Origin of the sequence: Streptomyces sp. NPDC057486, from assembly GCF_042802415.1 — a bacterium.
Classification (GTDB): Bacteria; Actinomycetota; Actinomycetes; order Streptomycetales; family Streptomycetaceae; genus Streptomyces; species Streptomyces yanii.
Map to the genome: position 1 here is coordinate 58,558 of NZ_JBHVEE010000018.1, position 40,449 is coordinate 99,006.

Sequence of the window (40,449 nt, forward strand, 5' to 3'; positions counted from 1 at the left end):
CCGGATCGCCGAGACGAAGCCCGAGACGTACTCGGCGAGCAGCCGGGGCGTCGGGTGCAGCGGGCCTGCCCGACGCGGATCCAGGTTGACGCACCGTGAACGCTTGCTCGGGTTCGCCCGCTCGGCGCGGGTGGGGTGGTCGCGGCGGAAGTACAGCAGCTCCGGCACCTGATGGAAGGGCCCCCGCAGGACGATCTCGGCGACGAACGTGCGGTCCGCGTGGTGGTAGCTGTCGTGCGGCCTCACCCGGCGCAGCATGTCGGCACGCATCACCCCGTAGAAGTCGTCGCCACCGGGCTCGAACAGGAAACTGCGGAAGCGCTCCGGCGCGTGCGGCGAGGCAGTGGCGAGCCCGTACTCGTACGGGACCTTCACCTGTCCTTCGCCGTCGATGACCGCCTGGTCGGAGTGCGCGAGGACCACGTCCGGCCGCTCGTCCAGCGCCTCCACACAGCGGCGCAGCAGGTCCCGGGCGTACAGGTCGTCGTGCGAGGCCCACTTGAACAGCTCGCCGCGGCACTCGGTGAACACGTGGTTGTGGTTCGGCGCGGCGCCGATGTTCCGGGGCAGCCGGAGGTAGCGGATGCGCGAGTCCTGCGCGACGTACTTGCGGCAGATCTCCTCGGTCCCGTCGGTCGAGGCGTTGTCGGAGATGACCAGCTCGAAGTCCTCGTAGGTCTGGCCGAGGAGGGCATCGAGCGACTCGGCGAGGTACTCCTCGCCGTTGTACACGGGCAGGCCGATGCTCAGCCTGGGGCGTGCGGTCATGGCGTCCTCACTTCGGGAATGGAGTCCTGGTGGTGCTCGCGCAGGGCGGAGCGCAGCTGGAGCCACCACACGGCGGAGGCGGCGAGGGTCGCGGTGGCGACGCCCCAGGCCGAGCCGACCGTGCCGGCCAGGGCGGCGCCGCCGAGCCCGCCCGCCACGTAGCAGGCGGAGGCGAACAGCTGGCAGCGCAGGCTGTGCCGGGCCGCGGCGAGCGCGCGCAGCCCGGCCGCGGCGCCGGTGCCGAGGCCGGAGCCTGCGACGCCGAGAGTGACCGGCACGATGAGCTGTGCGGCGGAGTGCCAGACGTCGCCGAGCACGAGCTCGCCGAGCCGGTCCGGCATCAGGAGCAGCGCCCCGCCCCAGAGCAGCGCGGCGACGGCCTGCCCGCCTCCCAGCAGGAGGCAGAACGTGCCCAGGCGGTGCGGGGCGCGCCGCAGCACCCGTGCCGCCTCCGCGACAGTGACCAGCGAGAGACCCATCAGCACGGCGAGGAACGGGCCGAGCAGGAGCTCGGCGCCCCGGACCGCACCCACCGCGCCGACCCCGACGATCGCGCCGAGCCCGTACGCCCGCAGCTGGCTCGCGCCGCTGAGGCTGACGTTCTCGACCAGGTACCGGTAGCCGAGGTCGCGTTGCTCGCGGAGCCACGCGCGTGCCCGCGTCATCCGGGGCCGGATGCCGGACTGGACGTAGCCGTACCCCGCAGCCACCGTGGCGGAGGCACCCCAGGCGAGCACGAAAGCGGCCACGCTGCCCACCTGGGCCGCCACCACCAGGGCCGGGACGAGCGCGACGCCCCATACGACGTCGTTGACGAACGCCTTCTTCCCGGTGCCCGCGGCGAAGAACGAGTACCGCCAGGCGTCCTGGAGGAGCAGTCCCGGCAGCATGACGCCGAGACAGGCGAATGCGGGCCCCACGTGGCCGCCGAGAGCGAGGCCGGCCACCAGACACGCCGCACCGATCGCGACTCCGACGCCGAGCGCGGCACCCGACGACCGGGCCACCGCCCCGCGCCAGGCCGTGTCCGACACGCCGCTGAAGCGCACCACGAGCGGGTCGGTGGCAAGGCCCCGGGAGACGTTGAGCACGACGCCGTAGGTCACCCAGGCGAGGCTGAACACGCCGAACGCGGTCACCCCCAGCGAGCGGGCCACGTAGATCCCCACCGCGAAGTTGCTGATGCTGGAGGCCGCCTGGTCGGCCAGCCCCCAGGACAGCCGGCCGACGAAGGCCCGCCGGCCGACGAAGGCCCGCCGGGTGGATCCCGCCGGAGCCGTCGCCTTCTCCACCTCGGTGGTCATCCGCATCATGCCTTGATCAGTCCGGCGTCGTGCAGGGCATCGGCCGCGGCGGCGACGGTGTCGAACGGCAGCCCGGACCGCTCGGCGACGTCCAGCAGACCGTGCTCGCCGTCGGAGAGGCTGAGCACCCAGAGCATGGCCATCTGAGCCTGCTTCGCGTCGCTGCGGCCGCCGAGCGAGTCGTACAACCCGCGTCGGCCCAGCTGCGGTTCGCCGTAGGGACTGAGGTTGAGGTACCGCCGGTTGCGGTCGAGCACGGCGAACGCCTCGCGGCAGACCGCAAGGGTGTCCGCCATCGCCTCCGGGGAGACGAAGTCCGGGTTGTCAGCCGAGGTGTGGTACTCGGGGTACCCGGCGTACGGGGTCCGGCTGAGCGAGCCGACGCCGAGATCGAACCCGGGCGAACAGTACTGCCGCTCGTCGTACCCGTACGGGGTGAACTCGTCGACGCGGTGCGGGCGTTCGGAGGCGGCCAGCACATGTCGCATCACCCGGTCGATCTCCGCGTCGCCGCGTCTGCTCTGCTTGTACGTCAGCTGCCCCGAGTCGCCGGCGCAGGCCAGTACGAGCCCGTGCTTGACCCTTCCCCCAGCTCTCGGCTCCGCTCGAGCAGGGGATGCCCCATCCACCCGCTCCGCGTTGCGGGCCAGCCAGGTGATCGCCCCGATGGTGCCGGGCGCGTAGATGAACCGATAGGTGTAGTACGGCGTCTCATGCGCCAGCGCGCCGGCCAGGAACGTCGCCACCGCGATGCCGGCCAGGTTGTCGTTGGCCAGCGACGGGTGGCAGACGTGGCAGGAGACGATCACCTCGTCGGGGACCTGCCCGGGGACCACGTGTTCGGCGTAGGTGAGGTGGCCGTCCGCGAGCGTGGAGTCGATGCGCACCTCGTACTCGCCGTCCGGCAGTGCGTCCAAGGTCTCCTGGGCCAGGCAGAACCCCCATTCCGGCTTGTAGTAGCTGGTGCGGTACGGCACCCAGGTCGGGTGCTCCGGGAGGGTGTGCAGGTGCGCGCGGAGCTCGGCCAGCGGCATGGTCGCCGACACCGGCACGCTGTACCCGAGCACGTGCAGGCTGGACGCGGCGAAGTCGACGACCCGCTTGCCGGCGCTGTCGGCGATGTACGCGTCCCGGATGTTCCACTCCTGCGGCACCGTCCAGTCGAGCACCTGCGCCCCGGTCGGCACCTCGTGCACCTGCAGCGGAACGTACTCGCCGATGATGTCCAGGGTGGCGCGCACCCCGTCGCCGGTGATGCTCCGGCACAGCGGGTACAGACGCTCCACCAGCGCGTGCATCTGCTCGCCTACCGCGGTCATCGGCGCCACCGCAGCGTGTCGTCGACGGCGCCGGCGTCGGACGCCGCGCGCAGCACGGCAAGGCGGGTGAAGCGTCGCTCGAAGTCCTCCCGGGTCAGCCCGTATTTCCGGTAGGCGTCGGCGAGTTCGAGCGCGCCCTGCTTCACCGTCCACTCGCAGTCGAAGCCGGGAATCGCGGCGCGGAACCGGGAGAAGTCCACCCGGTACGACCGCGGATCGGCACCGGTCTCCCCGGTGATCACCACCTTCGCGCCGGACACCGCCTCGGTGACCTGCTCGGCGATCTCGGCGACTGTGACGTTGTTGATCTCGCTGCCGATGTTGAACGCGCGGTCGTGCACCGCCTCGCGTGGCGCGCTCAGCGCGGCCGTGAAAGCCCGTGCGATGTCGGCGGCGTGCACCAGCGGGCGCCAGGGGGTGCCGTCGGAGAGCACAAGGACCTCGCCGGACAGGAGCGCGTGGCCCACCAGGTTGTTCAGCACGATGTCGGCGCGCAGCCGGGGCGAGTAGCCGAAGGCGGTGGCGTTGCGCATGAACACCGGGGTGAAGTCGCCGTCGGCCAGCGCGTGCAGGTCGTCCTCCACGCGCACCTTGGACTCCGCGTACGGCGTCACCGGGCGCAGCGGGGCGTCCTCGGCCACCAGGTCGTCGCCGCCGGCGGCGCCGTAGACCGAGCAGGTCGACGCGTACAAGAAGCGCCGCACTCCGGCGTCGCGGGCCAGCCGGGCCAGCCGCACGGACGCGTGGTGGTTGATGTCGTAGGTGAGGTCCGGCGCCAGCGATCCCAGCGGGTCGTTGGACAGTGCGGCCAGGTGGATCACGGCGTCCACCCCGGCCACGTGGTCGGCCGTGACGTCGCGCAGGTCCACCCTTCCCCAAGCTCTCGGCTCCGCTCGAGCAGGGGATACCCCAACCCCCGGCGGGTCCGCGGGTGTCGGGCCGAGGACGCAGTCGGCGAACAGGCCGGCGTCAAGACCGACGACCTCGTGTCCGGCGGCCGCGAGGACCGGGGCCATCACGGTGCCCAGGTAGCCCTGGTGTCCGGTCAGCAGTACGCGCAAGGTTCATTCCCCCAGGTCGAGAGTGAGTTTGGTGACGGCGAACGCCTCGGCGTAGCGCGCGTGGCATTCGATGCCGCGGATCCGGGCCAGCCCGAGGAAGGCTTCCCGGTCGTACCAGGGCCGGTGCCGCTGCGAGGGGTAGTGCTCCTGCAGCAGCCGCACCTTCTGTTCGGCGATCGCCGGCGACAGCGGCTGGTACGCCGCCGGACGGCCGAGGTCGCCGTCCCACTTGACGATCTCGTAGCCGAGCACCAGGTGGTCGCGGAACGCGGTGGGCAGCAACTGCGCCAGGCCGCGGTGATCCTGGTGCGCGTCATCGGTACGCGGCGCGAGGATCAGATCCGGCTCGGTCTGCAGACGCAGCTCCTCGATCGCGGCCTTGGCCTCGTCCCAGCGCGCGGGCAGCCGGCCGTCCGGCAGCTTGAGCACGGTCAGCCGCAGGTCGGCGCCCGGGCAGAAGGCGGCGAGCGCGGCCCGTTCCTCCTGCTCCCGCTCGCTGCCACCGCCGGAGAGCACCAGCGCGTCGACGCGGATACCCGGCCGCGCGAGGCACAGCGTCAGCAGCGTGCCGCCGGCGCCGATGGCGATGTCGTCGCAGTGCGCGCCCGCCGCGACGATCCGGTCCAGGCGCTTGGCGCTGAGCTGGATCATGCGATCCCCACTCCGGCGTTCGCTCCCGCGCCGCCCCGTTCCCACACGGTCCACGGGCGGTCGCCCCGGGCGTACGCGTCGTCGAGCGCGGCCCGCTCCTTCACGGTGTCGGTCGGCTTCCAGAAGCCGCGGTGCTGGTGCGCCACCAACCGGCCGCGCTTGGCCAGTTGGGCGCATCCGTCGGCGACCAGGTCCCCGTTCTCCGGGATGTGGTCGAAGACCTCCTGGCGGAGCACGAAGTAGCCGCCGTTCTCCCACAGCGGTAGTTCGCTCACCGCGGTGATGCCCCCCACCAGGCCGTCCTCGCCCAGGTCCACGCAGTGGAACGAGGACTGCGGCGGCACCACCATCATCGACGCACCGGCGTCGCGCCGGGCGAACCGGTCGATCATCTTCGGCAGCGGGGCATCGGTGAGCACGTCGGCGTAGTTGGCGAGGAACATCTCGTCGCCGTCCAAGTGGTGCCGCACCCGGCGCAGCCGCTCCCCGATCGGTGACTCGATGCCGGTCTGTGCGAATGTGATCGTCCAGTCGGCGATGTCGGTGGACAGCAGCTCGGTCCGCCCGCCCCGCAGCACGAAGTCGTTGGACGTCGTCTCCTCGTAGTTGAGGAAGAAGTTCTTGATGTGGTGCGCCCCGTACCCGAGACACAGGATGAACTCCGTGTGCCCGAAGTACGCGTAGTAGCGCATGACATGCCAGATCAGCGGCCGCGGGCCGACCATCGCCATCGGCTTGGGCATGTCGTCGGAGGCTCCGCTGCGCATACGCAGCCCATAACCGCCGCAGAACAGTACGACCTTCATGACTTGACCTCGACAATGCTCAGTTCCGGGACGGGGAAGACCAGCCGGCCGCCCCAGGCGTGCACGAAGGACAGTTGCTCGACCAGCTCGTCCCGCAGGTTCCACGGGAGGACCAGCACGTAGTCCGGTCTGTCGGCGCTGATCTGCTCGGGCGGCAGGATCGGGATGCGGGTGCCCGGGGTGAACCTGCCGTGTTTGTAGGGGTTGCGGTCGACCGTGTACGGGAGCAGGTCGGGCCGGATGCCGCAGTGGTTGAGCAGGGTGTTGCCCTTGCCCGGGGCGCCGTAGCCGACGACCGTCTCGCCGCGCTCGGCCGCCTCGATGAGGAACCGCAGGAGTTCCCGACGCACCTTGGCCACCCGAGCGGAGAACTCGGTGTACCCGGACAGCTCCTGCAGCCCGGCGGCCTTCTCCCGGTCCAGCACGTCGGCCACCCTTCCCCAAGCTCTCGGCTCCGCTCGAGCAGGGGATACCCCATTGGTCGGCTCGCCGGCCACCTCGGCCGGCCGGGCCCACAGCCGGATGGAGCCGCCGTGCGTGGGCAGCAACTCGACGTCCACGAGCGCGAGTCCGCCGCTCGCCAGCGCCCGGGTCGCGGACGCGACCGTGTAGTACTGGAAGTGCTCGTGGTAGATCGTGTCGTACTGGTTCTCCTCGATCAGGGTCAACAGGTGCTGCACCTCGATGGAGACCCAGCCGTCGTCGGCGACCAGGGCGCGCAGCCCCCGGGTGAACCCGACCACGTCGGGGATGTGCGCGTACACGTTGTTGGCCACCACCAGGTCCGCCGGGCCGTGCTCGGCGCGGACGGCCGAGCCGGTGGCCGGGTCCAGGAACTGCGTGAGCGTGGGCACACCCGCGTCCCGCGCCGCGGCGCCGACGTTCACCGACGGCTCGATGCCGAGGCAGCGGATCCCCCGGTCCACCATGTGCCTCAGCAGGTACCCGTCGTTGCTCGCGACCTCGACCACGAAGGCGTCGGGGCCGAGAGCAAGGCGCTGTACGGCGTCGCCGACGAACGTGCGCGCGTGCTCCACCCAGGAGGTCGAGTAGGAGGAGAAGTACGCGTACTGCGTGAACGTCTCCTCCGGCGTGATCAGCGGAGGGATCTGCGCCAGCCAGCAGTCGGTGCAGACCCGCAGGTGCAGCGGGTACGCCGGCTCCGGTTGATCCAGTTGGTCCGCGGCGAGAAAGCTCTCACATGGTGGCGTCGCCCCGAGATCGACGACGCTCGCCATCGCTTTTGAGCCGCAGAGTCGGCATCGTGTCATCTACTGTCCCCATCCTTGCTCGCGCGGGTGTCCCCGCCGCGAGCCAGTGCTGACCGACCCGCGATCGCGGTGCGGTACTCCTCCACCAGGCGCTCAAGGCCGACGGCCGGGCTGAACCCCTGCTCGTAACGGCGCCGGGCCGCCTGGCCCATCTCCCGGCCCAGGGCCGGCTCGGCCGTGATCCGGCGCATGCAGGACGCGAGCGAGGTGGGCTCGCCCGGCTGGTGCAGCAGCCCGGTCACCCCGTCCTCGACGAGTTCGACGAAGGCGCCGTGACCGGCGGCGACGGTCGGGACCCCCGCCGCCATCGCCTCCACGACCACGAGGCCGAACGCCTCCAGCCATGTCGAGGGAGCCACCACGGCGACCGACCGCGCGACGGCCTCCCGGCACTGGGCCGGGTCGTACAGGCCGACGTACCGCACGTCGTCCCGGCCCGCCGCCCAGGCGGTCACCTCTGGCTCCAGCGGCCCCGCGCCGGCGATCACGAGTGGCACGCCCACACCGCCGTCAGTGGCGATCTCGTCCCACGCGGCCATGAGCAGTCGCACGCCCTTGGCCTCCGCGAGTCGGCCGAGATAGAGCAGATGCTCGCCGGCGCCGGCTCGGCAGGCGCCCGGGTCGGGCACGAAGTTGTGCTTCACCGCCAGCCGCTCGCCCGGCATGCCGGCCCGCACCAGGACGTCGCGCTGTGCCACGGAGATGCAGAAGAACCGCTCCACGCCGGACCACCACCGCCGCCGGTTGACCGACAGGCTGACCGCGAGCGGCACCGTCGCCAGCCGGGAGTTCCGGTAGCAGCCGTGGCGGATGGCGGGCAGTGGTGCAGAGCCGACGCACCTGGTGCACGGTTGGCCGTCCCGCTGCAGCGTGCCGGGCGGGCAGACCTGGGTGTAGTTGTGCAGCGTGGCGACGACGGGTACGCCGGCGTCGGCGCAGGCGGCCAGCACCGCGGGCGACAGGAGGGGGAAGACGTTGTGGACGTGGACCACGTCCGGCCGCTCGGTGCGAAGCCGGGCGGCGAGCTCTGCGCGGACCGCCGGGTTCCACGGCACAAGCAGCGGTAGCGCGGCCTTGGCAAGGAGGGACCGGTCGGCGATGTCGTCGCTGCGCCGCTCGAACACCTCGACCCGGTGGCCGGCCGCACGCAGCAGCGCCACCTCCTGGTCGACGACCTTGTTCTCGCCGCTCGGCTGCGCCGAGGCGTAGCGGTTGTGCACCACGAGGACGTGCATGCTCAGGTCACCTCCGATCTCCGGGCCCCATGCGGGACGCGTCGTCGAGGGACTTTGGGCGTCGAGAGGGGAGCGACCTCGGCAGGCGCCGCAAGGAGCGAGGCGGCCAGGGCCAGATGCAGCAGATACGGCGAGGCGTCGCCAAGGCCGGCCTCGGTGTACGAGGCAAGCGCGCAGTAGCCGATCAGGAAGATCGCGCAGGCCCTCTGCAGCGACGGTGGCCGCAGCAACGCGACGCCCCCCAGCACGATGATGATCGCCGCGACGAGGGTGACACCGATCAGACCCTGCTCGTTGTAAACGGCCAGCCAGCTGTTGTCGATCGGCAGCCCGCCGAACGACTTGTCGCCCAGGCCCACGCCGAACAACTTCTCCGAGGTCGACCGGGGCGCAGCCAGCAGGGCGTCCCAGACCTTGGCCCGGCCGGTGAGGCTGGAGAAGTTCTCCTTGCTCTGTCCGCGCAGGAACCACGCCTGCAGCGCGGAGGCGAACCCCACCGCGGCCACCGCGGCGCACAGCACCGCCCAGCTGAAGAACCGGCGGGCGGCGGCGCTGGTCGGGATGAGCGAGCCGATCGCCAACGCCAGCCCGATGAACAGGCCGAGCGTGGCCGTCCGGGTATGGGTCAACGCGAGCAGGACGAGTGACGGCACGATGACCACCGCCGCGCTGGCCCTGTCGGTCCGGCGGCCCAGGACGAGCAGCACGGTGAGCCCGATGATCACCGCGGCGTACTGTCCGATCTGCGGCGGGGTGAGCGGCCACAACGCGCCGACCAGACGCCCGCCGTAGAGCTCGGGCATGGCCGCGCCCGGTGAGACCACCAAGCCGGCGGCCACCGACCCGAGCACCGCGAAGTACATCCGGATGTGGTGCCGGACGAACGTCAGGCTGCCGTCCCACCAGCGGCTGAGCAGCCACAGCGTGCCGACGAAGAGAGCCAGCCGGGTGCAGCGGAACAGCGCACCGAACCCGGACTCCAGGTACGCGCTGGAGATCACGCTCGGCACGAGCAGCAGGGTGAGCAGGAACACGAAGGCGCTGGCTCGGATGCGCAGCCGGAGATTGAGCGCGAGCGCCAGCGTGAACGCGGCGACCAGCGCGCCCATGGTGACCATCTGGATGAGGGAGCGGGGCAGCGGAATGATGGTCTTCGCCCCGGCGGAGCCGAGCGTGTTGAGGACCAGCAGCCCCCAGACGATCCCGACGATCCTCGGCGTGCCGGCAGGACGCGGTTCGGCGCCGGGCTGCGTTCCCGCCGTGTCCGGTCCGCCCGGCAGCCCACCGCGCGTCGGTTCCCCGCCCATCTCAACCACCGGCCTGTGGGTCGAGGGCGCTGCCCGCATCCTGCTGGTACGGCGTGCTCTGCCACTGCCCGAAGTCGAGTGTCCGGCTCGGGTCGTGGGCGACGAACTTCCATGGTCCGCGGTAGACGTTGTCGTGCCAGCGGTTGTGCTGCTTGTGGGTGATCGCCTCAGCCACCCCCTCACCCTTGTACGGCGACCAGTCCGGATAGGTGCCGTAGTTGGCCAGCACCGCCATGCGGTCGCACTTCTCCGTGCACTTGACGACGGACTTGTCGAGGACGAAGCGGTTGCCGTGGATGTCCACCCGCTGGGTCTTCCACCGGCAGTCGGCGTAGAGCGGTGCCTTGGCGATCGCCGGCTGCTCGCAGCGGTCGGTGTCCCGCACCAGCAGGGTGCAGTCACCGGACGAGGTGTTGGCCGGGCTGTTGCAGAACCGGTCGGCGTTTTCCCACAGGGTGATCCCGGACCAGTTGTTCTCCAGCACGTTCCGGTAGATCTCGATCTTGTCGGTGCGGGCTTTGATCCGCGGTTCGCCGCCGGACTCGGACAGGTAGATGGTCGCGAACGGGAAGGTGTCGCCCTTTTTGGCTTCTCTGCGGCCCTCGACCCAGTTGTTCCGCCGGATCGTGTTGTTCCGGATGACCGCGTTGTAGCTGGTCTCGTAGATCAGCGCGGCACCGTCGTTGGCCTCGAGCACGTTGTTCTCGATGCGGAAGTCGTTGTTGTTGGTGTCCGCCCACAACCCCGTTCCGCGGTTGTCGTGCACCCAGTTGCCGCGTACGTCGGCGCCGTTGACGGCCCAGAACTTGATGCCTCCGGTGCAGCCGCAGCCCTCCCGCTGCCGCTCCCAGTCGCCGGTGTTGTTGCCCACGATCTCGTTGCCCTCGACCACCAGGTCACGGAGGGGGCCGTCGGCCTTGTACGCGTTCATGCCGTACTGGCCGTTGTCGCGCAGGCAGCTGGCGCGGACCTGCTGGCGGGCACCGGCCATCAGCCCGGCGCCGGAGTTGTACTGGATCGTCGCGTGCTCGATCACCCACCCGTCGGCCGAGTCATGGTTGACCACGCCCTCGTCGGGCGGCGCGACGAAACTCTGCACGGTCAGGTAGCGGATGGTGACGTTGCGGGCACTGCCGCCGAACGCGTACTGGTTCTTCTTCTGGCCATCGAGCACCGCGCCCGGCGCACCGAGGTAGCGGTTCCCCTCCTTGGGGATGACCTGGGCGTAGCGGTCCAGGTCGAGCCTGTGCTTGCCCGGTCGGAGCCAGAACGTGGTGTTCGGGGGGCTGCTCTTGGTCTTCGCTGCCAGGTCACCGACCACCGCGGGGTCGACCGTCACCGCGCCCGCCGGCGCCTTCTCCGGCCCGGCCGCGGGCTCGGCGCACACCCGGGCCGCGGACGTGGCCGGCGCGGCCTTCGGCTCCGCTTTGTCGCCCGACGTGCTCTCACAGCCGGTCGCCGCCAGCAGGGCCAGCGCCGGCGGTGCCGCCGCCAACGCCCAGTGCCGCCTCTTGATCCCCAAGCGTCCTTCCTCCCTAGCCGTTGAACCTGAGTACGGTGGTGAAACCCTGCGTGCCGTCGGCGAAGCCGGAGCCGACCAGCGTGGTGGTGGGTTCCTTGCGCCCGAATCCGGCGGAGTACCAGCCCAGCGGCGGGTCGGTCTCGCCACGATGCGCCCGCCAGCGCAGCTGCGCGGGCAGGTCGAGCACCGCGGAGCGGTCCTCGCCGTCCCGGGTCCAGGTGAGCACTGCCCGGCTGCCCACCAGGTCCGCGGCGATCGCCGGGCCGAGATGGAACGCCAGCTGCACGTCCCGGCGTCGGCCGCGCACCTCGTCGACCACCCTCAGCTCCTGGCTCGTGGCCGTCAGCTCCACCCGGCGGCGGTGCACGGAGCCCTGGTAGCCGTCGTGCTCGGCGCACCAGCGGGCCGCCCCCTCGCCGGATGTGTCCGCGGCCAGGACGCGGCTGCGGGCATGCCGGGTCCACAGGAACGGGCCGCCGGAGACGGACTGGTCACCGCCGTCCAGCTGCAGGGTGTTGTGGCCGAGGGTCGAGCGGAAGTGCTGCCGCCACTCGGGTTGCCCGTGGTAGCAGAACGTCCCCGGGTCGGCGAGCACGTCGACCCCGTCGTGCCGGACCTCCACGGACAGCGCGTCCGCGTGGGCATGCGCGGCGATGGACAGGAAGCCGTGCGGACCACCGTCGCAGCGGCACCAGATCTCTTCCGGACCGCGCAGGATGGTCATGCCCGCATCGGCGAAGTGAGCCGGTCGGCTTGCCGGGCGGGTCACGGTCGGTGCGGTTCCCTTGTTCGAGTACGGCCGGATGAGCGCGGCCAGCAGCGGGGTGCGCACATCGGTGCCGGTCACTGCCGGCCACCAGGCGAGCCGGCCGAACACGGCGTCCCCGGTGGCCAGCAGCGAGGCCCAGCGGTCGGTGCCCGCGCCGTCCAGGACCAGACCGTGACCGTCGTCCGCGTCCCCCTGGCGCGGCGGCCGTAGCCGGCTGTCCACGATGGCCGCGAGCGCGTCGGTCATCCGCAGCAGCACCAGCCGGATGGACGCGGGGACCGGCACGCCTGCGGCATCCGCCTCGGCCACCGCGGCCAGGCCGAGTTCCAGCACGAGTCCGTGATATTCGGTGGCCAGCTCGCGGTTGAGGCCGGAGGCGAAGGTGTTGCTGCGCAGATGCCGCTCCAGCGACCGCAGCGCGCCGGCCCGCCAACGCGCCGAGGAGGGGAACCAGCCGAACGCGCAGGCCGCGGCGAACTGCCCGGCGGCCTCGGCGATGACGTGGTTGTTCGCCGAAGACCCCCGGCTGGGGAAGGCGGCCAGCCAGCGCTGGTGGTGCCAGATCTGATTCAGCGCCACCGGGTTGCCCTCGAACAGCGCGGCCACGCCCGGCCAGCCGTCGAGCAGCCGGCGGACCCACACCCAGGACAGCAGCCGGATGCCCAACTCGATGCCGCTGATCCAGTGCACGCCGCACAGCGGTGGGCTGGCCGCCCACCACGACCGCAGGTGCTCGGCCACTCGCTCGGCGTACCGCTCGTCCCCGGTGATCGCGTAGGCGGCGGCGAGCACGGTGAGGTACTGATGCCGGGACAGCTCCCAGATCTGCTTGATGTCCCCGACCGCGTCCTCGTTCCGGTACGGCACGTCGAAGGCGTAGCCCCACGGAGCCCGGCGCCCGGTCTTCGGGTCGCACCACCAGTCCGGGTCGGCCAGGTCGTCGCGGACCACCCCGAAATACTCGACGTACCCGTACATCAGCCGGTCCGCCTCGACGATGAGGCGCTTCGCGGCGTCCGGAGGCAGTGCGGCGATCGTCCCGGCGGGCAGTACCGCGGTGAACCGGGCGCCGGTCACGCTCGGGCAGTTCGGCCGCGCCGACCGCCACCGCCGCCTGCGCACGGCGTCGCCCACCCGGCCGCCGACCTCCCGCGGTCCCATCCGGGACAGCCGCCGCAGGTACCAGCCCGCGCTCATGGTCATCGCGCCCTCGCCAACGTCACCGGCGCACCGCCGGCCAGCCCGGCCGGCACAGCGAGGGTGGCCGCCGTGGTGGCGACCAACGACTCCAGCGGCACCGGCATCGGCCCGCCGGTCCGCACGGCCTTGATGAACGCGGCCAGTTCGGCGGACTGGCCCTTGTCCCGGGCCTTGGGCAGCCGCGAACTGACCCACCGCTTGCGGCCGTACACCGAGGCACGGACGAAGTCGTCGAGCCGCAGCACCTTGCCGTCCGCGACAAGGTCCAGCGTCTCCTTGGGGAAGCTGGACGCGCCGGTGGTGACGTAGCTGATGGTGGCAGTGGACCCGTCCGGGTAGCGCAGCACGACCTGCAGATCCTCGTTGCCGGACGTGGCGACCGCGTACACCGAGACCGGGTCGGCCGCGAGCAGCCAGCTCGCCGTGTCGATGAAGTGCCCGCCCTCGCCGGCGAACCGCGAGCCCTCGGTGCCTTGTTGGAGGTACCAGCTGCCGTGCTGCAGCCGGCCCGCGTTGACCAGGTAGCGGAGGCTCGCCGGACCGGTCCGGGCGCCGAACCGCTTCCTGGCCTCATCCAGCAACGGCGCGAACCGGCGGTTGAAGCCCACCTGCAGCCGGTCGTTGCCGGACTCCTCCACCGCTGCGAGCACGCCGGCCAGCTCGTCCTCAGTGAGGGCCAGGGGCTTCTCCACGAACACCGTCTTGCCGGCCAGCAGCGCCCTTCGGGTCAGTTCGGCGTGCGAGCTGTGCCGGGTGACCACGAACACCGCGTCGATGGACTTGTCTCCGAGCACGGCGTCGAGATCGGTGGTCGCCTCGGCGAAGCCGAACTTCCGCTGCGCGTTGGCCGCGGACAGCGCCGTCGTGGTGACGACTGTCGACAACTCGACACCGTCGCGCTGTGCCAGGTGCGGCAGCAGCATCGACGTCGCGTAGTTTCCCGCGCCGACGAACGCCAGCCGTACCGGCGTCTTGGCGGCCCGGGCCGGGGCGGACACTCCGCCGGTGCGTCTCTTCACCGCGGGCACTGCCACCGCCGGGACCACCGCTTCCCCCGCGTGTTCGGGGTACCGGAACAGCACAGCCACGGCCTTCAGGTCGCCGTCCTTCAGGCGCTGGTACGTGTCGACCGCGTCGCCGAAGTCGGCAATGCGGGAGACCAAGGGCTCCACGTCGACGCGGCCGCGGGCGACGAGATCGAGGAAGCACGCCAGGTTGCGACGCTCGGTCCAGCGCACGTAGCCGATCGGGTAGTCCCGCCCCTCGAGCTCGTACTCCGGGTCGTAGCGCCCGGGGCCGTAACTGCGGGAGAACCGGACGTCGAGCTCCTTCTCGTAGTACGCGTTCCACGGCAGGTCCAGCCGGCACTTGCCGATGTCGACGACCCGGCCGCGGTCCCGGCAGAGCCGGGCGGCCAGTTCGACAGGCTGGTTGCTGCCGCCGCCTGCGGCCAGATACACCTGGTCCACGCCGTGACTGCCGGTGAGCTCGGCGACGGCGGCTTCCACGGCCGCGGACGCGGGATCGCCGCAGGCCGCAGCGCCCAGGCGCTCGGCGAGCTCGCAGCGCACCGGGTCGGGGTCGACCCCGACGACGCGGACTCCCGAGGCGGCAAGGAGCTGCACCACCAGCTGCCCGATCAGCCCGAGGCCGATGACCAGCGCCACGTCGCCGAGCTGTGACTCGCCGCGGCGGACGCCCTGCAACGCGATCGACCCGACGGTGCCGAAGGCCGCGTGCCGCCGGGCGAGGCCGTCCGGCACCCGGGCGTAGAGGTTCTTCGGCACCCAGTTCAGCTCGGCATGCAACGCGTGCTCATTGCCGGCGCAGGCCACGAGGTCGCCGACCGCCACATCGTCGATCCCGGCGCCGACCTGCTCGACCACCCCGCACAGCGAGTAGCCCAGCGGCGTGTAGGAGTCCAGCTTGCCCATCACCTTGCGGTAGGTGGCGGGCACCCCGTTGGTGGCCACGCTCTGCATGACCTTGGCCACCTGGTCCGGACGGGAGCGGGCCTTGCCCAGCATCGACATGCCGGCCTCGGACACCTTCATGAGCTCGGTCCCGGTGGAGATCAGCGAGTAGGCGCTGCGGACCAGCACACCGCCCGGCTTGCACCCCGGCACCGGCACGTCGAGCACCGCCAGCTCGCCGCTCTTGTAGTTCTGCACAACCTGCTTCACCCGAGCTCCTCTTGTTTCTACGCCGTCAAGCTGCCTGGCTCTGGCCGGAGCCAGAGGTCGCGGTGCGATACCAGTACTCGAGGGTCAGCACATGCCACAGATGTTTGGAGAAGTCCCGCTGCCCGGCGGCGTCCTCGGCGACGAGGCGCGCCAGTGCGTCGCGGCGCAGGAACCCGGAACGGACGAGCACGCCGTCATTGACCACCTCGTGCACCAGCGGTGCCAGATCCCGGCTCATCCAGGCGCGCAGCGGGGCGCTGAACAGGCCCTTGGGCCGGTAGACGATCTCCCGGGGCAGGATCGAGGTGGCCGCCTCCTTGAGGACGGCCTTGCCCTGCCGTCCGACGATCTTGCGATCGCCGGGCACGGCGAACGCCGCCTTGACCACCTCGACGTCCACGTACGGCACTCGCACCTCGGTCGACGCGGCCATGCTCGACCGGTCGGTGTACGTGAGGTTCAGGCCCGGCAGGAACATCCGGGCGTCGCCCAGGCACATGCGGTTGACGAAGTCGTCGAGGTCGTTGTCCTCGTAGATGTCCGCATGCTCGGTCAGCACGTCCTCGACCGTCCCGGCCAAGTCCGGATTGACCAAGGCGAGCAGCTCGTCCTGGTCGTACATGGTGTAGCTGCGCCGGAACGCGGTCTCCTCCGGCAGATCGGCGAAGGAGAGGAACCGCTTCGCGAAGCGCACCGACCGGTACCCCCGGCGGGACGTGGCGACCGGCAGCCGATCCACGGCCCTGGACAGGCCGCGCCGCAGGGGTCGCGGGACGCACTGGTAGCGCAGCGCGAGCAGGTTGGCCAGGTGCTTGCGGTACCCGGCGAACAGCTCGTCGGCGCCCATCCCCGAGAGCATCACCTTGACCCCGGCCTCCCGGGCGGCCGAGCAGATCAGGAACGTGTTGATCGCGGCGGGGTCGCCGATCGGCTCGTCCAGGTGGTACGTCATCTGCGGCAGCAGGTCGAGCACATGCGGAGCGATCTCGATCTCATGCAGGTCGACGCCGAACCGCTCGGCCACCCGCCGGGCATAGCGCAGGTCGTCCGGCATCGCCTCGAACCTGGCGTCCTCGGCGCGGAACCCGATCGTGTAAGCGGAGATCCCGGGTCGGTCACGGGCCGCCAGCGCGGTCAGGTAGCTGGAGTCGAGGCCGCCGGAGAGGAAGGTCGCCACAGGTACGTCGGAGAGCAGGTGGCGCCGAGTCGACTCCTCGACGACGGCAGCGACATCCGGCCGCTCGCCGGCCCGGGCCCGCTCCCGGCCCTCGGCGGCGACGTCCCGGAGGTTCCAGAACCGGCCGCGCTCCACCCGGCCGTCGGGCCGGCACCGCAGCCAGCTCCCCGGCGGCACCTTCTCCGCTTCGCGGAACGCGCACCGTGAGTCCGGCACCCAGTAGTACAACAGCGAGGCCACCAGCGCCGCATGGTCCACCTCCAGCGACCCGCCGGTCGCGGCGGCGAGCGCCTTGAGCTCGGAGGCGAACACCAGGCCCGCACCGCGCCGCAGCAGGAACAGCGGCTTGATGCCGAGCTGGTCGCGGGCAAGCACCAGTTCACCGGTTCGCTCGTCGAAGATCCCGAACGCGAACATGCCGCGCAGCCGGGGCAGACAGTCCGTGCCCCAGCGCCGCCAGGCCTCCAGCACCACCTCGGTGTCGGAGGTACCGCGGAAGCGCACCCCGGCGGCTGCCAGTTCGGCACGCAGCTCGGGCGCGTTGTACAGCTCGCCGTTGTACGTCAGGGCGAGGCCGCCCGAGACCATCGGCTGGGCGCCGGTCCCGGACAGGTCGATGATGGCCAGCCGGCGGTGCCCGAGGTGCACTTCGCCGTCACCGAGGGGGTGGCTGTAGCGGCCCGCCCCGTCCGGACCGCGGTGGGCGAGGGTATCGGTGAGCCGGTCGGTCACGACCTTCCCGTCCGGCCACCGGTAAGTACCTGCGATGCCACACATGTCCTACCGCGCCTCCTGGTCGCTGTTCGGGACCCGTGCAGCCCACATCGGCAGCCGCTCCCTCCGCCGTCGGCCCGTCCCGCTCTGCGAGGCCTGCCGCTCGTTCCGGCCACGCAGCGCGGTCTGCAGCCCGTCCCACAACGTGCCGTCGGTCCGGTCACGCGGATCGGGGTCGATCAGCACCACACCGATCACCGGAATGCGCTGGTCCGCGAGCTGCCGCGCCACGGTGTGCAGCCATGCGGCGCTGCCGTGCCCGGCACGCACGACGAGCACGGTCTGGGTACCGAGGTACTGGAGGTCGGTCCACGCCGTGCCGGGCGAAACCGAGCCGACGCCGAGTCGACGCTCCTGATGCGACACGTCCGCGGCACGCTCGCCGCTGACCACGGTCGGGTCTCCTGGCTTCGGGCGGCGGCCTGCGAGCTGCGACCCGGGCAGACCATCGACGATGACCACTGGCCCCTTTGCCGCCAGCGCCCCGGCGAGGTTCAGGGCGATCACGCTCGTGCTGCGCGCACAGCCCAGTTCCAGCAGCGACAGCGGTTCCGCGGAGCCGCGTACGGTGCGGGCCAGCGTCGCGGTGAGCCGTTCGCGTGCCGCCCGGGTCCGTCGGCGCTGCCACAGCCTGGCCGGCCGGTGGGGCAGCTCCGCGATGATCGAGGCGCCGAGGTTCGCCGCGATCTCCCGGCGCAGCACGGGGCGGTCCGCCACTACAGCGCCGACCGCGGCCAGCGCGAGTCCGAGGACGAGTCCGAGCACGAGCCCCATCACGGCGTTGGTCACCGCGGCCCTGGGCAGGGAGTACCGCACCGCGCGCGGGGCGTCCACGATCTGCGTGCCGGCGATGAGCTGGGGCGTGCCGATGCGCGCCTCCTCGGCGCGCTGGCCGAAATCGGCGATCCGCGAAGTGAGCTCGGCCCGGCGGGCGAAGAGCGACTCGATGCTCGCCGACGCTTTCGGGTCGCTCCCCGGCGATCGGCCGCCGATCGCCTTGTTGACCCCGGCGAGCTCGTCCTGCATGCGATCACGCTGGTCGAGCAGGGCCTTGGCCTCGGCGTCCGCGGTCTCCCGCATCCGCTTCACATGGTCCGCGACGAACGCATCGGCCAGTGCCTTGGCCCGGGCCACCGCTTCCGCGTCGGTGTCACCTGTCACATCGATCTGCAGCAGGTTGTTGGTCAAGCCGGTACCCCGGTAGTCCCGCATGAAGTCTTCCGGTTTTTCCGGGGACTTGAGGGACCGCAGGGCCTGGTCGGCGATCCGCGTGGTCCCCAGCAGCGCGACGTCGGTGCGAATCAGCGTTCCGGTGTCGTTCGGCTGGTCCTCCTGATGCGCGACCAACACCTTGGTCACCGCGCTCGGCGGCGGCGGCAGCAGGACCGCCACCGCCGCGCCGATCAGCAGTCCAAGCAGCGCCAGGGAGCACCAGAGGCGGCGGCGCCTGCGCACCGCCACCACCAGCGCCTGCAGGTCGAGGAGCGGAGCGGCGGCCGACGACTCCGATGTCTTGCTCGTCGTCACACTGAACCTCCCGTCGCGTGGCCGCGAACCGCGAGCACCAGAGTGTCCTCATCCGGAGGACGGCCGGCAGTCCGCGTCGGACGGGCCCGGACCGTGTCGGCGACGACGATGCCGACGACCTCATGCCTGCCGTCCGCACACGCCCCGGCGATGCCGACGAGCTCCTCCGCGGTCCAGCTGCCCGCGCTGAGGACGACCAGGGCACCGGACTCGGTGTCGCGGTCCGGCACCACCGGCCGGTCCACCGAGACCTCCACCACCCGCAGCAGCGGATCGCTCTTGGCCTCGGCGACGAGCTGCCCCGCGGCCAGGCGGGCGATCTCGTCGCCGTCCGGTACGACAACCAGCAGCCGCCGGGGGGCCGGCAGTTGGTCCCGGAGGCGAGCGCACAGGCGCCGGTAGCGGATCCGCCTGTCGGCCTCGTCGCCGGACATCCGCGGGGTCGGTACGTCCCACCGCGTGTCGACGCCAAGGAGCGGGCGGACCCAGGCCCGCGAGCCACGGCCTTTTGGCCGGTGCGCGGGCCGTTCACCAGGTACGTCGACGGTGCCAAGGAGCGCCGAGCCCAGCGCCGCGGCGATCTCCGGTTCGGTGCGCAGCCGCCGATTCATCCGTGCGGCGGCGAGATGGCCGATGACTGCGAGCAGGAAGAACAGCAGCGCCCCGGCGACGATGAGCTGCATCCTCGTCGGCGGGGCCTCGCCCGTCGGCCGGGCCGCCGGCCCCATGACGACCATGCTGGCCTTGTTGGTGGCCGGGTCGGCCTCGTTCAGCTTCTTCATGGCGTCCTGCAGCGCGGTGCGCAGCTTCTCGAGCTCGGTGCGGGTCTGCACGCTCTCCACGGTCTGCCCCGGATCGGCCGTATCGGCCAGGTCGGTGATGCGGCGGTTGGTCTCCACCACCTGCTTCCGCAGCGCCTCGGGCCCCGTCGCCGCTCCGGGGTCGGTGCTCCCGCCTGCGATCCGCACGGCGAATCTGACGAATTCCTGGGCCACCTGGTCGGAGAGCCGCTGCGCGCGCTCCGGGGTGTCGGCCGTACCCGAGATCTTGACGATGTTCCCGTCGGCGGCCTCGGCGCTCACTCGATCCCGCAGCTCGCTGCTGCTGACGCCGGTCCAGCCGAGCCTGGCGGCCGCGCGGTCGACCACCGCCGAACTGGTCGCGATGTCCACCTGAGTCAGCAGCTCGCGCTCCTCCCACTGCCCCGGCAGCAGTACCGATACCGACGTCGTGTATCTCGGCGGGATCAGCAAGGAGGCGCCGTAGCCGACGAGCGCGCCCACGAGGGTGAGGATGGCGAGAAGCCGCCACCGCCGACGGAGAATCCGCCCGATCGTGACCAGGCGGATCGTGTCATCGCTCAACGGCGCGGCCTCTTCCCTGTGCGGACCGGGTCGCCCGCCGACACCGGAGTGCGGTCATGGCAGGCGGCGGCGTAGGCGGCGAGCAGCGACGCTTGCGAGTTCCGCCAGGAAAGCGGCCCGCTGATCCGCTCCTGACCGATCTTGCCCATCCGGGCCCGCTCCTCCGGATCGTCCAGGAGCAGCGCGATGAGCTTGGCGAATTCGGCCTCGTCGTTGGCGGGCGCGTAGACGGCGGCGTCACCGGCGGAGACGCGCGCCTCCCGGAGGTCGAACGAGACGATCGGTCGCCCCATCGCCATGTACTCCAGGACCTTGTTCATGGTCGACACGTCGTTGAGCGGATTGCGCGGGTCGGGGGAGAGGCACACGTCCGCAGTGGACAGGTAGCGCACCAGATCGGCGTCCGGAATGCGCCCGGTGAACTGCACCTGCTCGGAGAGCCCGAGCCGCCTGGACAGCTCCACCATCGCGTCGAAGGCGTCGCCGGAGCCGACGAACACCGCATGCCAGTCGGTCCGCCCGAGCTCGTCGCGCAGCTTCGCAAGAGCCCGCAAGGCGTAGTCGACGCCGTCCTGAGGGCCCATGACGCCGAGGTAGCACAGCAGATGAGGCTTGCCGCGCTTCAACTCCGGCTCGGGCGCCACCGGTTGGAACCGGTCGATCTGGGGCGCGCTGCGCACCACGAAGACGTCCTCCGGCCGCCGACCGCCACGGCGCATCGCGACGTCCCGGTAGCTCTCGTTCGTGGCGAGCACGACGTCCGCGGCCCGGTAGGTCCGCCGTTCCAGCGCGCACACGGCGCGGTAGAGCAGGTCTTCGCCGCGGTCGAACCGGGAGAGGTACAGCTCGGGCACCAGGTCGTGCTGGTCGAAAACGAACCGCACGCCGCGCCGCTTCAGCCACAGTGCCGGCAGGAACAGCAGGTCGGGCGGGTTGCAGGCGTGGACCACGTCGACCGGGCCGACCTTGCGGGCCAGCCGGACCGTGTGCCACAACGCCGATCCGTACTCCCGCAGGTAGCCGGCCGGTCCTCCGGTGGCCGCGCGCAACGGGTAGCGGTGGATCCGCACCCCGTCGATCTCCGCCTCCGGCTCCGTGTCCCGCTTCTCCCCCCGGGGACAGATGACGTGCACCTTCCAGCCCGCGTCGCGCAGCGTCGTGCACTCCTGCCACACCCGCCGGTCGAACGGCACCGACAGGTTCTCCACCAGGATCAGCGCGCGCCGGTCTGGCCGGTCGCCACTGGTCGTGTCACCAAGCAAGGCCCATGTACCCCGGTTCGGCCCGACGCGTCTCGGCATCGGGAAGGCGGATGAGGTCGACAATCACCGGGCCGTCGTCATGGGGCAGCGCCGCCAGCACGGCCGGATCCCTGGTCCCGACCAGGCACACCTCGGCGTGCTCGAGCACCTCGTCGACGGAGTTCGCGAGCAGCTGCGCGAGGTGCGGCAGCCGGGTCTCGATGTATTCGCGGTTCGCGCCGATCAGCCGGGAGAGGCTCACGTTGGCGTCGTAGATCCGCAGGTCGTAACCCTTGCCGAAGAGCCTCTCCGCCAGCTCGACGAGCGGGCTCTCGCGCAGGTCGTCGGTACCGGGTTTGAAAGACAGCCCGAACAGACCCACCCGGCGCTTGCCGGTGCGCTCGACCAGCTCCACCGCGCGCTGCAAGTGTGCGGAGTTGGAGGGCAGCACGTGGGAGAGGATGGGTACCGAGATGTCGGCCCGCTGCGCCGCGTGGACCAGGCTGCGCAGGTCCTTGGGCAGGCAGGAGCCACCGAAGGCGAAGCCGGGCCGCAGGTAGGCGGGGCTGACGTTCAGCTTGCGGTCGGCCAGGAACACGTCCATCACCTGGTGCGAGTCCACCCCGAACGCCTGGCACACCGCGCCCAGTTCGTTCGCGAAGCCGATCTTGAGGCCGTGGAACGCGTTGTCCGCGTACTTGATCGCCTCGGCCGTCGGGACCGGCACCCGGAACACCTCACCGGGCAACCCGTCGTACAGCGCCATCACCGCGTCGCCGCTTGCCGGGTCGAGCTCGCCGATGACGGTCTTGGGCGGGTCGAAGAAGTCCCGCACGCTCGTGCCCTCGCGCAGGAATTCCGGGTTGACCGCGACCCCCAGGTCCACCCCGGCCGTGCCGCCGGCGTACTTCTCCAGGATCGGTACCAGCAGGTTCAGGCAGGTGCCCGGGAGCATGGTGCTGCGGAACACGACAGTCTGCCGCCCACCCCGCTCGGCCAGCGCGGCGCCGATCTGCTCGGTGACCCGCTCCAGATACGTGGTGCACAGGCTGCCGTTGGGCTCCGACGGGGTGCCCACGCAGACCAGCGACACCTCACTGCCCATGATCGCCTCGCGGACGTCGCCGGTAGCGCGTAGCGCTCCGGTCCGCACGACCTCGGCGATGAGCTCGCCGATCCGCTCCTCGACCACCGGGGCCTTGCCGTCGTTGACCAGGTCGACCTTCACCTGGTTCACGTCGACCCCGATGACCTCGTGACCCATGCTGGCCAGGCACGCGGCCGACACGCAGCCCACGTAACCGAGCCCGAAAATGCTGACTCTCATGACGCGTCCCTCCCTCCAGGCAGGCCCTTGTGGCCTGCGGTCCGCGCGCCGGCCGGACGACGGCCCCAGCGCATCAGTAGGCCCCTTGCCCGTGGAGCACCGCACGCAGCGTCTTCCACAAGATCACTGTGTCCAGAGCGAGTGACCAGTCCTCCACGTACCGCAGGTCGAGGCGGACCGCCTCCTCCCACGGCAGGTCGCTGCGTCCGCTGATCTGCCACAGGCCGGTGAGCCCGGGCTTGACCAGCAGCCGCCGCCGGATGTCCGGGCCGTACGCAGCGGACTCCTCCGGTACCGGAGGCCGCGGGCCGACGAGCGACATCGATCCGGTGAGCACGTTGAAAAGCTGCGGGAGCTCGTCGATCGAGTAGCGGCGCAGCACGGATCCCACCCGGGTCACCCGCGGATCCCGGCGGAGCTTGAACAGCAGGCCTGCGCCCTCGTTGCGGTCGGCGAGCTCGGCACGTGCCTCGTGAGCCCCGGCGACCATGGTGCGGAACTTGAGAATGGTGAACTCGCGGCCGTCCTTGCCGACCCTGCGCTGGCGGTAGAACGCCCCGCCCCGACTGTCCACCAGCACGAGCAGCCCGACGAGCACCATCAGCGGCGCGAACAGCATCAGCAGGATCGCCGCGCCCATCCGATCGACGACCCCTTTGATCGCCCGGCGGCCCCCGGTGAAGGTCGGCATGCTGACCCGCAGCAGCGGGATCCCGAGCACCGCGTCGACGTGCAGCCGCGGGCCGGCCACCTCCATCAGCACGGGGGCCACGACCATCTCGGCATCGCTGCCTTCGAGGTTCCAAGCCAGCCGCTGCAGCCGGTCCGGTGACCAGTGCGGGTCCGGGGTGACCGCGACGACACGGTAGCCGTCGCGGCGAACGTGGTCGGCTACGTCCGCCAGTCGGCCGACGACCGGCACTCCGTCCAATTGGTCACTGTCGAGCCCGAGACCGTCCGTCGTGCACACCGCATCCACCCGCCAGCCGAGGTGCGGGAACTTGCGGGTACGGGTGATCAGGTCGTGCACGGTGGCCGGGCTCCCGGCAGCGAGCACCGGTCTCAGACACCGCCCTTCCTTCCGCTGTTTGTGCAGCCAGAGGCGGAGCAGATACCGCGCGGTCATGGTGATGAGCGCGATCGCGGGGATCGCGACGAAGATCCAGAGCTTGATGTTGCGCGAGGCGAGAGCGATCCCGCCGAGCGCCAGTACGACGGTCGCCGCCAACAGTGACCGTCCGAGCCGGCGGAATTCCTCGGCGCCCTGGCCGAGCACGGCCGGAGCCCACGACCGGCTCACCGCAAGCGCTCCCAGCACCAGCAGCTCGGTGCCGAATGCGAGAATTCCCCACTTCTCGTGCCAGTTGGCCGCGTCCCGGACCCCGAAGAAGTTGCCGATCGCCGCCACCACCAAGGCGGTGGCCACGGTATCGCCGGTGATCACGGTACGGCGGTACCGCTGCTCCCAGTCGTTCGCGGGCGGGCTGATCGCCCTGTTCGCCAGACGCCCGCGCGTTGACGGAAAAGGGTCGACCAATCCCCCCTGCCGCACAGAACCCCGCACCCACGGCCCCCTCTCGGGCTCCAAGAATTGTTCCCCCACACGTCTGGCGCCGGACACGCAGCTGCTGGCTGCCCATAGCGCCGGACCTATAAATCATCAGTTGTCGCCTGATGTCCAGCATGTGAAGAAACGTCAATCTAGACCATCGAGGCCCGTCTGACCCGGGTTCCGCAGTTACAGGTCGGGTCCAGTGCTAGAAAATTTGAGCTGATCTGCGGAAACGCCAATAGGCACGCCGGGCGCGGCGTGTCACGGGTCTGTCAAACGAGCGGTGTCACTGGGGTTGTTGGAGCTACTGACAGGCTGCGGAGACGCGCCCGTCGAAGATGATCTCGAAGGCGTTGAGCGCGGTCTTCCAGCGCATGGTCCAGCGGGCCTGGCCCTTGCCGGTGGGGTCGAGGGACATGATCGCCATGTAGACGCACTTCAAGGCGACTTGATCGTTCGGGAAGTGTCCGCGTGCCTTGACCGCCCGGCGGATACTGGCGTTCACGGACTCGATCGCGTTCGTGGTGCAGACGCTGCGGCGGATCTCGGCGTCGAAGCGGAGGAACGGGGTGAACTCCTCCCAGGCGTTTTCCCAAAGCCGGACGACCGCCGGGTACTTCTTGCCCCAGGCGTCGGCGAACCGCTCCATTGCGGCTTCCTCGGTCGCTGCCGTGTACACGGGCTTGAGGACACGCGCGATCTTGTCCCGGTCCTGGCGGGCGGCATAGCGGAAGGAGTTCCGCAGCAGGCGGACCACGCAGGTCTGGACGGTCGTTCACGGCCAGACGGTCTCGACCGCGTCAGGAAGCCCCTTGAGTCCGTCGCATACGAGCATGAGGACGTCGCTCACGCCGCGGTTCTAGATCTCGGTGAGGATGCGCATCCAGCGCTTGGCGCCCTCGCCGCCGTCGCCGGCCCACAGCCCCGCGATGTCCCGCCGGCCCTCGACAGTGACCCCCAGGACCACGTGAATTGGCCTGTTGGCCACCGCCCCGTCACGGATCTTGGTTCTGTCGACGATCTTGTGATGTGGACGCTTCGGCGGGGCGCGTCAGTCGTTCGCGATCATGCATCGCGTGCTCTCGTGATGTGCTCCTGGAGCTGTTCCCGTACCTGTCCGCATTGTTGATCGAGGAAGTCGAGAGGCAGTCGGACAAGGTCATGCTCAGGACGCGGGTGCGGGCGACGACCGCGGCCTGCTGGCGCGGCCGGATTCGACTCGGGTGCATGGCCGGTACATCCGAAGATTGCGTGACGTCGCGGTGGGTGATCTCGGTGTCGTGATCGAGTTATCCATACGCCGCTTCCGCCGCGAGAACGCCGCATGCCCGGCCGTGACGTTCGCCGAGCAGATCACGGGACTGACGACTCCACATAGCCGTTACACCCCGTTGCTGCGAGGGGTGTTGATCAAGTCGGCCCGGCCCTGGGGGGCCGGGCGGGAGCCCGTTTGGCGACAGTGATCGGCATCACGGTGGGCAAGGACACCCTCCTGCGCCTGGTCAGGGACCTGCCCGCACCGCATGTCGGCGACGTGGAGGTGCTGGGCGTCGACGATTTCACCTTAGTCCAACTCAACGGCCACCTTTACCCTCATCTGATCCGGCTTGCGCATGGCGAGAGCTGGGGGGAGCAATTGTCAAAAGCTGTGGATCAGTAGCCGTTCACCATGACTCGTGGTTCAGGCGGATGAGCCCTTCGACAGAGCCCAAGCGGGCCTGCAGGGTGGGGTCTGGGGCCGGGGTGGTGGTCAGCAAGAGCACCTGGGCCGCGCAGGGTGTTCGGGGGCGTAGAGGTCGTCTTCGCCGTCATCGCCGGGAATCGGGTTGGGCTGGATTTCACCCCGCCCTTCGGGGCTCTTCTTCGAGTTCACGGACCCGCCTGCGCAAGGCGGTCACCTCCGCCGAGTCCGACGCCGGCACGGCCGTCCGGGCCGCCGAGTAGGAGCCCGGACGCCGCCCGTCGGCGGCCCGTATCCAGTTCCTGAGCGTCTCAGCGTTGACCCCCAGATCAGCTGCGACCGACTTGATCGTCGTTCCGGCCGTGAAAGGTACAGCGCGGCGCGACCGCGTCCGCCTTGAACTCCGGCCCTTCACCCCCACAGGGACTCCGTTCTCCCAGATCCTCAAGATCCAGTGTCTACGGTGTCCAAGGTCCGAGGTCAGGGCCCCTCTTTAGGAGGGAGGCGTGAGGACTGTGTCGATGAGGTACACGGTGGCGTTGGCCGTCCTGATGTCCCCACAGACGATCTTGGCGGTGTCGTTGACCTTGAACGACGTGCCCGATCCGGAGGTCTTGAGCGTGGAGCCCTCCAGCGTCTTGAAGCTTCCGTTGGGAAGCTCGCTGGGAGTGATCGTCTTGTCCACGACGTGGTACTTCAGGACCTTCTTCAACTGCTCCTTGTTCCTGAGCAGGTCGACCATCTGTGTTCTGGGAATCTTGTTGAAGGCCGCGTTCGTGGGAGCGAAGACCGTGACGTGCTTCGCGTGATTGAGCTTGGTGGTGAGGCCGGCGTCCTTCAACGCAAGTGCCAGTTTCGTCAGTCCCGGGTTGTTGGCCGCCGCTGTGGCCACGCGTTCCTTGGCCATGGCGGCGGTACTGCCCTTGCCGCTGTGCGGCAGCGAGGAGCATCCCGGGCCGAACGGGCTCGGTGTGCTCGATGGTCCGGATGCAGCGCTGTCGGCGAATGCCTGCGGGGCGAACACTCCGAGTGAAAGTGGGAGAGCCACCACAGCGGTCACCGTTGCGGCGGTGGTGCGGAGGTAATATGCACTCATATCGATGCCTCTTCCCTCTGGGTGGAGGTCCGTGAGTGGTCATGACAAACCTGGTGTGGCTGACTTGGCAGGGGTGCCGTTGGCACTGTCCTGACATGCGTCAACAGGCCACCAGTCCCAGCGTAGACATGACTCAACGGGACGCGCACCCTGAGGACGATTGGGGTGGCACGGCGCCTCCGGTCACAACTGCACTGACCGCTGACTGCGGGCACAGCGAACGTCTCGACCAGCAAGGACACCGGCGGAACCGAGGGTCCCGAGGCGGCCGGCCCACCGGGGTTCGACAGCGAGCGCTACAAGAAACGCAACACCGTCGAACGCGCCATCAACAGGCTGAAGGGCTTCCGCGCGGTCGCCACCCGCTAGTGAGAACGCGCCTGCATCTACCTCGGCACCCTCACCCTCGCAGCCCTCGTGATCTGGCTTTGAACATGATCCGAGAATCCCCCAGTGCGGTGGGCCCCGCGCCGTGGGGCGAGGCCCAGCCGCGTCCGGCAGTCGTCAGCTGCCGCCGCACTGCTCCTGCACGGCGAACGGAAGGCTTCCGTAGCCTGAGACGTCGTACGAGCCGAGGGAGCCGTCGGCGGCTGCCGTGAGAACCGCCATCGTGGGGATGGTGAAGAGCCGTTCCAGCTGGCCGTTGCTCTTCTGGCCGACCGAGCGGACCTCGTAGAAGATCGCGCCCTTGGTCGGCGTGTGCAGCACCGGCTGTTCGCCGACGGGGGCCGTGCCACCCATGAGCATGCGGCTGAAGACGGCGTTGGTGATGTCGATGAGCGGGTAGTGGGCGACATTGGCCAGACCGTAGTGGTCCAGCGCGTCGACGCTGGCCATGGCCATCTGCCGGTTGGTGAGCCACTGTTCGGCTGTCATCCGGGACGGAGCGATGGAACGGGCTCCGATCTGGAACTGGTTGAGGTCGTTCGTTCCCGCGACCACCGGGGCCTGACCCATGTGGTGCAGGTCGAGGCTCAATTGCGGGGCGGTCCGGCGCCACAGCTTCCAGTAGGCGACCGACTCCGGCTGGACGAAGTTCTCCCAGTCACGGTTGAGGTCGGTACGGGTCGGGGTGGTGCTCTGGCGGATGTTGGCCTCAGCGCCGTCCGGGTTGTACATGGGGAGGACGACGACGGTGAGTTTCTCGCGGATGAGGCGGGCGGCCGGGTCGCCGCTCGCCAGGTGCCCGAGGATCTGGAGGACGGCCTCGGTGCTGTGCAGTTCGTTGCCGTGGATACGGGCCTGCAGCCAGAAGACGGTCGGCCCAGTGCCGACGGTGGCGTACAGCAGCTTGCGTCCCTCGCCCGACAGACCGGCCGTTCCGACATTGACGAGTCCGTGCGAGGTCCGGGCGATACGGTCGAGCTGCCGGACCACGTCGTCGTATCCCGCGACGCTGGCCAGGCTGACGTTCTGGTCCGGCTGGATGCAGGGCCCGCCCGGCAGATGCGCCGGGTCCGCCGAGGCGGTGGAGACGCCGGCCAGTCCGGCAGCCAACGCGCCGGCGGCCCCGAGCAGTGTGCGTCGTCCGATCATGGGTTCCTCCCTCACAGGTCGTCGCGCGGATTGCCGATGGACGGGCCGGCCGGCGGAATGTCGTAGTAGCGGGCCGGGTCGACGTTCTGGATGTCACCGGTGGCGAGGCTCTCGAGCGTGGTGCCCATCCCGATGAGCGACTGGCGGATCAGCATGCCCATGGACTTCTGGGCCACCGAACGCGTCTCGTAGAGCATGATTCCGGCGCCGTTGAGTGCGTAGGATCCGAGCGCGGTGCCCGGCAGTTCGACGTCGGGGTAGCGGGTGATGCCTCCGAAGCCCGACTGGCCCAGGGCGCGCAGGGTGTCCCAGACGAGCACATTGACCTGGTAGCCCAGGTCGCGGGCGGCCGGGTCGAGCGGATATCCGGCGGTGCCCTTGGTGACGATGCCGACCAGTTGGAGCGTGGTGAGCTGGTTGTCCGTGTCGGACTGCGTGTTGCTGCCGCGGTGGTGGTGGTCGATGAAGACCTTCGGCCGCATCCGCTGGAAGACCGCTGCGGAGGTGCGCGCCTCGGGCGTTACGAAGAAGCCCGGCAGCTCGGAGCGTCCCGGCAACAGGCCTTCGCCGCCGGGCTTCAGCCGGAACGTCAGATCCGGGTGGAAGTCGCGGTTGATGTCGTAGCCGGAGACCCGGCCGGGCTCCAGCAGCGTACGGGGCAGATACCACGGCGCCGGTGTGCCCGCCGCGAGTCCCCATTCCTGCGGTGTCCAGCGCTGGGTGTTCTGCCGCCGCTGTACGAGGAAGCCGTCGGCGTTCCGGAAGTCGGCACCGTCCATGTTGAGCCGCGGGATGAACCAGACCGCGAGCCGGTCGAGGACCGCCTTGACGGTCGGATGCGAGCTGGTGGCGAGCGTCTGCATCAGATGCAGCGCGACCTCGGTGCCGAGAGGTTCACCGCCGTGGATCTGGGTCTGGATCAGTACCGGGAGCTTGCCGGCGGCGGGCTCGCCGAACCGTATGAGATGGATGGGCCAACCGCCGGCCGAGTGACCGGCCACCTCCACGGCCATCCTGCCCTTCGAACGGGCCGCGATGCTCTGGAGTTTGGGGCCGAGTTCGGAGTTCGCCGTCAACGCGGCCTTCTGGACTGTTTGTTCCGGCTGGATCCACGGCCCGTTGGGCCGCGACTGCGGTTCCGCGTAGGCCGACGGCTGGAGAACCGTCCCCACCCCGAGGCCTGCCATCCCGGCCAGGATCGTGCGTCGACGCATGTGCTCTCGCTTTCCGGTCGATGGGAGGGATCCCCCCGGTCCCCTCCGACAAGAACGATTGCAGCGATCACGGTCTGTCGGCCCAGTCTGATTCCCGGCAGCGCGCATGACAAGACATCAGCATCCTCTGTCTTCACTGCTGTACCGGGGCAGGACCCGGCATCGGCCCGGCCGGTCATCGAGGTGCTGGGGCGCCAATCGGGGCGGACGGCCCGGGGTGATCGCTCGGCCGTCGGGCTCGTTGCCGTCGATGGCGGCGGCCGTTGGCGCCGCGACGCCGCATTCACGACGAGCTCCGCCGCCAGGTCCGGGAGCCGGAGGCCGCGCCGTCCTTGCCCGCCTCGCGAAGGGGTTGTGAGCTGCTGTCGGTTTGCTGAGCTGAAGTGAGTGGTGGTGTGGGGGAGTGGGGCCTGTCGGTGGGTGATGCACACCGATCACGGGGCCCCGTACACGAGTCGGGCCTTCGCGGACGCCTGCCGCCGGGCCGGTGTCCGCCAGAGTATGAGCACGAGTGCGCGTGCGGTGCCTGGGTCCGGATCACTCACAAGGACACTCTTGCCCAGCACTCCATGCCGGAGGGGGAGCGGTGCCCCCTGTCCGGAGAGTCGAGAGTGGCTCCTGCCGCCGTTCCCCGTCCCGCCGCGAACGGGTTGCTGTGCATGGTGCCCCCCGCGCCGACCCAAGGGTGAGCGAAGCCGGTCAGCAGCAGCGGCGGCTCCAGCGTGTACGCGATCCCGGCCGGCCAGCCCGGAGGGCGGTGGTGAGCACGACCAGGAAGCGGTGATCACGGCGTTCCCGGCGCCGAGGTCCTGACCGGCACGGTGTGGTCCTTCTTCCCCAGGCGCGGGGCTTGGGCGGCGGCGCCTCGGCGGCCGGCGTCCTCCGTCAGTCGACGGCCTCGCGGATGCGGGCCGGGAGGGTGTCCCAGGGGCGGCAGGGGACCACGGGGAGGGCGTAGGTGCGGGCCTGCTGGGCGAGCCAGTGGGAGTAGCGGGCGCTGACGTCCGCGCGTTCCGTCTGGTCTCCGTCGTCGGGTTCGCGGGTGGCGTAGTTGGCAGCGATTTGCTCGGGTTCGTCCTCGTGCAGGAAGACCGCCCGTACGCGGCGTCCGGCGGCCCGGCCGTCGTCGACGGCCCGCGCGGCGGCGGCCGGGGCGAGGTAGTCGCCCTCGATCAGGGCGGGTGTGTCGACCGTCAGGCGGTTGCGGACGACGCCCAGGACGGCGGGCTCCAGGGCTTGTGCGGTGGCGATCTGGAGGGCCAGTACCTGATCGTTCGTCAGGCGGGCTGTGTCAGGGGCGTGGTCGAAGTGGTGGAGGGCGGGGTGGTGTTCCGCTGTGGTGATGGCCTGGACGGCGCTGACGACGTCGTCGAACTCGACGATGAATCCGTCCGTCCCGGCGGCGAGCCGGGCGGCGGCGCGGCTCTTGCCGATGCCGGAGGCTCCGCCGAGCAGCAGTATGTCCCATGTTGTTCCTGTCACGGGGTGACCGTATCCCGTGGCTGCCGGCTTGTGCCGCGGGTTTCCACGGCGGCCGCGGCTTCCGGCAGGGCGGCTCGCGGGTCACTGCGGAGACCGGCGCCTCTCGGCGGTGCGGCTGGCGAAGGTCGCCCGCCTGCCGGTCGTGGGTGCCGTGGCTTCCGGGAGGGCGGTGACACGGCGCCGTCCCGGAAGCGTCAGGACGCTGGCGCCCATCAGGGTCGGCCTGGGCGCCGCTGACTCACTCTCGGTGCCGGGTGGGGTGCCCGGGCTGTGACGCGCGAGCGGGTGGGGTGTTCGTCACCTGGATGGCCCGCAGCCGGCTCGTCTGCTGGTGTCTGGTCGCCTATGGGGCGTGGTGAGTGGTGTCCGGTGCAGCACCGGAGCTCTGCCGGTCCTTGTCCTCCGCCGCATCACCCACCCCGCCCCCCCCAGGGTGCTCCCGGTCCGGCCGCGGGGGCTGGAGCATCTGCGGGGCTGATCCGTCTTCGTCCCCCATCCCCGCGCAGCCGCTCATCGTGTCGCGGTCCGACGCTTCGACCTTCGTGTCGGAACTCGCGGAGTGCACGCCGAATCTCTGTGAGAGCCCGCAGCCAAGTGGCGGCGAGCTCACTCACCTCACCGGCCAGACGCCCACCAAGCGCGCGTGCCGGGCGGTGCGACGGGGCAAAGCTTGCCGGGAGGGGTACTAGGCAGGCTCGGCTTGCGTCCGATCGGCGGACGAGGTGGCTGTGCCATCCCGCGCCTCCTGCAGGTGGGTGACGGCCAGGAGCGCGGCGTCGTCGTCCAGGTGTCCGCCGGTGTGCCGGGCCAGGTCGGCGAGGAGGGTGTCCAGGATCGCGCCGGGGTCCGCCGGGAGGGGGCGGGACATGTGGGGCACGGGGTCGTAGAAGACGCCGTGACGGTCGCGGGCCTCCACCACGCCGTCGGTGAACAGCAGCAGGGTCGCGCCGGGAGGCAGGGGATACTGCTCCACCGGCACCCGTGTGCGGCCCAGGTCGCCCAGGCCCAGCGGCAGCGTGGGATCGGTCGGGTCGAGTGGGCGTGCCCGGCTTTGGTGGACGAGGAGCGGTGCACAGTGCCCCAGGTTGGACAGGCGCAGGACGGAGCCGTCGGCGGGGATCTCGATGACGACGGCGGTGGCGAAGGACTCCGCCCCCTCCACGTCTTCGGCGTTCAGCTCCTGCATGCGTTCCTCCAGGCGGCCGACCACGCCGGGCAGGTCGGGCATCCGGGTTGCGGCTTCGTGGAAACTGCCCAGCAGCCCGTTGACGGTCCTTACCGCCCCCATTCCCTTGCCGCGCACATCGGCAATCATCAGCCGGACGCCGTGGGGGGTGGAGCGGATGGCGTAGCAGTCGCCGCCGATGGCGGCCTCCCGTGCGGCGGCCTCGTACCGGACGGCCACGGCCAGCGGCCCGATGCGGTCGGGGGGCGTGGGGAGTACCGCGCGTTGCACGGCTTCGGCGACCTCGCGGGTGTCCTTCAGTTGCTGCCGGTAGCGGGCCATCAGCCGGTTGAGGACGGCGGCCAGGGCCGTCAGGGCGACGACGGTGGCGAGCTGGGCGGGATGGGGGTGGAAAGGCCCCTCGCTCACGACGGGCACTTCGAGTTCCCCGATGACGATCGACGCCACCCCGGTGGCGATCGTGCCCGTCAGGGAGAGCACGGGTGCGGCCAGCACGGGTGCGGCCGCCAGGAGAGGGAAGGTGTTGACCCCTTGGGTGAACAGATCGACGACGATCGCGGCCACGATGACCGCGGCAGGCAGAAAGGACGGCCAACGCCTCTGGCCGACCAGATGCGTGCGGTCGTGTCTCATTCCCCGTCTCCCTGCGCTTCAGAGCCGGTCGTGGAGAGGCCCCAGGTCCCAGTCTGTGCCGTGCTGCGCCCTGCGGCGACCGAAGCCCGGTCGGCCCGCCGCAGCCGACGGCCTCTTCCAGGCTCACCGCCGGAGCCTTCCGACGGCGCCCCGTGACGCTTCCAAGATCAGGACCGAGCCGGGTTCCCAGGCACATGGGCGACCTGACCGGGATCGGCAGACCGGGGACGCACCAGCCGGCACACTCGGGGGCTCAGACGGCCTGCGAGGCCTCCGTGGACAGGCCAGCACCTGCCGCATCACCTCGCCCAGGTGGTGACCACCCGCGCGCTGCTGACGGCGCGGGAGAACATCGCTGACACGGTCGCTGCGCGGGCGATGATGTGCATCCACGGCGGTGCCGGGTTCGGTAAGACCCTCGCCGTCAACACCTGCCTGCGCGAACTCGAGGACTCTCGGGGCGAGGAGGTCTGCAAGGTCACCTTCCGTGCCCGTCCCACCGCCCGCGCCGTTCGCTACGAACTCTTCGACACCCTCAACCTCTCCGGCGAGCCGCCCCAGCAGCCCAGCGAGTTCGACCGCTCCTAAAAACAGCCCTCGCCGAGCGGCCCCGTACCTTCCTCGTGGACGAGGCGCAGTGACTCAACGGGGAGGCGTTCGAATACTTCCGCTACTTGTGGGACGAGCCCGCTACCCAGCTCGCGATCATCTTCGTCGGCGGCGGGGGCTGCCACACCGTGCTGCGCTGCGAACCGATGACGTAGCACGCCCAGTCACGCTGAGCATCGTGCTCCGTTGGGCTTGATGCACTCCAGGAGATCAGCGTTCACGGCAGCATGATGATCTACTGCATAGAGTGACCATGCGCCCGGCTGGTCTGTATGAGGGCTTCCGGCGGCGAGCGAATGAGGCTGCAATGAGTGAACTGACGAAGCCCGAGATCGACCTTCCGGAGGGTGACGCTCCCACCGAGCTGACAATCCGCGACCTCGTCGTCGGGGACGGGCTTGAGGCGAAGCCGGGCAGGGTTGTCCAGGTTCACTACGTCGGGGTCACCTTCGAGTCCGGAAAGGAATTCGACACCTCCTGGGACCGGGGCCAGACGTTCAAGTTCGCCGTGGGCGGTGGCAAGGTCATCAAGGGCTGGGACCGCGGGGTCAGAGGGATGAAGGTCGGCGGCCGGCGCGAGATCATCGTTCCCCCACGCCTCGGCTACGGCAACCAGTCACCCTCGCCGTTGATCCCGGCGGGCTCGACACTCGTCTTCGTGGTGGACCTGCTCTCCGTCGCAGTCTGAGGCCTTCTGCTACCCGGCCTCTCCGCCCGGGCAGGAAGCAGCAACCTGGGGACTCCCGTGCCACTCCCGTGATCATCTCGCAGGCGATAGCGTGCGCCCATGACTTGGCGGGGACCGACATATCGGATGGTGGATGGGGAGAGAATCGATGGGGCCTGGTGCCACATCTGGCGGCGTTGTCGACCAGACAGTGAGTACTACCTCGACGACCTGATTGTCTTCGCGGATGGAGCGATCACCTGCGGAGAACGTACGGACCTGCTCCGCAACGACTTCCCTGCACAGATCGTGTTCGCCGGCGAGTCCTATGCGTCCGTACTGCATGGGTACTGGGCGCTGTCGGCGGCCGACGCTTCTGACAGAAGCAGAATCCGGTCTGACAGAAGCAGAATCCGGGATGCGGCCTCCGGCAGAGAGGCGCATGACCTGGGTGGCCAGGCAACGCACCGGAGTGACTGGCCTAACGTTCGGCTCGCGGTCATGGCAGAGCTCCTTCGCGTGAAGTTCACTCAGCACCCTGAACTCGCCCAGGTCCTCGTTTCCACAGGGGATGCCAGGATCAGCTACACCGGCCTCTCGGACTCACCCTTCTGGCGAGATGTCCCCGACGGTCGGGGACGAAACTGGATGGGGCGGTTGCTCGAGCTGACCCGCTCCGAGCTCGTTGCCCAGCAGTTGCTCCGGCCCGAGAACCCCAGCGGGCTGAAGTAGGAAGAGTTGCTGAGCGGTGAGAGTGCTCGACTACGCGCACATCGTGAGTAGACGTGCCGGACTACATCCGCTCCCTGCAACCGTCCTGTGGGATCTCAAGTTCGGCCGCACAATCTCACCGCCCGCTTCATATCGACTGCACTCTCCGTGTTCCTCGACGAACTCGCCCACCGCGCACGGCACATCGAGCTGGCCGGCGAGCCCCGCCGCAACATCTCCCACCGTGTCTGGGGCTACGCCTTTTTGCCCGTCTCACTCTCCGCGCGCGGACCATGGGTGAGCTATCCTGCGCGCATGCGCGGACAGTTCACCGGCTGGCCGGAGCAGGCCATGGACGTGTTGTGGCAGCTCCAGGGCGAACCGACCCACGCGACCCGCGAGCGCTACCGCGCGGACCGCGAACGCCTGGTCCGGCAGCCGATGATCGCCCTGCTCAACGAGGTCGCGGACACCGACCCCCGGTACGAGGACTTCTCCGTCTGGCACTACCGCACCGACTCCTGGTGGTGGCAGCACCAGAGCGCGGTGATCCGGCTCGGCCGCAAGATCGAGATCGGTCTACGGTTCTCCCTGGACGGCCTGCGGATCCAGGGCGCCTGGTGGTACCCCGATCCCGGCCAGGTGGACATGTTCCGCAAAGCCGTGGCCTCCGAGGGGAGCGGCCGCGAACTGTCCGCCATCGTCGAGGACGTGCGGAAGAAGGGCTACGACATCTCCGGGGACGTGATGAAACGCCCCCCGCGCGGCTATCCGACAGACCACTCCCGTACGAACCTGCTGCGCCACCGTTCTCTGATCGCCGCCCGTCCCCTCGGCTGCGAGGAGTGGCTGCACACCCCCGAGGCGGTCGACCGAGTCCTCTCGGCCACCGCTGACCTGGACGCCCTGCTGATGTGGCTGGTCCGCCACGTGAAGCGCGCCGCCTGACATCACGAGGGCCCCGCGCGGCACGGGAGGAACCAAACCCGTGCCGTCGGCCCTGCCCCTGCCGATAACCTCATCCGCCCTGGTGGGAGCCGGTGTGCGGTGATCTTTGGGATGTCGGGCGCGGGGCCCTGCGTCGGCGCGTTCTGGCAGGGATGATGATCACCCGGCATCATGATCGGTCGTGCTACTGAGACTGGCGTACCTGGGCGTGACAAACGCGTTAGCGATGCTGCGACTGCTACCGATGAGCGACCGGGACAAGGACGTGGAAATCCTGGCTCTACGCCATCAGATCACGGTGCTGGAACGGCAACTGGGCGGGCAGCGAGTGCGGTTCACGGCGAGCGACCGGGCGTTCCTGGCGGCGCTACTGCACCGTCTGCCATCCCGGGTGCTTCGCGGGGGCGCGGTTGGTGGTACATCCGGACACGCTGCTGCGATGGCACCGTGATCTGGTCGCCCGCCGTCACGCGGCCCGGTCTCGGCCCAAGCCCTCGGGACGGCCGCGGACCGTGCGCTCAATCCGGCTTCTGGTGCTGCGGCTCGCGCGGGAGAACCCAAGCTGGGGGTACCGCCGCATCCACGGCGAACTGCTCGTTCTCGGGATCAAGGTGGCCGCCTCCACGGCCCGGGAAATCCTCCGGGAGGCCGGGATCGACCCGGCGCCCCAACGGGCCTCAAGCACGTGGGCCTGGCTGGATCAGGCGGGCAGGGGCGGCGAGGGGTCAAGCGGTCTGCTGATAGTCGGCGAGAGCTTGGAACATCGCACGTCTACCGACGCTGGCGAGCACCGGGTTCTTGACGCGGTAGTAGTGCTCGGCCATGAGTCCGAAGCACAGGGCCCAGCCACGCCCTCGCGCCCAAGTCCCGTCGTCGACAGCTGCAGCCTCACGGAACAGATCGCGGGTCTCGGCCGAGAGCAAGGTCCAGGCGACCATCATGTCGCATGCGGGATCGCCGACGCCGAGTCCGCCGAAGTCGATGACGGCGCTGAGTCTGCCCTTCCGCACCAGTAGGTTTCCTGGCAGGAGGTCGCTGTGGATCCAGACGGGTTCGCCGTCCCATTGCGGAAGCCGGAGGACTTCCTCCCATGCGGCGCTGGCCGCCACTGCGTCCACCGTGCCATCCGCGCCCAGGTCTCGGATTGCGGCACGCACGTCGTCTTCGCGGGTCCTGACCGGCCCGCCGCGAAAGGACGCCGGCCCGCCGGTGGCGTCGACCTGCCGTAGGGCCGCGACAAAGCGGCCCAGCTCGACGGCCGCATGGCCCAGATCGACGATGGGCTCGTCGTAGGCATTGTCGCCATCGAGCCAGCGATACACCGACCAGGGCAGGTCATAGCCCTCGCCAGGCACGCCCTTGCCAAGGGGCACCGGCAGGTCCAGTGGGAGGTGCGGAGCAAGGTGTGGCAGCCAGCGCTGCTCCTTGTCGACCTGCCTTGCCGCGCCGGGAATCCGTGGCAAGCGCACGACCATGTCGTCGCCCAGCCGATACATGGCGTTGTCGGTGCCGGCGGAATGCACGTTTGCGATGGGCAACGCAGCCCACTGAGGGAACTGCGTTGCGACCAGACGGCCGACGAGTGATGCGTCGATGTCGACCTCGTCGGCATGCATCTTCGCGTTGGGCACGGATCTCCTTGACGTGGAACGCTCGGAAGCGCCGCGGGCGTCTGCGCGGCACCGCTGCGGATACGGAGCCTATCGACCCTGTTCAAGTCGGTGCCACGACTTTTCGATCAGCTGAGGCCGGCTATGCGACGAGGCTCTCGGGGCGTTCGACGAGGCGGCCGTGTTCGAAGCGCGCTCCGGCTCGGACCAGGGCGACGAGGTGGGGTGCGTTCACGGATCGCCAGCGGGCCTGGGCAGACTCGACGAGCTTGAAGACCAAGAGATCCGACCACCAACCCTCGACGGCTTGCTCGTTACCGACCCACGCTCCTAGCCCGGACACCAGCCGCAAAGTGTCCGTGCGCCATCTGTTCGGAGTTCTACGGCGTGCCGTGCCAGCAGCTGGCCGCATCATGGCAGCACGGCCGGACGGGGGAGGGGCCCAGTGCAGTTGACTGCCGTTCATACCGAGTGGGGGCGGCTGGACGTCACCCTGGAGGATCTGGGCTGCGGCCGCTCGTGGATGGAGATCCACCGGGTGCGTGGTGTGGAACTGACGTGCCCTGAGTGCGGCGGTCAGGTCCGCGCACGTCTCTCCAAGCTCGGCACCCGGCACTTCTACCACCGCACCAAGCCGCCAACGTGCTCGCTGGCCAACGAGTCGCTGGAGCATCACCTGCTCAAGTTGGAACTGGTGACCTGTGCTCGCGCCGCGGGCTTCCAGGCCGAACTGGAGGTCGCCGCACCCACCGGAGAATGGCGGGCGGACGTGATGGTCTTCGGGCCCGACGGCACCCGGCTGATGGCCCTGGAGGCGCAGCTGTCCCCCATCACCGTGGAGGACATCGCGGCACGCACCGGTCTGTACGAGCGCGACGGGGTGCGGGTGTGCTGGTTCGGCTTCCGACCGCGCCCGTGGGTGGGCGCCGTGCCCACTCTCCTGGTCCAGGCCCCCGAGGAACGCGGGCAGGAGTGGGCGGTGACCGCCGGCCTGGCTCGCCTGTCCACGCGGCCGATGAGCTGGTCGCCGACCGCTGCGACGCTGAGCGACGCAGTGTCGTGGATGCTGACGGGCCGGATCGTGCCGCACAAGCCCCTCTCCAGCGCCCGGCGGGTCACCGAGGAAGGCCGCTGGTGGTCCGAGTGGGCAGAGGGCTGGACCAGGTCCTGGAACGACGCATGGCGCCTGTGGTGGACAACCCCCGCCTACGCGGTCTCGGAAGCCGAGGGCGCCCGAGAAGAGAAGGCCGAAGCGCAGCGACGGGCGATCGAGGAACGAGAGAAAGCCAGGAAGAAGGAGGCCAAAGACCGCGCGTACGCCGCGTTCTGGCACCGCACGGGCCTGGACCGGCAGTTGTGGAAGCACTTCCGGGCTCTGGCGGAACTCTTCTTCGATCGAAGCCTGGTCTTCGGCGCGCCGGACTCCCGGTACGGCGACAGCAGGCCGGTCTATGAACGCAGCGGGCCCGACGGCGAGGAATGGACGCTGGTCGGGGTCGCCTGTCCAAATCCGCGTCGCCTGGGGGCCTGGGCGGAAGAACTGGCCCTGCTGGTCCCTTCCGACTACGAGCTGGAAACCCTCGCAGTCCGGGCGTGGGCCCCGTTCCAGGTCTATGTCCTCAACCCGTACACCGGCAGGACGTATCAGGAGCGCGTGCTGCCGGCACCCGTCAGCCCGTAGGGGCCGAGACGCCGGACGGCGGGCACAGGATCCGGCTGCCGTCAGGCCAGGAGCCCGTCCTCCCCGAGGCCGACGGCCGCCGCTGTTGACGCTTCGAGCCGCCCACAAAACCCGCCGGGTCCCCGTCCCCGACTAGTGTTCTGACCGGGAAGGTTCGCCGGGTTACTGGAGGTGGATGGGGTGCGACGACGGAGATCTGGCCAATAGGATCTTGAGCGCAGGCACGGGTTTCGGAGGGCGAGATGGAACAGCCGCGGATACGCCTCGGCAACGATGATGTGTGGCTGGAGCTGGCTCGGACCGGTGCGGACAGCTGGCAGATCACGGCGGATTGGTGTTCCTGGCTGACAGCCGACTTCACTGCGGATCTCAGCGCTGCGGAGGTCATGGACTTCGTGGCGCGGATGCTCTCTCGCCTGCGCGCGCCGTCGGGTGTGCGCTTTTCGGCAGCGGTGACTCCCGGTCGGAACAACCCGCTGACGCTGAAGGCGGAGCCAGTCGGGGACGGTTTCGCCTTTTTCGTGCGTCTGACTCCCAACGGCGACGACGACGTGTGTCATTTGCAGATGGAGATCGATCCGATCGCCACGGTGGAACTTTGTAAGACATTCCGTGCACTGCACGCGGCATTGACGGTCTGACCGCCCGGACCGTTTTGATCAGGCCGCCGTCGTAAGCAGGCGTCCGCCCCAGCAGATGCCCTTCTCACTTCGGACGCGGGCGCGTTCCTTGCGTGCGGCGGCCAGGACGTCGTGGTGGCGGGCGTTGGCGTTCCGCCACCGCAGGTAGGCATGCAGGGCCCTGGTCTGCATCATGCGGTTGGGGTGGTTGGAGTTGGCGATGGTGAACTGCCTCAGCGGTCCGAAGTGCGCCTCGACATCCGGTAAACGAGGCACCCGCCGCAGCAGGGCACGTTCTCACCGGCATTACGTGATAGCTCTTAGCCTTGATCCACCGACGTGGTTTGGGGAGCGATCTTGCGACCGGTTTCGAGCCGGTTTCAGGTCGGCGGTTGGGCACGGCCAGGATGTAGCCGC

Annotated in this window: 32 protein-coding genes and 5 pseudogenes (1 of these 37 only partly in view); 9 read left to right on the plus strand and 28 right to left on the minus strand. The window is 69.9% G+C overall.

What is annotated here, in order from left to right; all coding sequences use genetic code 11:
- The 19 genes and pseudogenes from ACFU6I_RS11750 to ACFU6I_RS11840 all read right to left on the minus strand — a co-directional run.
- On the minus strand, nucleotides 1–768 hold the 5' portion of the coding sequence (locus tag ACFU6I_RS11750; protein WP_384364154.1) for a glycosyltransferase family 2 protein. Its footprint begins 189 nt before the window's first position; 768 of the gene's 957 nt are visible here — the first part of the coding sequence; it begins with the start codon at nucleotides 766–768; its stop codon lies beyond the left edge, outside the window.
- Nucleotides 765–2,072 carry a hypothetical protein gene (locus ACFU6I_RS11755; RefSeq protein ID WP_384364156.1) on the minus strand — a complete coding sequence of 436 codons (1,308 nt, stop codon included), beginning with the start codon at nucleotides 2,070–2,072 and terminating at the stop codon, nucleotides 765–767. The genes ACFU6I_RS11750 and ACFU6I_RS11755 overlap by 4 nt, the downstream gene beginning before the upstream one ends.
- A gap of 5 nt (nucleotides 2,073–2,077) precedes the next feature.
- A complete protein-coding gene (locus ACFU6I_RS11760) occupies nucleotides 2,078–3,400 on the minus strand; it encodes a DUF4910 domain-containing protein (protein ID WP_384364158.1) in 1,323 nt (440 codons plus the stop codon).
- Nucleotides 3,388–4,452, minus strand: a complete 1,065-nt coding sequence (locus ACFU6I_RS11765) for an NAD-dependent epimerase/dehydratase family protein (RefSeq protein WP_384364160.1) — start codon at nucleotides 4,450–4,452, stop codon at nucleotides 3,388–3,390. The genes ACFU6I_RS11760 and ACFU6I_RS11765 overlap by 13 nt, the downstream gene beginning before the upstream one ends.
- 3 nt (nucleotides 4,453–4,455) lie before the next feature.
- Complete coding sequence (locus ACFU6I_RS11770) at nucleotides 4,456–5,103, minus strand: PIG-L deacetylase family protein (RefSeq protein WP_384364162.1); 648 nt, start codon at nucleotides 5,101–5,103, stop codon at nucleotides 4,456–4,458.
- Nucleotides 5,100–5,909 carry a glucose-1-phosphate cytidylyltransferase gene (locus ACFU6I_RS11775; protein ID WP_384364164.1) on the minus strand — a complete coding sequence of 270 codons (810 nt, stop codon included), beginning with the start codon at nucleotides 5,907–5,909 and terminating at the stop codon, nucleotides 5,100–5,102. Before ACFU6I_RS11775 ends, ACFU6I_RS11770 begins: the two co-directional genes overlap by 4 nt.
- Complete coding sequence (locus ACFU6I_RS11780; RefSeq protein WP_384364166.1) at nucleotides 5,906–7,180, minus strand: class I SAM-dependent methyltransferase; 1,275 nt, start codon at nucleotides 7,178–7,180, stop codon at nucleotides 5,906–5,908. Before ACFU6I_RS11780 ends, ACFU6I_RS11775 begins: the two co-directional genes overlap by 4 nt.
- Nucleotides 7,177–8,415, minus strand: a complete 1,239-nt coding sequence (locus ACFU6I_RS11785; protein WP_384364168.1) for a glycosyltransferase — start codon at nucleotides 8,413–8,415, stop codon at nucleotides 7,177–7,179. The genes ACFU6I_RS11780 and ACFU6I_RS11785 overlap by 4 nt, the downstream gene beginning before the upstream one ends.
- Before the next feature lie 2 nt (nucleotides 8,416–8,417).
- A complete protein-coding gene (locus ACFU6I_RS11790; RefSeq protein WP_384364170.1) occupies nucleotides 8,418–9,722 on the minus strand; it encodes an O-antigen ligase domain-containing protein in 1,305 nt (434 codons plus the stop codon).
- A 1-nt stretch (nucleotide 9,723) separates the two neighbouring features.
- Nucleotides 9,724–11,244 carry a right-handed parallel beta-helix repeat-containing protein gene (locus tag ACFU6I_RS11795; protein WP_384364172.1) on the minus strand — a complete coding sequence of 507 codons (1,521 nt, stop codon included), beginning with the start codon at nucleotides 11,242–11,244 and terminating at the stop codon, nucleotides 9,724–9,726.
- Between the two features lie 13 nt (nucleotides 11,245–11,257).
- Nucleotides 11,258–13,216, minus strand: a complete 1,959-nt coding sequence (locus ACFU6I_RS11800; RefSeq protein WP_384364174.1) for an alginate lyase family protein — start codon at nucleotides 13,214–13,216, stop codon at nucleotides 11,258–11,260.
- The gene (locus ACFU6I_RS11805) at nucleotides 13,213–15,396 is read right to left on the minus strand and encodes a bi-domain-containing oxidoreductase (protein ID WP_384364176.1); all 2,184 of its coding nucleotides are present in this window, start codon (nucleotides 15,394–15,396) and stop codon (nucleotides 13,213–13,215) included. Before ACFU6I_RS11805 ends, ACFU6I_RS11800 begins: the two co-directional genes overlap by 4 nt.
- Before the next feature lie 25 nt (nucleotides 15,397–15,421).
- Nucleotides 15,422–17,350, minus strand: a complete 1,929-nt coding sequence (gene asnB, locus ACFU6I_RS11810; protein ID WP_384364178.1) for an asparagine synthase (glutamine-hydrolyzing) — start codon at nucleotides 17,348–17,350, stop codon at nucleotides 15,422–15,424.
- A gap of 3 nt (nucleotides 17,351–17,353) precedes the next feature.
- Nucleotides 17,354–18,874, minus strand: coding sequence for a Wzz/FepE/Etk N-terminal domain-containing protein (locus ACFU6I_RS11815; RefSeq protein WP_384364180.1), 1,521 nt, complete (start codon nucleotides 18,872–18,874; stop codon nucleotides 17,354–17,356).
- Nucleotides 18,871–20,238 carry a Wzz/FepE/Etk N-terminal domain-containing protein gene (locus ACFU6I_RS11820; RefSeq protein WP_384364182.1) on the minus strand — a complete coding sequence of 456 codons (1,368 nt, stop codon included), beginning with the start codon at nucleotides 20,236–20,238 and terminating at the stop codon, nucleotides 18,871–18,873. Before ACFU6I_RS11820 ends, ACFU6I_RS11815 begins: the two co-directional genes overlap by 4 nt.
- Nucleotides 20,235–21,500, minus strand: coding sequence for a glycosyltransferase family 4 protein (locus tag ACFU6I_RS11825; RefSeq protein ID WP_384364184.1), 1,266 nt, complete (start codon nucleotides 21,498–21,500; stop codon nucleotides 20,235–20,237). The genes ACFU6I_RS11820 and ACFU6I_RS11825 overlap by 4 nt, the downstream gene beginning before the upstream one ends.
- Nucleotides 21,490–22,806, minus strand: coding sequence for a nucleotide sugar dehydrogenase (locus ACFU6I_RS11830; protein ID WP_384364186.1), 1,317 nt, complete (start codon nucleotides 22,804–22,806; stop codon nucleotides 21,490–21,492). Before ACFU6I_RS11830 ends, ACFU6I_RS11825 begins: the two co-directional genes overlap by 11 nt.
- Nucleotides 22,807–22,879: 73 nt before the next feature.
- Complete coding sequence (locus ACFU6I_RS11835; RefSeq protein ID WP_384364210.1) at nucleotides 22,880–24,358, minus strand: sugar transferase; 1,479 nt, start codon at nucleotides 24,356–24,358, stop codon at nucleotides 22,880–22,882.
- Between the two features lie 304 nt (nucleotides 24,359–24,662).
- Nucleotides 24,663–25,364, minus strand: a pseudogene (locus ACFU6I_RS11840) (IS256 family transposase); the annotation flags it as partial.
- 444 nt (nucleotides 25,365–25,808) lie between these two features.
- On the opposite strand from ACFU6I_RS11840, the gene ACFU6I_RS11845 reads away from it, so the two are divergent.
- Entirely contained in the window at nucleotides 25,809–26,018 is a 210-nt protein-coding gene (locus tag ACFU6I_RS11845; protein WP_384364188.1) for a hypothetical protein, read from the plus strand.
- Nucleotides 26,019–26,196: 178 nt separating this feature from the next.
- On the opposite strand, the gene ACFU6I_RS11850 is transcribed toward ACFU6I_RS11845, so the two are convergent.
- Both ACFU6I_RS11850 and ACFU6I_RS11855 read right to left on the minus strand, forming a co-directional pair.
- Nucleotides 26,197–26,460 carry a transposase gene (locus tag ACFU6I_RS11850; RefSeq protein WP_384364212.1) on the minus strand — a complete coding sequence of 88 codons (264 nt, stop codon included), beginning with the start codon at nucleotides 26,458–26,460 and terminating at the stop codon, nucleotides 26,197–26,199.
- Between the two features lie 72 nt (nucleotides 26,461–26,532).
- A complete protein-coding gene (locus tag ACFU6I_RS11855; protein WP_384364190.1) occupies nucleotides 26,533–27,135 on the minus strand; it encodes a fasciclin domain-containing protein in 603 nt (200 codons plus the stop codon).
- A 218-nt stretch (nucleotides 27,136–27,353) separates the two neighbouring features.
- Here ACFU6I_RS11855 and ACFU6I_RS11860 point away from each other — a divergent pair.
- A pseudogene (locus tag ACFU6I_RS11860) lies at nucleotides 27,354–27,501 on the plus strand (IS5/IS1182 family transposase); the annotation flags it as partial.
- Between the two features lie 138 nt (nucleotides 27,502–27,639).
- Here the strand turns inward: ACFU6I_RS11860 and ACFU6I_RS11865 are convergent.
- The 4 genes from ACFU6I_RS11865 to ACFU6I_RS11880 form a co-directional block, all read right to left on the minus strand.
- Nucleotides 27,640–28,671 carry a M14 family zinc carboxypeptidase gene (locus ACFU6I_RS11865; protein ID WP_384364192.1) on the minus strand — a complete coding sequence of 344 codons (1,032 nt, stop codon included), beginning with the start codon at nucleotides 28,669–28,671 and terminating at the stop codon, nucleotides 27,640–27,642.
- A gap of 11 nt (nucleotides 28,672–28,682) precedes the next feature.
- Nucleotides 28,683–29,885, minus strand: coding sequence for a M14 family zinc carboxypeptidase (locus ACFU6I_RS11870; protein ID WP_384364194.1), 1,203 nt, complete (start codon nucleotides 29,883–29,885; stop codon nucleotides 28,683–28,685).
- A gap of 885 nt (nucleotides 29,886–30,770) precedes the next feature.
- Complete coding sequence (locus ACFU6I_RS11875; protein WP_384364196.1) at nucleotides 30,771–31,367, minus strand: AAA family ATPase; 597 nt, start codon at nucleotides 31,365–31,367, stop codon at nucleotides 30,771–30,773.
- Nucleotides 31,368–32,052: 685 nt separating this feature from the next.
- Nucleotides 32,053–33,186 carry a PP2C family protein-serine/threonine phosphatase gene (locus ACFU6I_RS11880; protein ID WP_384364198.1) on the minus strand — a complete coding sequence of 378 codons (1,134 nt, stop codon included), beginning with the start codon at nucleotides 33,184–33,186 and terminating at the stop codon, nucleotides 32,053–32,055.
- A 312-nt stretch (nucleotides 33,187–33,498) separates the two neighbouring features.
- Here ACFU6I_RS11880 and ACFU6I_RS11885 point away from each other — a divergent pair, with 312 nt between their 5' ends.
- From ACFU6I_RS11885 to ACFU6I_RS11905, 5 genes and pseudogenes are all read left to right on the plus strand, one after another.
- Nucleotides 33,499–33,774: an AAA family ATPase gene (locus ACFU6I_RS11885; protein ID WP_384364200.1), complete on the plus strand. Its 276-nt coding sequence runs from the start codon at nucleotides 33,499–33,501 to the stop codon at nucleotides 33,772–33,774.
- 328 nt (nucleotides 33,775–34,102) lie between these two features.
- A complete protein-coding gene (locus ACFU6I_RS11890; RefSeq protein WP_030976601.1) occupies nucleotides 34,103–34,483 on the plus strand; it encodes an FKBP-type peptidyl-prolyl cis-trans isomerase in 381 nt (126 codons plus the stop codon).
- A 126-nt stretch (nucleotides 34,484–34,609) separates the two neighbouring features.
- A complete protein-coding gene (locus ACFU6I_RS11895; protein ID WP_384364214.1) occupies nucleotides 34,610–35,194 on the plus strand; it encodes an NADAR domain-containing protein in 585 nt (194 codons plus the stop codon).
- An 87-nt stretch (nucleotides 35,195–35,281) separates the two neighbouring features.
- A complete protein-coding gene (locus ACFU6I_RS11900) occupies nucleotides 35,282–36,121 on the plus strand; it encodes a DUF2461 family protein (protein WP_384364202.1) in 840 nt (279 codons plus the stop codon).
- 181 nt (nucleotides 36,122–36,302) lie between these two features.
- Nucleotides 36,303–36,813: pseudogene (locus ACFU6I_RS11905) on the plus strand (integrase); the annotation flags it as partial.
- Between the two features lie 33 nt (nucleotides 36,814–36,846).
- On the opposite strand, the gene ACFU6I_RS11910 reads toward ACFU6I_RS11905, so the two are convergent.
- A complete protein-coding gene (locus ACFU6I_RS11910) occupies nucleotides 36,847–37,752 on the minus strand; it encodes an aminoglycoside phosphotransferase family protein (protein WP_384364204.1) in 906 nt (301 codons plus the stop codon).
- A 121-nt stretch (nucleotides 37,753–37,873) separates the two neighbouring features.
- A pseudogene (locus ACFU6I_RS11915) lies at nucleotides 37,874–38,002 on the minus strand (IS256 family transposase); the annotation flags it as partial.
- A gap of 174 nt (nucleotides 38,003–38,176) precedes the next feature.
- Here ACFU6I_RS11915 and ACFU6I_RS11920 point away from each other — a divergent pair.
- Together ACFU6I_RS11920 and ACFU6I_RS11925 are read left to right on the plus strand one after the other, a co-directional pair.
- Nucleotides 38,177–39,412, plus strand: a complete 1,236-nt coding sequence (locus ACFU6I_RS11920; protein WP_384364206.1) for a competence protein CoiA family protein — start codon at nucleotides 38,177–38,179, stop codon at nucleotides 39,410–39,412.
- A gap of 242 nt (nucleotides 39,413–39,654) precedes the next feature.
- Nucleotides 39,655–40,053, plus strand: coding sequence for a hypothetical protein (locus tag ACFU6I_RS11925; RefSeq protein WP_384364208.1), 399 nt, complete (start codon nucleotides 39,655–39,657; stop codon nucleotides 40,051–40,053).
- A gap of 18 nt (nucleotides 40,054–40,071) precedes the next feature.
- Here ACFU6I_RS11925 and ACFU6I_RS11930 read toward each other — a convergent pair.
- Nucleotides 40,072–40,290, minus strand: a pseudogene (locus tag ACFU6I_RS11930) (IS630 family transposase); the annotation flags it as partial.
- Nucleotides 40,291–40,449: the final 159 nt, after the last annotated feature.

Excerpts from the sequence above, each read along its gene's own strand:
- ACFU6I_RS11755 (WP_384364156.1), bottom strand. The coding sequence starts at position 2,072 with ATGACCACCGAGGTGGAGAAGGCGACGGCTCCGGCGGGATCCACCCGG.
- ACFU6I_RS11770 (WP_384364162.1), bottom strand. The coding sequence starts at position 5,103 with ATGATCCAGCTCAGCGCCAAGCGCCTGGACCGGATCGTCGCGGCGGGC.
- ACFU6I_RS11775 (WP_384364164.1), bottom strand. The coding sequence starts at position 5,909 with ATGAAGGTCGTACTGTTCTGCGGCGGTTATGGGCTGCGTATGCGCAGC.
- ACFU6I_RS11780 (WP_384364166.1), bottom strand. The coding sequence starts at position 7,180 with ATGACACGATGCCGACTCTGCGGCTCAAAAGCGATGGCGAGCGTCGTC.
- ACFU6I_RS11785 (WP_384364168.1), bottom strand. The coding sequence starts at position 8,415 with ATGCACGTCCTCGTGGTGCACAACCGCTACGCCTCGGCGCAGCCGAGC.
- ACFU6I_RS11790 (WP_384364170.1), bottom strand. The coding sequence starts at position 9,722 with ATGGGCGGGGAACCGACGCGCGGTGGGCTGCCGGGCGGACCGGACACG.
- ACFU6I_RS11800 (WP_384364174.1), bottom strand. The coding sequence starts at position 13,216 with ATGACCATGAGCGCGGGCTGGTACCTGCGGCGGCTGTCCCGGATGGGA.
- asnB (WP_384364178.1), bottom strand. The coding sequence starts at position 17,350 with ATGTGTGGCATCGCAGGTACTTACCGGTGGCCGGACGGGAAGGTCGTG.
- ACFU6I_RS11830 (WP_384364186.1), bottom strand. The coding sequence starts at position 22,806 with ATGAGAGTCAGCATTTTCGGGCTCGGTTACGTGGGCTGCGTGTCGGCC.
- ACFU6I_RS11855 (WP_384364190.1), bottom strand. The coding sequence starts at position 27,135 with ATGAGTGCATATTACCTCCGCACCACCGCCGCAACGGTGACCGCTGTG.
- ACFU6I_RS11865 (WP_384364192.1), bottom strand. The coding sequence starts at position 28,671 with ATGATCGGACGACGCACACTGCTCGGGGCCGCCGGCGCGTTGGCTGCC.
- ACFU6I_RS11870 (WP_384364194.1), bottom strand. The coding sequence starts at position 29,885 with ATGCGTCGACGCACGATCCTGGCCGGGATGGCAGGCCTCGGGGTGGGG.
- ACFU6I_RS11880 (WP_384364198.1), bottom strand. The coding sequence starts at position 33,186 with ATGAGACACGACCGCACGCATCTGGTCGGCCAGAGGCGTTGGCCGTCC.
- ACFU6I_RS11890 (WP_030976601.1), top strand. The coding sequence starts at position 34,103 with ATGAGTGAACTGACGAAGCCCGAGATCGACCTTCCGGAGGGTGACGCT.
- ACFU6I_RS11895 (WP_384364214.1), top strand. The coding sequence starts at position 34,610 with ATGGTGGATGGGGAGAGAATCGATGGGGCCTGGTGCCACATCTGGCGG.
- ACFU6I_RS11925 (WP_384364208.1), top strand. The coding sequence starts at position 39,655 with ATGGAACAGCCGCGGATACGCCTCGGCAACGATGATGTGTGGCTGGAG.